Consider the following 57,671-nt stretch of genomic DNA (forward strand, 5'->3'; position numbering starts at 1 on the left):
CACACACATAACACTGCCAAGACCGATAAAATGATTACTTCCAGTAAATTATGCTTCTTATTATTGCCCGTGCGTGGATCGGGTATCCATCTGAAATGATCGTGAAGGGATGTGGGCATATTCTTTTTTACAAAGAAAAAAACTTGAAAGCCTTTTTGACAACCGCAACCCTTAAACTTATCACCTCTTTATCAACATTTTGTTGGCAACACCTCCCGTTTTTAACGTTTCTTATGCGTCAGCCCTGTTTCAAATGGCAGATGTGCAGATGATTTTTGAATTTCAGGATTGAAACTTGAAATTTTAATCAGCCCCGGTTGCCTTGATGGGATAGCGGTTATATGATAAAAATGCCCGGTTGGCGCCGGGCATTTTTCTGAAAGTTTGACGTTATAATAGGTGGCTATTCAAATGCAATTTTGCGGATTTGCTGATTACCGCTATCTGCTACAAATATATTTCCGAGCTTATCTATCGCAATACCTGCAATATTATTAAAGAACGCCTTGGTTGCTGGGCCGTTAGCGAAGCCTCCAACTTCAAAGCCTGCAAATGTTGTTACCTGACCAGCTGGAGTAATCTTCCTTATCCTATGAAAATCGGCTACATAAATATTACCGTCTTTATCAACTGCCAAGCCATAGGGCCTTGCAAATCGGGCACTACTTCCCTGTCCGTCGGTTGTGCCAAATAGGCCATTACCAGCTAAAGTAGAAATTACGCCAGTAGCGCTGATTTTTTGTATGTTGTAACCCAGCTCAAGCGATACATACAAATTATAGTCTTTATCGAACGCGAGGCTTACCGGGCTATATCGGGTGCCTGACTTGGGATTTAACACTACTTTTGAAAATGTACCAACATTGGCATCAGGTGTTATCTTTCGGATAAGTTCATTATTTAAATCGGCTACAAAAAAATTACCCGAACCATCAATTTTAATATCGGCTGGGCCAAAAAAACTTGCAGCTGCTCCCTTGCCATCATCAGCCAGTCCGTTTCCTCCTCCCGCAAAAGTCGTGACATTATTTGATGGATCTATTTTCCGGATAAGGTCATTATAGTAATCAGCAACATAGATATTACCCGCCGGGTCAATAGCTAACCCCGTCGGACCATAAAAGCTCGCTTCGGTTCCTTTGCCATCATTCTTATCCGTTCTTCTGCTGCCTGCAACTGTACTTACAGTTCCGTCAGTGGCGATCTTCCTGATATCGTTATTGCCGTTCTCAGATACAATTAAATTTCCGGCTGCATCAAACGCCAATCCTGATGGCGTGAAGAATTTAGCATCCGCTGCTGCACCATCCGCGTAACCGTAAGTACTGCCACCTGCAAAAGTGCTCACCAGCCATGATTGCTGATAGGTAAAAGTTGGCCCTGTTATAGCTGTGCCGCCGCTAACCTTCACACTTACTGCCCCGCTGCCGGCCGCCAACGGAACTTTTACGGTAAGCTTTGTTGCGGTTGCTGCGCTTACTGTTGCAGCTTTGCCATTAAAAAACACTTGGTCGTCGGCCAATGTTGCGCTAAAATTGGTACCGGTGATAACCACTTCTGTATCATATACACCTGTATTTACACTTAATGATGTGATAGTAACTTTTGGAGTGTTATCAACAGGTGGCGCTGGGTCCGAGCCTTTTTTTGAACAGCTTACAATAACCATTGATAGAAAAAGCAAGAATAAATAAGCAGGTTTTAGTTTTACTAAAGAGAATGTCATGATAAGATTTAGTAATATTTTATCCTAAAATAACAAATTTCTGGTAATGGAGGATGATTAAATTTAAAAATCGCCAAAAACACTATTTTTTCAAAAACAACATCGGCAACGCGCTCGCAGCTCCTAATCCAGCACCCGTAGCCACATCTGTGGGGTAATGCACCCCCAGGTACATCCTTGAATACGCGGTTGAGCCTGCCCATAAATAGGCCGGGACTATCACATACCATTTGGGGTAAGCGGCCGATAAAGCAGTTGCTGTGGCAAACGATGATGAACTATGCCCCGATGGAAAAGAGTAATTCCCCGGGCGATAAACGGGTGTGATATTGATATTCTGGATGAATGGCCGCGGCCGCTTTACCAGCACTTTGATAAGTTGGGTTAACCCGGCAGAGATAGCTGTGCTACTGGCCACGTACAGCGCATTTTGCCGCATCTCCTTATTGTTGCCGACGATGCCACCAACCAGCAAGCCTGCCGGTATACCAATATTACCGTATTCCAGGTGATTGCTCATAAACAGGAAAAAGCCGGTTTGGGCCGGGGTACGGTGTTCCTGTAAATCTATCATGATGGCATCATCAAATCGTGGGGTACGTAACTGGGCGGTGGCGGTGTTAATATGCAGGCATAAAAGCAGTTGCCATGAAAGCGCAATGACCAAAAATCTGAAACATGAATACCTGCGCACTGCCATTTTTAGTTTTAAGGATTTGTATTGCCCCAATATAGGGCTATTTACAACGAATTATTTAGCTGGCTTATCTTTTCATCGACACAAAACTCTCGCTTACCGACACATGGTATGTCACTTTCCTGATACATTTTACTTTTGAGTCGTTAACCAGCATCACAAAATATAAACTAAAAAGATTAAAATCATGGAACGTAAAAATTTTTTAAAAAGCCTGATGATCGGCGCAGTGTCTACATCGGTATTGGTTGAAGCCTGCAAAAAAGACTCAACTGTTACCACCAGCAGTACATCAGGCACCACTTCGTCGTCGGGCAGTTCATCCGGGTCAAGTTCCAGCTCAGGCACCTGCAGTGTGATTGAAACTGAAACCGAGGGGCCTTATCCAACCCATTCACCGGCATCATATGTGCGGAGTGATATTACCAGCGACCGTACCGGTTATAAAATGACAGTTAATATTACTGTTAACAACAGCAATAACAGTTGCAATGCCTTATCGGGCGCGCTGGTTGATATCTGGCACTGCGATGCCGAAGGTAATTATTCGGAGTATGGCGGCAGCGGCTCACAATCTACCAATTACACTTCGGTGCATTTTTTACGTGGCAGGCAAACTACCGATGCTAATGGCCTGGTTTCTTTTACCTCTATCTTCCCGGGTTGGTATACCGGCCGTGCCACACATATTCACGTGCATATATACAATTCGGCAGGTACATCACTAAAGGTTACACAAATAGCTTTTCCTGAAGGAACAGGCACGGCTTTAGCTACTGTGGCAGGCTATAGTAAAGGAATGAGCGGTTATACCTATAACGCTACCGATGGCGTGTTCAGCGATGGCTATACCCTTGAACTGGCCACCATAACCGGCAGCAAAACTGCCGGCTTTGTATTATCAATCAGCATGAGCGTACCTGCTTAACCAGAAATAACATGGACACCCGCGTAATTACACTTTGCTATCGAAAAATTATCGATTTAAACTCAGCCAAACAATGGGATAAGGTAGTGTTTGAGGCATCGTACCTGGAGTTTAAAATGCAGGCCCAAAACTATAGCCACGATACCGCTTTTACCAGTTATGCCGACCTGCTAAAACACGTGCCAAAGGCCCAAAGGCTTGCCGGTATGGTTACCCCGGCTATAACCGGGTATTTGCAGCAGTTAGGTGGTATAGTGCCCGATGTGCTTAATAACGTGGGTAAGCGTTTTTTAAAGTTCAATAAATTTCAGTTCGAGGTCATCAACTCTGATATTAACGACAAAGCCCGGCACCAGGTGGCAGTTAATTTTTATACAGAGGCACTGGTTTGGCACGATACCGTTGCCGATTTTTTACTGGTAGCCGATTACCGGCCCGATGCAATGGGCGATGAAGAAGTGTTGAGCAACCTGTTCAAACTGCCGCCATACGTAAATATTCATTCACTCCAAAAGTTACAACAACATGGAAAAGACCTCACCCGGGCAGATTCACCTTGCTGATCAGCGGGTAATTACCCAAAATAATACCTTCAGGCGGTGCAGCACTTTTAATTACGATGGGCATTTTAATGAGCATCGTAAGGCTTTTGGCCCCCTGCGTGTATTTAACGATGAGATTTTGGCCGCCGCTAAATCAATTACCATACAGGTACAAAACGCCTGCTATTTTGTAACGGTGCCCGTAACCGGCGCCCTGCTTGTTGAGGATGCCGAAGGGAAAAGCACGGTAGTTGATGTAGGTGAGGTTTATATAAATTATGCAAACAGCGGCGATATTTTAACTTTAAATAACCCATACCCAAATGATTGGGTTAACTTTTTGCAGCTGCAGATAGGCGCTGATACAGAAGTGTTCCCGTTTTTTAAGCAAACTTTTAACTTTGATTTTGAGGGCAGGCAAAATGAATTGATAAGTATTATCCCTACTTTATTCAGGCTGCCTTTTAACCTGCACATCGGCCGGTTTAATGGCCGCGCTGATGCGTTTTATCGCCTGAAAACTCCTGGCTCATTGTTTTATGCGTTTGTAATTGCCGGCGCCTTTGAGCTACAAGGCCGCCTGATGCACGAACGCGACGGCCTTGCTCTGTGGGGCCTGCTAGAAGTGGATATGGAAGCTTTAAGCAATAGCGCAGTGATGCTGGTTTTGGAGATGGAGGGATAAAAAGGGCTGCCGGGTATTTGAATATCCGAAATCTTTCGCGCCACTTCAAGGTCTTACGATGTAACCGCGTCTTTTGAATCGCATCAATTAATAAAACCTGTTGTCGAACGAACCGGGGTGGGAATTGAGCGCCGGAGTGAGGAGTAATGTTCGACGATATGCTATACAACGGTGCCAAGTGCATGGAAATCCTCGAAGATTTCTCTTTCGCTCCCCTCTATTCCCCCGCAAGCTCTATCGAGATGACAATTTTTCTTTGTTAAAAAGATGTGTCCACACCTTGTTCATAGGGACTACATTTACTGATAATAATGCTGTGAAAGCTTGACCGTGTTTTGCAAGCAAAAAAGGCGCATCGAGATAACTCATGCGCCTTTTTGGATTTTCCTTTTTTTAGTTAAATTATTCTTTAATGGCTGCGTCTTTTTCGGTTTTACCGTCGTTAAATGCCTTTAACCCCTGGCCCATGCCGCGCATAAGCTCAGGGATTTTTTTGCCGCCAAATAATAACAATACTGCAATAATGATGAGTATTATTTCAGGTGCTCCTAATCCCATAATTAAGTTTTTTTGATGAATGTTTTAATTACTAATCCTTTATTAACCTAAAAGTACCAAAGCCACATATTATTGGAGACATTGTATCGGTGAGGTGCTGATTTGTGCCGATGAATCGGTTCTCCCCGGGACCCCCGATGTTTAATATTTATATGCAGATATAGTAACCAGCTATAAACTGTATTTATGAATAAAGACAACTTTTAACTTTACGTATTTGCTTTAAGCTTAAGCCGGTAGTTTTTTAACCCAAACAAAAGCCAGGCAACACTTAAGTTCCTGGCTTTTACTTGGGCTATGATGGTGTTTTTTGGGTGGAATTTTTATGGCTTGGCTATCTCCAACACAACGCGGCCGTCAATTTTACCGGCTTTCATATCATCAAATACTGTGTTGATATCCTCTAATTTAGCGGCATGCACGGTTGCCTTAACCTTGCCTTCAACTGCAAACGCAATAGCTTCTTCCATATCTTTACGGGTACCAACTATTGATCCTCTTACGGTATAGCGGTTAAGCACGGTTTCAAATATCGGCAAATCAAAGGCGCCTTTAGGCAAGCCGTTCAGCGCGATAGTACCCTTGCGGCGCAGCGCCGATATGCCCTGGCTGAAAGCTATTGGTGATACTGCAGTTACCAATACCCCATGCATTCCCCCGGTTTCTTTTTGCAGATACGCGCCGGGATCCTGCTCTTTGGAGTTAACAACCAGTTCGGCTCCCAGCTTTTTTGCAAGTTCCAGTTTATCATCGGCAACATCAATTGCAGCCACATGCATGCCCATAGCTTTGGCATATTGTACGGCAAGGTGCCCTAAGCCGCCAATGCCGGATATAGCAACCCATTCGCCTGGCTTAACTTCAGTTTCTTTTAGTCCTTTATACACAGTAACACCGGCACAAATAATTGGCGCCATCTTGGTAAAATTGATCCCCGCCGGAAAGTGAGCCACATAACGCGGATCGGCCAGAACATATTCGGCAAAGCCGCCATCTACACTGTAGCCGCCATTTTGCTGTGTTCCGCAAAGTGTTTCCCAGCCTGTAATACAAAACTCGCAGCAGCCGCAGGCACTGTAAAGCCATGGTACGCCTACAATATCGCCTTCTTTTACGTTTTTAACATCGGCGCCTATTGCTACCACATAGCCAATAGCCTCGTGGCCCGGTATAAGGGGCAGTTTTGGTTTTACCGRCCAGTCGCCATTGCAGGCGTGTAAATCGGTATGGCAAACACCACATGAAATTACTTTAACCAGTATCTGGTTGGCGTTCGGGGTTTTAACCTCCACATCTTCAATTTGTAATGGTGCGCCAAACTCACGTATCACGGCGGCTTTCATTTTTTGAGGAATCATAAATATAAATTATATGGTGAAGGCAATGAGCATTAACGCATGAAGCGCTATGCTTGCAGCAAACAGGGTAAGCAGGGTTTTAATGCCGGCGCCGCCCATGCCGGCTATAATATTGGCAAAAAATAAGGTTAAGGTCACAACCAAAACAAGTACTGGCGCATTAAAGTAATATATTAAAATGGCGGGTACCGGCAGAAAAAAAACGCCCTGAAAAACCAGTGATACCAAAAACCATAATGTTTTGTTGTCGGTTTGGCTGTTAACAAAAGTGTTCCATTTGTTAGCTAAGTCATTGGTGTTTTTTTCTGTAGTTGGTTGGGCGGTCCATTGGACACGGGTACTCATTGTAGTTTCCATGATTCAATTGATTTTTATACCGCAAATATCCCTGGAATTAACAGGGTGCACCATGACAACAGGCACCCCAAAAAGTGATGATCGTCACATCAAGGGTGTTTGGAGGAAATAAAAAGRAGGGGGGGGAATGTGCGATTCCTTGCCATCTGCACACATCCTTTAGATAAAAGAAATTGTCATTTCGATAGAGCGGGTCGGAAAGAGCAGGGCGCGAAAGAGAAACTACCTCTTGAGCGTAGCGAAAAATCCCAGACGCCCTGCAATTCGATAGGTTTTTGGGATTGCAGGGCGTCTAGGATTTCTCCTCACCCCACCGCTCTATTCCCCCTCTGGGCTCGTTCGAAATGACATTTTTGTTGAACTAAAAAGATGCGGGAACAAGTTAGCCGATGGGGAGGAAATTAAAAAAAATTCGATAGAATTACTTAAACTGATTTTTTCAGACGCCCCTGCAAGCTCCGGTAATATTGTTTAACAGCGATGCGAAAAATGTCATATAACAGGGTGTATATTAAGATGATAACAGGGATAAAAAAGCAATAAAAATGCAGCCAGCGAAAAATATAGGCACCAGCCAAAGCTCCGCACATAAAGAAAAAAATAATAGCCACCCGTAGTTTTATTTTAACTTTTAGGGCCGTCCTGTCTTCTGTTTTATGGCGTAAAAACTGGGCAAGTTCAATCCCCAGGTCGGTAAATGTACCAGTAAGGTGTGTGGTGCGTACAACCGAGCCAGAAACCATTGATACCAGCGCGTTTTGCAGGCCCATGGCAAACAGCAGGCTACCGGCAAATATCTCTTTGCCTACTAAGCTATGATCGTACCGGTAGCCAAACACGGCTACACTGAGCAGTATGGTTGTTTCAATTAAAATAGGGATTACATAAGAGTACTGTTGGTTTTTGCCGATGCGGGAAACAATAAAGCTTGATACAAAGGCCCCGGCTAAAAAAAGGAACATCCATAGGGCAATTACTCTGGCTGTTTGCCAATTTTGCAGGGCAATTTGCTCTGCAAACAATGCCGCGTGGCCGGTTACATTGGTGGTAAGTACGCTAAACCCAAGAAACCCGGCCGCATTTACAAAACCCGCCGTAAGCCCGAGCAGCGAAGCCAGCTTTACGTTGTGATTATACGTTCTTTTGGTACCCAGGTGTCTCAGCATTCGTTATAGATAAGTCGTAAGTAATTAGTTTTAAGTCATAAGCCTAAATTGCCATTTTTGATTTAGAACCTGAGCCTTTCGACAAATATTATTGTTAAGTCTAAAAGGATGTGGTCTTAAGCTTTGAGCCTGAATTGCCATGTTTGGCTTAGAACTTAAAACTTTCGACTAAGGACTATCCTAAGGGCAATTGGTTATTCCCTGCGATTGTTTGGCAGGGCTTAAGTAGGGGATATTTAAACCTAATCCGCGCAACACAAACCACAAACCTAAACAAACCATAAGGTAAGGCATGGCCATATTAATGCGGCGGCGTACCTGTGGGCCAATAAAACCCATGCTTACTGTAGCCAGCAGCATTAACGGGAAAGTGCCCACCCCGAACCAAAACATATATTGGGCAGATGAATAGGCAGAGTCGGTATTTACGGCGCTGATAAGTGCAAGATAAACAAAGCCGCAGGGCAGGAAACCGTTGAGTAAACCCACTGCGAAATGGCCTGCCTTATGTTTCAGCGCGAAACCGATAAGCTTATTGATTGGCGTCAACATTTTGGGCATCAGCTTACTTTGACTGAACCTGACTTTAAACATACGCGAAAAACCCGCCATGATAATTAATATGCCGCTAATTACAGCCACACTTTGCTGTAAGCCGGCCAGCCAAAGCTGTCTGCCCAATAAGCCAATCAGAAAGCCCAGCAGGGTATAGGTTATAACGCGCCCGGCATTGTAAACAAATTTATCAACTACCACCATCCACCATCGCGAATGAAAGGATGGTACCGCAAAAGCAAGCGGTCCGCACATACCAATGCAGTGTACACTGCCAAACAGGCCAATAAAAAGGGCTACCTGGTTACTACTCATTCTATATCCACCTCCTTTTCGTACAGGTACGCTTTGCGGTTGCTTTGCCACTCCAGTACAATATGCCAGCGGCCTTTAACAAGGGACGTAGCAGATACGTTGGCAACCCTGTCAAGTTCGGTGTTTATGGGGAAGGTTTTATCAAGCGCCTGGCTGGAGGGGCGTATAAATTTAACGCTACCTGTTGCAGGTGCTGTAAATGCAATACTGACCTGTTTGCCGTTTACCCGGATTGCAGGCTGGGCATGGTCGGTAACAACCTGCTTTTCTTTTGCATAATCTTTATCAAAGTTTAGCCCTTTTTCATAATAATGGTGGTCATATTCATCGGCCGGTAAAGCAAACATCCGTACACACATAAATATGATAAACAGCATGAACATGGCCATGCCTGCAACTATTCCTTTTCCCCAATTCATATTCTTAGTCATTTGATGGCCCTACAAATGCTGTACTGACCGTTTGGATTACTTTGTTATTTAATAACAGGTTGATTTTAACATCCGTTTTTGCCGACTTGATATGCGAAGCCGGAATCATCAGGAAGAATACGGTTTTAACAGATGCGCCCGCCGCAATTTTGCCCGGTGCCTGGATATATTTAATTTTTATAGCCGGATCATTGGGCTGTATCACGATATCGCGGCTTTGGTTTGATTTATTGATTACCTCGGCATTATAAATATTACTTATCAAGCCGCCCTTTTGTTCCTGGTACAGCATGCCTGCACTGCGCATAACCGCCAGGTCCATATCGCCCCTGCTAAAAATGAAATAACAAAGCACCGTCATCATCACCACAATAATCCCGCTATAGCCCATCATCCTGCCGGTAAATGCCGGCTTTTGCTGTTTGTGGATCATATTTTCCGAGTAAAACCCTACCAGGTTCAATGGCTTATGAATCTTTTCCATTACCTCGTTGCATACATCAATACAGGCGGTACAATTAATGCACTCCATTTGTGTGCCCTGCCTGATATCGATACCCGTAGGGCAAACCGCTACGCATAGGCCACAATCTACACAATCGCCTTTTGCGCTGTTATCGCTTGTTTTTGAAAGCTTTCCTCTTGGCTCTCCGCGAACCTCATCATAAGCTACTACCAGGGTGTCCCTATCTAACAGCACACCTTGCAGGCGTCCGTATGGGCATACCACCGTGCAAACCAGCTCCCTTACCTGGCTGTAAACCAGGTAAAAAATAATTGTAAAAACCCAGATGCTTAAAAAGCCAACCAGGTGCAATTGCACCGGCTCGGTTATTATTTTAAACAGCACATCACTGCCTACAAGGTAAGCTAAAAAGGTGTTGGCTATCAGGAACGAGAATATAATGAACAGCAAATGCTTGCCGCTTTTTTTGAGTATTTTCTCCCTGGTCCAGGGGCCTGCATCTAATTTTTTTTGTTTGCTGCCATCACCCTCAATCCAGTTTTCAATCTTTCTGAAAAACATTTCCATAAAGATGGTTTGCGGGCAAATCCAGCCGCAAAAAACACGGCCGAAAGCGATGGTAAACAACACTACGCAAACCACAAATACAAGTGATGCCAAAACAAACAAGAAGATATCCTGGGGCCAGAAAACCTGCCCCAGGATAACAAAATGCCTTTCCACAAAATTCAGCAGCAACAATGGCTGCCCGTTGATCCTGATAAGCGGCCCTGCAAAAAATAGTAGCAGGTAGGCATAACTAATCCATGAACGCCATTTATATAATTTCCCTTTGCGGATTAGCGGGTATATCCATTTGCGCTTATTCGTCTCTTTCGCTACCAGTAATCCGTCCATGATTATTTATTTGCTGCAAGTTTATCGTCTGTATCGGCCTCTTTTGTGCCTTGCGGCTCTTTTGCGCCTGCGGGGTGAGTACCATGTAATGATTTAACGTAGTTGGCCACATCGGCAATTTGCTTTGGCGATAATTGTTTTTCCCAGGTAGGCATACCTTTGGCAAGTACACCGTATTTAATGGTTTTAAACAAATCGTTTATTTTGTTACCGTGAAGCCAAAAATCGTCTGTAAGGTTGGGGCCAACATTTCCCTGCGCATGATCGCCGTGGCAGGCAACGCAGTTGGTTTTAAATATACCCTCGCCAGATGCAATTACTGCCGGATCTTTCACCAGTTTTACAGTGTTTTCATCTACCCGGTTGGCAGCTTTGCTCAGGTATGCCTTTTTTTCGATGTCGGCCTGCGCCATTTCTGTTTTATACTCGGCATATTGCAACTGCCCGGTTTTAAATACATGGTAGTTAAGCAGGTAGCCTATCCCAAAAACAATAGAGCCATAAAACAAGTACATAAACCAGCCCGGTATTGGGTTGTCAAGTTCCTGTATGCCATCGTAATCATGCTGTATAAGGAGTTCGTGTTCTTCCTCCAGGGGCCTGAGTGAAAGAAGCTTTTGCCAAACTTCTGCTTTTGGTTTTTTGCTCTTCTTTTCCTTAACGGGGTTCATTTGCGCGGCTATCTCGGCATCTGATAATCCCTGCTGTTTAAGCATTACGCGTGCTAAAACATTAAATGTTTTCACCAGCACCATCATAGCTATTAAAAAAAGCAGCAGCATACCAACAATAACACCATAGGCAATATAATTCATTACATCACCCGGAATAAGGCCGTCGCTTGCCATGGCAGGCTGAATAACTAAAACAAATGCTGATATTAATATAATGCGGTGGTACTTCATGATTGAAAAGGTTGTTGATCTGTTAAACTATCTTTTAATGGCAAATCGCTCATATATTGAACATGTGGCTTCCGGATGCGAATGAGCATGATGGTTACTACAATAAAAAACACAAAGAATATCCCCAACGAGAAAAGCAGGTATGCCTGGTTTGCGTTGATGTTTTCTGTAAATTGCTTAAACATGGTGGTGATTATTTATTGGCGGTTTTGTTTGCTTTAATATCTGTTCCTAACCGTTGCAGGTATGCAATTACGGCGATGATTTCCTTGTTGCTTTTAACTTTGATATGGTCGGCATAAAGGTTGTCCCTGATATCTTTTTCCTGTTTTTCAAGGTCCTGGTTGGCTATGTTTTCATAACCTGCCGGATACGGTACACCCAGTATGCGCATAGCATGTATTTTTGCACGGGTTGATGTAGTATCCAGGTCTTGCGTTTTCAGCCAGTCATAATTAGGCATGATACTTTTATCTGACATCGTGCGCGGGTCCATCAGGTGTTTGTAATGCCAGGCATTACTGAACTTTTGACCCTCGCGGGCCAGGTCAGGTCCGGTACGTTTTGATCCCCATAAAAACGGGTGGTCGTACACAAATTCGCCGGCCTTACTGTATTCCCCATAACGTTCGGTTTCAGATCTGAACGGCCTGACAGTTTGAGAGTGACAGTTAGAACAACCCTCGCGGATATACAAATCGCGGCCCTGGAGCTCAAGTGGAGTATAAGGTTTTACAGAGGCAATGGTAGGTATATTGGAGGATATGGTTAAGGTAGGCATCAGTTCAATAAAGGTGCCTACAAGGATAACCAACAGGGCAGCAATAAGCATTTGAATGGGCTTACGCTCCAGCCGGCGGTGCCAGCTGGTTTCCAGGGCAATTGTATGAACAGGTTCAAGCGGCATGGCCTGCGCTGCTTCATTGGCTACCAGTTTGCCTTGTAACGCTGTACGGGTAAGGTTATAAGCCATAACTATTACGCCCAATAAGTACATAGCCCCGCCTGCAGAGCGCATCATGTGCATTGGTAAAATTTGCAGGGTAGTTTCCAAAAAGTTTGGATATTTCAGCATGCCTTCGGCGGTAAACTCTTTCAACATTAAGCTTTGTGTAAAACCGGCCCAGTACATTGGTATGGCGTAAAAAAGGATACCCAGTGTGCCTATCCAGAAGTGGAAGGAAGCCATTTTTTTAGAGAATAGCTCTGTTTTATAAATACGTGGGATTAACCAGTAAAGGATAGCAAAGGTTAAAAAACCATTCCAGCCTAATGCGCCAACGTGCACGTGCGCGATGATCCAATCGCTGAAGTGGGCAATGCCGTTTACCTGTTTAAGGGAAAGCATTGGGCCTTCAAATGTGGCCATACCGTAGGCGGTTAAGCCTACCACCATGAATTTCAGGATCACATCGTCCCTTACCTTATCCCATGAACCGCGCAGGGTTAACAAGCCATTGATCATACCGCCCCAGCTTGGTGCTATCAGCATAATAGAAAAAGCTACACCTAATGATTGTGCCCAGCCTGGTAAGGTGGTATATAAAAGGTGGTGAGGACCGGCCCAGATATATATAAATATAAGCGCCCAAAAGTGTAGGATACTTAGTTTATAGGAGTAAATGGGGCGGTTGGCCATTTTGGGTAAAAAGTAATACATCATACCCAGGTAAGGGGTGGTCAGGAAAAATGCAACAGCATTGTGGCCATACCACCATTGCACCAATGCATCCTGAACGCCGGCATAAACCATATAGCTTTTAAAGCCCGATACAGGTAACTCAAATGAGTTTACAATATGTAATACTGCTATGGTAACAAACGTGGCTATGTAAAACCAGATGGCTACGTATAAATGCCTTTCGCGGCGTTTAAATATAGTGCCAAACATGTTCCAGCCAAACACAACCCAAATTACGGTGATGGCAATATCTATAGGCCATTCCAGTTCGGCATATTCATGTGATGTGGTTAAACCTAAGGGAAGTGTAATTACTGCCGATAAAATAATCAGCTGCCAGCCCCAGAAATGGATTTGGCTAAGTACATCGCTAAACATCCTTGCTTTGAGCAGGCGTTGCAACGAGTAATAAACGCCCATAAAAATGGCATTGCCCACAAAGGCAAATATTACCGCGTTGGTGTGTAACGGGCGGATACGACCGTAGGTAGTGTACTGGTTACCCATGTTGGCGGCCGGATGATAAAGCTGAATGGCTACAATTAAGCCTACAGTCATGCCGATTATCCCCCAGATTACGGTAGCGATACCAAAATTCCGGACGATTTTGTTGTCATAGTAAAATTTTTCGGGCTGCATAAAATGTTGTCTTTTTATGGGTGTAAAACTATTGAAGTACGATGGGCGACAGAATGATGACAGTTGGCTTTAAATATGATTAGCATCACTTTTTGTCTGCTTCAGCATCGTCATCATCAAGCAGGATACGCATGGAGGGTGTGTACAGATCATCATTTTGACCGCTACGCTGCGCCCAAAAAAAGGCGGCTAAAAATATCAGCGCAAGCAAAACACTGCAGCCAATTAAAAAATAAATGATGTTCATATGAGTTTTCGTTTTTTGGCGGCAAAATGGGTTGCCAGCGTGGTAAATGAAATAATGGTAACCGTACTCAAAGGCATTAATATGGCAGCTATTAACGGCGATAGGTGGCCGGTAACTGCATAGCTAAGCCCGATGATATTGTATGTAAGAGAGATGAGGAACGACAGGCGGATAACGTTTACCGTATCCCTGGCAAAGCGAAGAAATGACGGCAGTTTGTTAAATGATTTTCCATCTAAAATGGCATCACAGCCCGGCGAAAAATTGTTTACATCGTCTGTAACTGCTATGCCAACATCACTTTGTTTTAATGCGCCTGAGTCATTTAACCCATCGCCCAGCATTAAAACCTGTTTCCCTTTTTGTTGAAGTGCTTGTATAAAATCCAGCTTGTCCTGGGGTGATTGGTTAAAATGCATGGCTTTATCAGCCTTAAAAAATTGCACAAGATCTGTACGTTCATGATCATGATCGCCTGACAGCAAAAACAGGCCATAAATTTTACTTAATAAGCTGATGTTTTCCATCCCCTTCCTGTATTCCTGGGCAAATTGAAAATACCCCAGGTAATGGTTGTTGACCATAATATGTACGCTGGTATTACGCACGCCCTCGGCAAAGCCAAATACGAAGGCGCCGCTACCCATGCGTAAAGTATTGCTTTCTACACTTGCCGTAATTCCCTTACCGGGAATCTCTTTATAATCTGTTACCGGAAGTTTTTTGTAGTTGCCTAAAAATTGACAGATCATCCGGCTTAGGGGATGTATCGAGTTGTGGCAGGCACTATATATCAGTTGCTTTTGTTTTTCGGTAAGCTGGCCTTGTATTACCACGCTTTTGCTGTTACCAGTTGATATAGTGCCGGTTTTATCCATTACAATGGTGTCAATGGCTGCCAGCTGTTCAACAATCCGGGTGTTTTTAAGGTAAAAAAGGTTTCTGTCAAATATACTTAGTGCCGCGGCCATGGTAAATGGTGTACTTAGCGCAAGGGCGCAGGGGCAGGCAATAATAAGTACTGCGGTAAAGGCATCAATGCCGCGGCGGTAATCGTTAAATAACCAGGCCAATAATGATCCAAATGCTATAACCAGGAGCACAACGGTAAAGTACTTACTTATGGTCTCGCTAAAAGTTTTTACCCGACTGTCCTGTTTCCGGGTAAAAGCCTCGTTATTCCAAAGTTGGGTAAGGTAACTTTGCGATACCGGCTTTACTACTTCAAGCTCAATAGCATCGCCCGTTTGCCTGCCGCCTGCGTAAATGATTTCGCCCCATGTTTTGTTTACGGGGATTGCCTCGCCGGTAACAAAGCTAAAATCAATGAGTGCATCCCCTTTTAGCAGGATGGCATCTGCCGGGATAATCTCATTATGCCGTATCAATATGCGTTGGCCGGTAACAATTTTTGAGAGAGGGATAGACTTTTCTGTATCGCCCGTTAATACCTGCACGGCAACCGGGAAAAATGAGCGGTAATCACGCTCGAACGAGATATGGTGATATGTTTTTTGCTGTACAAATTTACCCACCAGCAAAAAGAAAACCAGGCCGCAAAGCGTATCGGCATACCCGGCACCCGTGTGGGCCAATACTTCGGTTACTGTGCGAATAAAAAGAACGGCAATACCCAGCGCCAGCGGAAAATCGATATTAAGTATCCTGGCTTTTAAATTTTTAAATGCAGAAACAAAGTAATCCCTGCCGCAAAAAAACACCACGGGCAATGTGAAAACAATGTTTAGATAGCCAAAAAAGTGTTTAAAAGTTTGCTCAAAGGCCGATAGGCCAAAGTATTCAGGAAAGCTTAGCAACATAACATTGCCAAAGCAAAAACCGGCAACCGCGATTTTTTGAACCAGATTTCCTTTATTGGCCGAATTTTGCTTTTTAATAACATCCTGCAGGCTGATTAATGGTTCGTAACCGATATCATAAAGTAACTCTACCAATTGCTGCAGGCTGCAAATGCGATGATCAAAACGTACTATTAATTGCTTTTTTATAAAATCGACCCTGGAGTAATGGATGGCCGGGTTAAACCTGTTTAATTGTTCAAGCAGCCACAAACACGAACTGCAATGAATGTGGGGTATATACAAAGTGATGATAGTGATATGATCATCAGTATAATCCAACAAGTCGTTAACTATGGATGGTTCGCTTAAATAATCAAACCGTCTGGTTACCCGTGCGCGGGTTGCACCCGGATGGTCATTGTAATTGTAATAACTCCCAAGGCCATTACCCGCCAATATCTGGTAAACACTTTTACAGCCCTGGCAGCAAAACTGTTTTTCATCGGCTGTAAATGAGGTGGTTAAACACTCGTCTCCGCAATGGTAGCATGATGTTTTAACAAGAATTGTGTCGTTCGTCATCTTTTTATTCTGGTTTACCAAAAGTCCATTTAAAGGGTGGGAGTATTAATGATGGACGTTATAGGCTAATGTGACCCTCGTCATTTTTTGGAGGTATGAATGCCAATAGATTTGTAATTGATGAACAGGCCGGAAACTTTTGATGTCAGGATGATTGATCCTGGCACAATGCACATTGGTATTTTTGAAAAGCTAAGTGCGATGGAGATCGGTCAGTCGGTAGTGATCATTCACGATCAGAATCTGAGGCCACTTTATTTTCGTTTGCAGGCCGAATACAGGCATGCGCTCGGCTGGGAAACACTGGATGATGGTCCCGAAGCCTGGCGTGTTCAACTCACCAGGAAAGTAACCGGAGCAAATAGTGAAACCATTGGCGATATGGTGTCCCGCGATTACCGAAACGCCGCAGTATTTAAAAAATTGGATGTGGATTTCAGCTGCGACGGAAAAAGGACGTTGGAGCAGGCTTGCACAGGCAGTCATTTAAATATAGACGACCTGCGTATGCAGCTTGAGATGTGTTTAACCCAACCTGCAGTACAAACCATAAACTTATTAAGTTGGGCTCCGGCATTTTTATGCCGTTACCTGGTTAATCTTAATCATCAATACATCAAAATAAACACCCCTTTCATCGCCGAACTGGCCCAAAAAGTTGCTGTTGGTTATAAAGACAGCCATCCGCAGGTTGGCCGGGTTAGTACTCTTTTTTTTAATGCCGGCGAAATTATGATGCGCGATATCCTGACGGAAGAGGAGTCGCTGTTTCCCGACATTGTTAAGCTATCGGAGTGTTATAATAAAGGTTGCGTGCCTGCAAAGGATGCAACAGACGATATTTTAACCACCTTTTATAGTATGATGGCAACACATGAAAAAATAGCGGCTGATTTTCGCCTTATCAGGCAGTTAACCAATAATTACCAGGTGCCGCGTTACGTTTCTTCATCCTATAATATTTTGTATAAACTTCTGCAGGAATATGAAGATGACCTGCTATTCAATTTCCACCTTGAAAATAATTTACTTTTCCCTAAAGTTATAACCATTCGCGATAAAATGAGGGCAATGCAAATTTCTCACTGATAAGCTGTTGTAAGCTAATGTTAAATTAAGTTCTGTTTTTTAAATATAAAAAAATAATGATTCACACATTTCATATCCCGGTTTTGGGTCTTGGGTACTCCATTGATACCCCGTTAAAGGTTGCCCGTTATGGCATATCGTCTGTTATTTCTATCGTAGACGATGAATTGATTGAAAGAATGCGGGCTTACCACTGTCATCTAAATGATGAACCTTACATAGCTATAACAAAAAAAGAAGCCGATTACCGGGCAAAACGGATTACCGCCTACCTTGACCTGGTGAACTTGCTTGTTACCCGCCAGTTTGATCATTTGCGCAATATGGATTTTGATAAAGGAAATGACCTGTGCAGGTATTTTGAGTTGCTTCCCGAGCAATCGAGGCTGCGGCAGGGTTATGATCTGATGCTGGATTATCCGGAAGGCGCGCAAAAAAGAGTATTCCAGCGAAGGCTAGTTAAAGAGATGAAGCCCGGAAGCATTGATGTAAACATCATGTCGAAACTTGATAAAATGAACTATACTGCCAATGGCGATTATACAGGTGATACCTTTACAGATGCCTTGGCAGCGCTGCGCGGTTTCGCAGAAAGTAAGCTTCATTCGTCAATTATTTTATCAGCAGGTATGAACCCTCGCCTGTACAGCTACCTGGAGGCTTTTCCCGGTTTTTTCCCTGACAATGAAGGGCAGCTGTTGAAAAAGGTTGTTTTAAAGGTGAGCGATTTTCGGTCGGCGTTTATCCAGGCCAAGTTTTTGGTAAAAAAAGGACTATGGGTATCCGAGTTCAGGATAGAATCGGGCCTTAACTGTGGCGGTCACGCGTTTGCCACCGAAGGCTTTTTACTTGGCCCTATATTAGAAGAGTTTAAGCAAAAAAGGCAGGAGATGCTCGACGAGCTGTTTAGTACTTACCAGGCTGTATTATTACAAAGAGGAATAGTGATTGCACACGCCCCAAAGCAAAAGCTTACGGTACAGGGCGGCATTGGCACCGCAGATGAAAACCAGTTTTTGTTAAACCACTATGATATGGACGGCACAGGGTGGGGGAGTCCTTTTTTATTGGTACCGGAAGTAACCAATGTTGATGACAATACACTTGCCCAACTGGAAACCGCTACGGAAGAGGATTTCTATTTAAGCGGATCATCACCCCTGGGCATTCAATTCAACAATTTTAAAAAGAGCACTTCTGAAGAATTGCGGTTGAGCAGGCTTGAAAGAGGGCGCCCTGGAAGCCCCTGTACTAAAAAGTACCTGGTAAGCAATACCGAGTTTACCGAAACACCTATTTGTACCGCATCAAGAGAATACCAGCACCTGAAAATAGAACAATTGCAAACCCTGGGGCTTGCGGCAGATGAATACGAACAACAATACAAGGCAGTAACCGAAAAAATATGCCTTTGCGAGGGCTTGTGCGCATCTGCCTACATCAAATATAATTTATTAAAGCCACGGGAAAACAAGGCTGTTGCCATATGCCCTGGCCCTAACCTGGCTTATTTTTCAAGAACCTATTCGTTAGATGAGATGGTGCACMATATTTACGGCGCTACAGATTTGCTTGAAAAAATAAAACGGCCGCATATGTTTATAAAGKAATTGAACCTTTATATTGATTATCTTCAAAACGATTTACAATCGCAGTTGAAAGATATTACCGAAAAAAAGAAGAAACAATTGAGTAAGTTTAAATTGCAGCTGCAGGATGGTATAGCTTATTATAAAGAGTTGTTTGCCAGTTCGGCAAATCAAACATCTGGCTTAATACAGGATTGGATAGACGATTTGAGTACATCAGAAGAGCAGTTAAGCAATATAGCCATATAGGTATAGCTTAAAGGAATATATGGGCAGCCTGGTTAGATCGGGCTGCCTTTTTTGTGCCGCGATAACACCCGCTAAGCCGATAGCCACACATTGACGACTACAAGTGTTTTTTTGAATGATTTAGAAGCATTTTTTTACAGAACAGGTAAAACCCCAACCCATGCGGGGCTTTTTACCTTAATGTAAATATCAGGGCCTTTTAGGCAATACCATAACCGGGATGGTTATATGGTGAGTTAGGTGGCTGCTTTGGCCGCGTTTAAAAAATGATGTCATTTGCTCTTTCGGGCGTTTGGCCACGGCCAGTAAGTCTGTATGTTTATTGGCTTTCAGCCACTCCCAGTCTTTTTGATGTTTGATATCGGGCACGTTGCGAAAGTATACGCCGCCACAATTCAGGTCGGTATAAAGTTTACAGATAAGCTCTTTTTCGGTGGTTTTTATATTATCGTCTGCCTGGTTACTATCCAGATGGGCAACCATCAATTCGGCATGGAAACCGTCCATCAGGTTACCAAGCTCGGCTATAGATAATATATCGCCGGCGTCCAATGTAGTGGCAAATGCCATTTTTTCAATATTGCGTATAGGTGCGTGTTCGGGTACCACCAAAACAGGAACGGTTGTCCAGTCTATTATCCTGCTGCACGCTTCGCTGATCATAAAAGACGCTAAATCATCAGTTCCAAGTGGTGCGGTAACAATCATAGCTGTTTCTGAATTGTTGATGATTTCGGTCATCACATCTACCATATCTGCACTGCCGGCATAAAACGATATCTGGGGCATATAAGATCCCGGAAAAACCCGTTTTATTAAATCAGACGCTAACGCTTCTGAAAATTCTGTGAGCCTGGTATCAATTACCGGTTCTTCGGGATATTCCTGTCCGCTTAACACCGGCTGGGCATATAATGCTGCCGGTGTTAGCTGCAAATTGTAAAGCCTTACGTTAACCTTCATCTTTTTTGCAATATGCAATGCATATTTAGCCGCATGGCCAGATTTTTCTGAAAAGTCGGTGAGTACTGCTATCGATTTCATGTAGGTCAATTTTTTAATTCAGGTACGGTTTTGCCGGTTGCTATAATTCTTTCCGCATAGGCAAACAACTTATTTTTTGTCGCCTTTAATGCAGCCATCGAGTCGGACAGGCCACCCGCCAGTGTACTGTACTTTTCAATAAACTGAAGCCCCATCGCTTCTTTTTCATTACCCACAAACGGTTTAAGAAATACGAGGAAGACCGGTATGTCGGATTTAAGATCATTGATGTTTTTTGCCTGCTTGAGTAATTCCTGTTCAAATTCTTCCTTTTTTACCACCATATCAGGCGTAAGTTTTGCGGTCTTATATTTATCAAGAATGTTGTTAAAAAAACGGATTTCATCTTCCATGAAACAAACGTCCTTCATCCAGTGGCTGGCTAAAATATATAGCTCCTGTATTTCGTCTTCTAAATCGTTATCAGGTGTTAACTTATTCATGGTGGTAATTTTTATGGAAAAAGGTGTTAAGATTTTGCAGGTATTACTAATAAAGGCAATGCAATGTACCCTGCGATTTTTTTAGTATGGCTGCCGGTAAATAGTGATGCCAGTAAACCGCGATGGTGGTGCACCATAGCCAGCATGTCAACGTTGCCGTAGTTGCATAACCAGTTAAGCCCGGTTTCGGTTAGTGCCGGTTTAATAATCAATGAAGTTGTTTTAGTATATCCTGCAATTTGTTTAACCTCCTGCTCTATCTCGGCCAGGTATATTTCTGCCTCGTCGGTATTTTCGCCTTCGTGGCAAACGTGTACCAGTTGCATGGTGGCATCCATTAAAGTTGCCAGCGGCTGGATGGCAGTAATGGTTGCAAAATCATCACCCTTATGTTTCATATCAAGCGCCACAGCAATGGTTTTAACAGGGCTAAACTTAAAGCCCGATGGTATTAGTAGCAGTGGGGTTGGCGTAGCATCAATCAGGTTACGCGCATGGTTGCCAAGCATCAGTCCGCTTAAGCCCCCGGCACCATGAGTTCCGGCAACTATTAATTCAACATGATCCTTGGCGGCCAATGATTTTATTACATCTGTGGCCGTACCTGGTTCGGCTTTAAAGTTAATGTTGGGTTTAAAATCGCCGGCTGCGTGCTGGGCTTCAAGGTCTTTTTTTAACTGCTTTAGTTCGGTTAATGCAGCTTCTTCAATAACATGGTACTCTTCCATAGGCCATACAATTACGCCGGCCTGGGGTATTTCGGCCGGGATTGTCATCGCCGTACATATTTCTATATCACTTTTTGTTTGCACGGCCAACTTATAACCAAAAATGGCGGCGTTTTTGGCGTTCTCTGAAAAATCGGTAGCAATCAATACTTTTTTCATGGCTTTAATTGTTTAATTATTTTGAGTAAAATTCAGGAAATGAGGTTGTTTAAAAAGTGATGCCCGTCACTTATTATTATGATATAGTATCGCATGGCCTAATAAATTCCAAGTATAAAAATGCTATGCATTGGTTCAATTTAATGCCCTGGGTGACCGCAATCACCTGTGTTTATGCCCGGTATCATTTATTATGAGGCTTAGTCAACAGATATTTGTTATTAATAATAGTTAGTCCCTTGGTTATGAACAAAATCTTGGTCCCTACAGATTTTTCTCCCTGCGCGGTAAATGCAAGCCATTATGCCTTGCAGCTGGCTACACGGTTGCGGGTTGGCGTACATATTTGTCACGCTATATTAATACCTGTTCAAACGCTGGCGGTCAATCCGGATACATGGGCAACCTCCGATTATTCGCACCTGGAAACTGCCACCATGGATGCCTTAAGCGTAACCGCCGGCGAAATGGAAAATGAGATGGCACATGAACTGGCTGCTAACGCCGGTAATTTTAAACCTCATGTTGATTATTCGTGCCACATGGGGTTGGTAGCTGATGTAGTTGATAGAATTGTTGATGAAAAGCGTTTATCGCTGGTTGTAATGGGGATGTCGGGTGCGGGCGAATTAAGCAGGCTGTTTATGGGGAGTAGCACCCGGTCGGTAATTGATCATGCTAAATTCCCTGTGCTGTTAGTACCGCCTAGTGTTAAATTTAAACCCGTAAAAAAAATAGCTTTTACTACCGATATGCTGACCGGAGATATTAATGTGTTAAATTCCGTGGCCGAAATAGCCAGGTATTTTAACGCCGAAATTTTGATTGCCCACATTACCAGTCCGGATAAGGACACCCGGTTGGATGATAAGCAGGTGACTGAATTTTTAAGCGAAGTAACCGGCAAAATTAATTACCCGAAAATATACTACAGAAATGTAAAAAGCGCCGACGTAGACCAGGGACTTGACTGGCTATGTAAACACGGGCAAATTGATATGATAGCTACCGTACACCGGCATCAAAATTTTATAGAGAGGATTTTTTCAGGTAGTTACACGCAGCAGCTGGCTAAACATGTTGAAATACCGTTATTGGTCTATCCGGCAATTGCTACAATAAAATAATATATTTTATCTGTCTTTGTTATCGTACAAGAAAACAGGCGAATTCCGGGTATAAGTAGCATCCGGGATTCGCCTGTTTAAGGATATCTTGTTTTAGGCACCGGCCGGTGATTGGTACAGCCTTGTTTGGCGCAACTCAAAAATATATTAGCTGACAGAATGGATAGGCGAAGCAGACAGTGGAGGTTGCCGGTTTTATTTTAATGATTTAAAATAGCTGAATATAAACCGAAGATATTTCAACCTAACTCATAACGCCGGTTAACGGTGCATTTGCCAGGATTTAAATATTCTTATTTAGCTCGTAAATCACTTATCCGCATTACATGCAGTATATCTATAAAAACGTTTTTAGGTTATTTTTAACCCTCGCTGTTTTGTTTGTTACCAATTTGCCCGGTATTGCCCAGATAAAACTGCAACAAAAAAATTATTCGCAAAAACTACTCTCCGGGTTTAAAATGCCGCCCGACTCTATCCAAACAAGTATATATTGGTATTGGATGTCGGATAATATCTCGAAACAGGGTGTTATCAAAGACCTCGAATCAATGAAGCGGGTAGGCATCAACCGGGCCTTCATTGGCAATATTGGTATCCCCGAAACTCCCTATGGCAAAGTGAAGTTATTCTCGGCCGAGTGGTGGGATATTATGCATACAGCGTTAAAAACCGCCACAAAACTCGGCATTGATATCGGGATTTTTAATGGCCCGGGATGGAGCCAGTCTGGCGGTCCATGGGTTAAGCCCGAGCAGGCCATGCGCTATCTTACATCATCGGTGAAACAGGTAAAAGGGCCCTTCTTTTTTAATGAGAAATTGAGCAAACCTACCGACCAGTTCCAGGATATTAAGCTATTAGCCTATCCTGCACCCCAGGATAATGATTTAACAATTAGTGATTTAAAGCCTGTAATTAGTGCTCAGCCTTCAGTGGGTAATATCACCAACATCATGGATGGTAATGAAAATACCGTTCTTGAACTTCCCGACAATAAAACGTTTACCGTTGATATAAAGGCCGGCACTTCATTTACCGTGCGTGGCCTAACTATTTACCCGGCTAAAACCGCCATGCGTTTTGAAGGCGACATCCAGGCCGATATCAATGGCAACTACCAAACCATTAAACATTTTGTGGTTGACAGGAGTAATAGCGAACTTAACGTGGGCTTCAGCCCCTACGGAGCAGCAGGCGTATCAATACCAGCCACTACGGCCAAAAACTTCAGAATTGTTTTTAATAACGAAAGCCAGCATAGTGCAATTGCCGAACTGAAATTATCCGCATCGCCGGTGGTTGAAAATTATATCGAGAAAACGCTGGCTAAAATGTTTCAGACACCTTTCCCTTACTGGAAAGAGTATCAATGGCCGGTGCAACCCGCCGTTGATGATGCACGTTACGTGATAGACCCGCAAAAAGTGATTGACATTTCAAAATATCTTGCGGCCGATGGTACTTTAAAATGGAACGTTCCGGCAGGTAACTGGGTAATTATGCGCAGTGGGATGACGCCTACCCAGGTAACCAATGGTCCCGCATCGCCGGAAGGCCGGGGTTTTGAAACCGACAAAATGAGCAAAAAACACATTGCCGAACATTTTAACGCCTTTCTGGGGGAGATACTGCGCCGGATACCGGCTGCCGACCGTAAGAGTTTTAAGGTAACTGTTGAAGATAGCTATGAAACCGGCGGCCAAAACTGGACAGATGGTTTAACAGATAAATTTAAATCATCATTTGGGTACGATCCAACTCCCTACATCCCGGTAATGAGCGGTAACGTGGTGGGCAGCCAGGATATGTCTGACAGGTTTTTATGGGATATGCGCCGGTTTATTGCCGACGAGGTTGCCTATCAATATGTTGCAGGTTTAAGGGATGTTAGTCACAAAAACGGCCTTACTACCTGGCTGGAAAATTATGGCCACTGGGGGTTTCCTGGCGAGTTTTTGCAGTATGGTGGCCAGTCGGACGAGGTAGGTGGTGAGTTTTGGAGTGAGGGCGACCTGGGAAATATCGAAAACAGGGCCGCATCGTCATGCGCGCATATTTATGGAAAAAATAAAGTATCGGCCGAATCATTTACCTGTGGTGGCGGCGCATATTCGCGCTACCCGGCTGTAATGAAACAGCGTGGCGACCGGTTTTTTACCGAAGGTATCAACAATACCTTACTCCATGTTTATATCGAGCAGCCCTATGAAGATAAGGTGCCCGGCGTTAACGCAGGTTTTTCCAACGAGTTTAACCGCCTTAACACCTGGTTTTACGATATGGATATGTTTACCCAATACCTTAAACGCTGTGGCTATATGTTACGCCAGGGTAAATACGTAGCTGATGTTGCCTACTTTATTGGCGAAGATGCACCTAAAATGACGGGCATCCGTGATCCTGAACTGCCCAAGGGTTATTCATTTGATTACATTAATGCCGAGATATTAAATGAACGTGCAACGGTGGTAAATGGTAAGCTGGTATTGCCCGGAGGTATGGCCTACAAAATTTTGGTGCTGCCTAAACTGGAAACCATGCGGCCGCAATTGCTCAAAAAAATAAAGGAACTGGTAGGGCAGGGGCTAACTATTTTAGGGCCGGCACCAAAACGGTCGCCTGGTTTACAAAACTATGGCCCGGCAGATGTCGAGGTTAAAAAAATAGCTGCCGAACTTTGGGGAGATATTGACGGGGAAAAAACAACAAAACATACCTATGGCAAAGGCTTGGTGATTAATGGGCTGGATATGCAGCAGGCGCTTGACCTGGTAAAGGTTATACCCGATTGTAAATTTAACAAAGCCGATGAAGCTTTGTTCATCCACCGCAAACTGGATAATGGCGATGTGTACTTTGTATCAAACCAAACCAATAAAGAAATTGATTTAAATGCTACCTTCAGGGTTCATGGAAAACAGCCCGAGCTATGGGACGCGGTAACCGGAACCGCCCGCGATTTGCCTTCATTTAAGCAAACAGGTAGCGTTACAGAGGTGCCACTTAAACTATCGGCCAATCAAAGTGCCTTCATTGTTTTTCGTAAAGACAGTAAAGCAGGTAACAAACCTAATGTTGATATTAACTTTCCCGAAGGAAAAAATGTGGTTAAATTAAATACGCCATGGACGGTTAAGTTTGACAGCAATAGATGGGGGCCTGCTAAACCGGTAGTTTTTGATAAACTTACCGACTGGACTGAAAGGGCCGAAGATAGTATCAAATATTTTTCGGGACATGCCGTATATCGTAACACCTTTAAAGCTTCTAAACCTGTAAATGGTCAGCATTTAATACTTAACCTGGGCGCTGTTACAGCAATGGCCAAGGTGAAGGTAAATGGGGTAGATGTAGGCGGCGTTTGGACAGCCCCCTATCAGGTGGATGTTACCAAAGCTATTAAACCAGGTGTAAATACCATTGACATAACAGTAGTAAATACATGGGTTAACCGCTTGATTGGCGATAGCAAGCTGCAGGCCGATCAAAGAAAAACATGGACTGTAGTAAACCCTTATAATGAAAATAGCAGGTTGCAACCATCGGGACTTACCGGGCCAGTAACTATAAGTACAATAGTTTATTGATAAGAAATTATTGCGGGGATAAAGGAAGGTTTGATATTTAAAATCAAACTTTTATTACAGGCTTGATTTTATTAAAGTGATAAGGTTTAGGCTTATAAATAGCTATCGGGTTGTTTATTCAACATGGCCCTTTAGTTTCTTTATGGTGCTAAATTAGTATTAAACCCCAGGCCCTGCAATACTGAAAAAGGGGTATATTATATGGCGCGGAATTTGTTTATGGCCTCCACTTTGTTTTGTACCTGCAGCTTGGTGTATGTATTGCGTATGTGCTTTTTAACGGTACCTGTGCTAATATCAAGTTTGTCGGCTATTTCTTTGTATTGAAGCCCCCGTGCCAGGTGGTTGAGTACTTCTACCTCCCGTTCCGTCAGGTTTTCGGTAGCCACTGCCGGTTTTGGTGGGGCATCATTAAATGAAGCAATTACCTTACGCGATATATAGGCACTCATCGGCGATCCGCCCGCCGCTATTTCTGTAATGGCGTTCCTGATCTCGCTGGCCGATGATTCTTTCAGGATGTAGCCGGTGGCACCGCTTTTAAGCGATTCAAAAATGTGGGTATTATCGTCGTTTATCGTACACATCAAAAATTCAGCCTGGGGCATCAGGGGTTTTGCCTGCCTAATGAATTCAATACCCGACATCCCCTCCAGGTTTATATCAACAATAAAGATATCCGGCTTAAGTTCGGTTATCTTTTTTAATACAATTTCGGCATTGGTGTATGACCCCATCAGGCTTACGCCGCTCATATCATGAATAATTTGTTCCAGCCCCCGCCGGTAATGTAAATTATCCTCTAACAAAATTATCTGGAGCATGCTTGTGGTAAATGTAAAACGCTAATATCCTAAAATTATCCTTGTTTAAAATACCTATTATGGCCACCACTTATAGATTTAGCTTAAGGCTGATGGAGGTGCCTTTGCCAGGTGCTGTGTCAATTTTCAAATCGGCATTTAATCTTTTTGCGCGCGCATAAATGTTACGTATGCCCATAGTTTCGTGCTTACGAACATCGGGCACAAAGCCTTTGCCATCATCCCGGATGTTGATATGCAACCGGTCTTTGTAAAGGCTAATTGCCAGGAACGCGTTTTGGGCGTTCGAGTGTTTAATAATGTTGTTTAAGGCTTCTTTCACCAGCAGGTATACTTGTCGTCGTTTTTCGCCGCTAATGGCTATGGTGCTTTCACCAACTGAAATATTTTCATGGAGTTGAATGTCGCATAAATCAAATATTTTAGTGGTTTGCTTCTGGATAAAATTTACCAGGCTGCTTACTTCATCGTTTTCAACGTCGAGGCTCCAGATAATTAATCTCACCTGGGTAGATATGTCGGTAATAGCGTCATGAATGGCATCTATTTCCTTGAAGACCGGTTGGTCGGTCACCTTCCGGCTCAGCATTTCGGTTTGTAGCTTAATACCCGATATACTTGCCCCCAAATCATCATGTACCTCGCTGCTAATGCGCTGGCGTTCGCGTTGCAGGGCAAGCGCATTTTCATAGTCCTTTTTTTGTAATCCGATGATAGACAGGTAGTATTTTCGTACCAGCAAAAAAGCCAAAACGATAATGCCTATTACGGCTATGGCCTGTAACCAAAGCTGCTGGTACCATAGCGGCATTACGGTAAATTGAAACATAAGTGGCTTGCTTAATTGGTTAAACCTATCGGCAACCACCGCTTCTAATTCATATTGGCCAGGCGGCAGCAGGTCAAACCGTTTTTCGCCCGATGGAGCCGTACTCCAATTTTTATCAATGTCCTTAAGCCTGAACCTGTATTGTATTTTACCCATGCTTTTGTACGATAGGGCAACACAATTAAACACAGCCGGCTGGCCATACGTAAAGTTTTTTTGTTTTCCCGGTATACCATCATCAATCAGTATTGGCCTTGGCAGGTTGGTATGCCATAAATTTTGAGTAACAGCAATTCCCTGATCGGTAGCTATATAATAATCGCTTCCGTAGCGGACTACATCCGCAACATTATCTGATGGCAACCCATTGCTGGTATTTAACTGGCTTACCCGGTAGGTTTTGTAATTATTGCTAAAATTAATGATACTTACACCATTGGCTGTGCATGCCCATAGGGTATTGGCATCCGTCCATACAAGTTTGCGGATGTTGCCGGATGAAATAATAGGGGTGTTAAACTGCTTAACGCCCTTATCTGCTGACAGAAATAACCCTTTATCTTCGGTGCCGATAGCGCATGCCTGTCCGTTAGATGCCAGGCATTTTACGGCATTTATTCCTTTTTCGGCCAGTATCCGTACATATTTGAAATGGTTGGGGTTAAGGGGGGGGGCAATTTTATATAAACCGAAGAGAGAACCTACAAGCAGGTTATCTTTATGCCAGACTAATGATGTTAGCCGGATAGGGGAAAACATGTACCCGTAACGGCCTTGTAACGTTGCAATAGTTTGAGAGCTCAGGAAATAAATGGTATCACGCGGTTGTATAATGCCTTTTATCGGGCCACCGGTATAAAACTCCGGGCGCCACGATGACGGATTGTCGTTTGATACGTTCAACCCGAAAAGGCCATTATCGGTACCTATCAAGAGTTTATTGCCGGCAATTGGAAGCAAGCTGGTTACACGGTTAAAATCCGACCGGTTTTGCTGTAAATAAAGTGTGCCTATTGAGGGATTTTGATTAGTCCCCAGTTTCATATAGCTCAACCCTGTTAAAATATGCCCCGCAAAAAGGTAACCACCAGCTATACCCAGCTTCAAAACGCTTTCATTTTCCAGGCCGCTTTCCTTGTTTATGATTTTTACTTCGGGATCGGTACTTAAAAAGAAACCAGCGTCATAAGTGCCAAACCATAAATTATTTTCGCGGTCAATAAGCGTAGATGTGGTAATATGATTATTAAGATAGTTTTTCCGCTCGCCTGTAATGTAGTTAATAATATACGTGCCCTGCTTTACCGTTGTAACAGCAAATGTATTTTCACCGGTAACGTAAACCGATGTTACATTACCGGTGAAATTGATTTTATTGATGGGGATGATCCCGCTTTTTTGATATTGATAAACATGTACCCAATCTTTAGTTATCAACAATAAATGATTTTGTAGTATGGCCAACCTATAAGGTTTGGTATTGATTTTGGCTGTTGTGCCGTTTAAATGCGCAGCGCCAAGCTCATTTTTGAGTATGGTAAGATCGTGTTCAGAAAGGATAATTTCTTCTCCGCCAGTACCATAAATACAACTATCCGTTTGTTGGCCCGAATGTTTTTGGGATTTCAGTTCCGCAAAACGGTAAACTTTGGTATTGAGCTCGTAATTTACACAAAGTTCATTGTAACGGTTAAAAAACATGTTGGCAAATGGCTGCACCAAAACCCGCTGAGTTGGCGTAAGTTTGTGTATAAGCCCGTTTTCATAGTAACAAACCCGGTAGTTATTGCAATAAAAAAAAATCCGGTGATAATTATCTTCGGCTATCCGGAAAGATTCATTGCTTTCAAGCCCATCGGCGGTTGTGAAGTTTTTAAAGTGCTGCCCGTCAAACCTGCTTACACCCTTATCTGTGGCTATCCAGATAAAGCCCTTGCTATCCTGCATCAGGTAGTTAACCTGCGATCCGGGCAGGCCATCGCTTGCGCTATAATTTTTTAAGTAAACTACCTGGTATGGCGTACTGGCATATGCGCCCGGGATTAAAAATTGAATTAATAGTAAAAGTTTTAGAAATGGACTTTTTAGAGGCATTTTTATTATTTGTGGCAACTTAACATTGCAGTCTTTTTTTAATAATCATACAATTATTTAAGCAGCACGTTTTTTATAGTTGTATCAATTGATAAATATAAAAATAAATGGCCTGTAATCAATAACACTTGTTAATATTAAAAAAAACGTCTGTAAACATTCATTATATTGCCATCCCTTAATTATGATATCGCAATGAATAAATTGCCCGATTTGGAACTGAAAATTCAAGCCGAGATTGATAAAATACACGCTGTTGCCAACCTGCTGCCGGGTGTAACCATTATACACCGGATGCCCGATTTTAAATTGGAATACATGTGCCAAAATGGGTTAAACCAACTGGGTATAACTTTAGCCGAATTTAGAAGCTATTCTACCTCCGATTATACGGCAAAATACTTTAACCCCGAAGATGCAGATACTTATGTGCCGAAGGTGAAAGGTATGGTTGAAAGAAATACCGACGAGGATATTACATTTTTTCAGCAGGTAAAAATAAATGGTAATCCAGAATGGGTTTGGCATTTAAGTACCATGAAAATTTTAATGCGCGATGATGAAGGGCTCCCTTTACTGGTGATTAATATGGCTTTTAAGGTTGATCCTGTGCAGCACGTTACCGCCAAAGTGGAGCGAATGCTGGATGAAAATACGTTTCTGCGAAAAAACTTAAGCAAGTTCTCCAGCCTGTCTAAACGCGAGTGTGAAATTTTACGCCTGATGGTACTTGGTAAAAGTTCGCCCGAAATAGCCAACCAATTATTTATAGCCGTAGGTACGGTTGATACGCATCGCAAAAACATCAAGCATAAACTACAGGCAAACACATCTTTTGAACTATCGCAATACGCGCGGGCGTTTGATTTGGTTTGAGGGGTTGGAGGGCTTACATGTAGGCAAATCCACTATCGATACCTAAATAATTTGACTTTGACTTTTTGAGTTTGAAATCGAAAAGGATACAGCCATGACGGGGCTTAAAAGGTTTAAACAGCATAGCGCCAAGCTATGCTGTTTAAAGCAATAACACGGAGTTGAATGCCAGTTATTAAAATGAAAGTTTTACTAAAAAGTTCACACAGTATTTTTATGTCGCTCTTCTTGGCCGTTTGGCTTTTGGGGCGTCGCCCGCAACAGGTCTCTTATAATTACTGCTACTGCTGCCGTAGCTGCTGCCACCGCGGTTATTAGTGCTGTTATATCCTCCAAAGTTTCTTTTGGGTGGTGGCGGTTTTACCGCGTTTTCCTCGTTTATCTTTACGTTCAGTGTTCTGTCGCCCATAGGGGTGCCATCTAAGGCAATTACAGCGTTTTCGGCACCTTCCCGGTCCTTCATTTCTAAAAAGGCATAGCCTTTACAAATCCTCGTTTTTTTATCCCGTACTATCTTAATCGTACTCACTTCCCCATGCAGGTTAATTATTTTAACCAGGTCAAGTTCCGTCATGTCCAAAGGGAATCCCCCGACAAATAATTTCACCATTAGCTTTAATGCTTTATTTAGATTTAAAGTTACTCAATAACCAACGAATATCGGTTTCGTTTTATATTAATAGCTAAAATTCTGAATATTTTTTTTGATGAGCGCTGAGTATCCGAGTTTATCAAATCAGAAATTATTGGTTAACAGTAGGTTTGCCTGGTCCTCGCCCTCAAAATCGTTAAGTTAAAAATGTAAAAGCTTTATCGCACATGCGCTAAACTGGTCCGGAAAACCAAAGATTGGCTTTAAATTCCCGTTTATCCCCAAACAGCCGCGCTCATGTATTTTTGCTTTATATTACCAAATAGTTTTTGTTGGTTTGTTTTGTTAAGCAGCGAATCATCAACAGTGAAACAGAAAAAGAACATATCGTTATATTGGTCATGTCAGCTCATTGGTTGGTCGTTAGCTGGTTTGTTCTGGGGTTTTTCGGCCTGGATGCAAATGTATGCCGGCGGCCATAGCGGGCAATATAGTTACACACTTGCGCTGATTCATTTTGTGCTTGATATCGGCATTGGCATCCTGATTACCCATGCTTATTATTGCTTTGCGCATAGGTTTAACTACACTCATTTAAAAGTGCAAAACATGGCTGTGCGCCTTATTCCGGCGGTGCTTTTAATGGGTGTATGTTACATGCTGCTGGTTACTGTTAAGCTGTACGCAGCTCGCTATTATTTTACATTTGCTTACAGCGAGAGTTTTTGGGCTTTTTTTAGTCAAAGCTACGTGGTGTTGTTGGCCACAGGTATTAGATTGATGGCCATTTGGGTACTGGCTTTTCACCTGTACTATTATGCGCTGATGGAGATTGGCACCGCTACCGATAATGCCCGTTTACAGGTAGTTGCCCGCGATGCGCAGATGCAGCAACTATCGGCACAACTTAACCCGCATTTCTTTTTCAACGCCCTCAATAGTGTTAAAGCATTAACAAGCACCAACCCGGCCAAAGCCCGGCGGGCTATAGATTTACTGTCCGATTTGCTGCGCGCCACCTTGTATGGCGGTCATGCAAGGCTTATATCCTTACATGACGAGGTTAATTTGGTGAGTGATTACCTGGAACTTGAAAAAATCCGTTTTGAGGAAAGATTGCAGTTCTCCGTTGATATGGAACAAGGGATACAACATTTTTTAATACCTCCGCTAAGCATTCAAACACTGGTTGAAAACGCTGTAAAACACGGTATTGCGCAACAGAAAGATGGCGGCGAAATTAAAATAACTATAAAAAACACCGACGGAAAAATCCATGTCACCGTTTTAAACCCCGGTAGGCTCATTTCTGTAGGTAACGAGCACAGGCTTGGTTTAAAAAACCTGCAAGATCGTTTACTGCTACAATATCAAAACCAGGCCAGTTTTGTAATGGAGGAGGCATATGGCGATAAAGTTTCATCAACACTTATTATGCCGGTATCATGAAAAAGATAAAGGTAATTATTGTGGATGACGAGCGACTTGCCCGCGAAGAGGTTAGGACGGCGCTAAGTTATTACCCTGATGTAGAAATTGTTGCCGAGGCAGTAAATGCCGATGATGCAAAGCTTTTAATACAAAAACATCAGCCTCAATTGGTGTTCCTGGATGTGCAAATGCCCGAAAAATCGGGGTTCGACTTGTTGGAAATGCTGGATATTGTGCCCGAAGTTATTTTTACTACTGCCTTTGACCAATATGCTGTAAAAGCATTTGAGGCTGATGCGCTTGATTATTTGGTAAAACCTATCCGTGATGAACGTTTTGCCAAAGCAATGGAAAAAGTGAGGGCTAAGCTAAACACAACCACAGATAACAGGCAGATTTTTATAAAAGACGGCAGCAAATGCTATTTTTTAAAAACAGATGAAATTCACCTGGTTGAATCGATGGACAATTACGCGGTATTATATTTTGGCGATAAAAAAACATTCCTGAAACGCTCACTAAACCAGATGGAAGAAAGGTTGGACGCAACCACTTTTTTCAGAGTAAACCGTGCGCAAATCATCAACCTGGCCTATATCGATCAAATTAGCCATCTGCCAGGCGGAAAGCTGAACATCAGTTTAAAAAACGGGCAGGTAGTTGAAGTGTCGGAAAGGCAATCTGTAAAGTTCAAGGGGAAGCTGAAGGCTTAAAGCATAAGGCAGAAAGCTAAATGCATTGAGCAGAAACAAAAAAACAACAGGCTTTGGGCTTTAGGCCTTCAGCTTTAAACAAAAAAATCATGAAAAAACTAATGCTATTACTGGCTTTAATAAGCCAGGGGGCAACTCTTTTTGCCCAAAAATTGCCTGATGCCGGCGTGGAAAAGTATGTTATTAATGATAGCGTGCTTATTAAAACCCCACAGGGGCATACGTTATCGGCTGTTGTTGTGCGCCGGCGCGATTTAGCCGGGCCGCAACCTGCGGCATTGCTGTTTTTTATTTACTCGGATACTAAAAGAAGTTTGACTGAAGCCAAATACGCTGCCGATCATGGCTACGTGGGCGTAGTGGCCGACGTGCGCGGCAAGCGTTTAAGCCCCGAAGAAGTAGTACCTTATGAGCACGATGCAGAAGATGTTTATTGGGTGATTGACTGGATAAGCAAACAAAGCTGGAGCAACGGCAAAGTGGGGATGTATGGGGGCAGTTATTCGGGCTTTGCGCAATGGGCGGGTTTAAAATATAAAGTGCATCCGGCGCTTAAAACCATTGTGCCTTATGTCTCGGCAATTCCTGGCATGGGGCTGCCTATGGAAAATAATGTGTTCATTAACGCCAATTATGGCTGGGCCTTTTATGTAAGCAATAATAAATACCTCGATACCGCTACCTACAACAACCAGCAGCGCTGGCGTAATTTGAGCGAAAACTGGTATCAAAGTGGCGCGGCCTACAATAAAATTGATAGTGTTGACCATGCACCAAATAAATGGCTGCAACGCTGGCTTAAGCACCCAGGTTTTGATAAATACTGGCAATCCATGATTCCCTACGGTAAGGAATTTGAAAAAATCAATATCCCGGTGCTGGCTTTTGATGGTTATTATGACGACGGGCAAACATCCGGCTTGTATTACCTGCGCCAGTTGGCCAAATACAACCCCAGGGCCAACTATTACCTGATACTTGGCCCGTATGATCATTTTGGCACACAAAGAGGGGGAGAGCGTGTTTTACGGGGCTACCAGGTTGATTCAGTAGCTATCATCAACACCAAAGCAATTACTTTTGAGTGGTTTGATTATATCATGAAACAAGGCAAAAAGCCGGCCATCATCAAAGACAGGATCAACTACGAGGTTATGGGGGCCAACCGATGGGACCATGCCCCATCTCTGGATAAAATGCACCAAAGCATGCTCCGGCTTTACCTCAGCAATGTAAAAAAAGATGATCAGTTTAGGTTATCCTTCCAAAAGCCAATCACACCAGCATATCTTGAACAGGAAGTTGACTTTGCCGACCGTACTACTTCCAATAATTACGCTTATCCGTTCCCCATTATTCAAAAAGATATTTACAGCAATGGTTTTACCTTCATAAGCGATAGCTTGAAACAACCGCTAATTGTGAACGGCGCGTTCCTGGGCCAAATTACTGCTGCTATCAACAAGAAGGATTTTGACTATAGCGTAGTGCTTTATGAAGTGATGCCCAACGGCGAATATTTTGAGCTTACCTACTTTTTGGGGCGGGCCAGCTATTCGTGGGATATTAGCAACCGAAAACTGCTTCAACCGGGCAAAATAACAATGCTGCCGTTTTCAAACACCAAGGTGGTAAGCAGGCAACTGCGCAAAGGCAGCCGTTTGTTGGTGATTATCAACGTAAACAAAAATAATTTTTGCCAGGTTAACTATGGTACCGGCAAAGATGTAAGCTTTGAAAATATTAACGATGCCAAAACACCACTTAAAGTAAAATGGTACAACAGCAGTTATATAGAGGTTCCGGTATCAAAATAATTACTGTACCACAAACTGTGTCGCACACGCAGGGCTAACGCATCTAATTGGGTTAACATAACTTAACATATTTCAGATATTTTATTTATAATTATTTGATAATCAATGTTTTATATTTAATCATGGTTAACACTAAAATGATCGCCCAATTTAGCATCCAAATATTTGTGCCTGTTGTTGGCCAATATATTTGATTGTTAATTAATTAACATCTGTTGTGGCCGTTTTTTGTTCCGGCATCAACGGGTCATATTTACGAACAGCACACTGCATGTAAATATTGCGTCAAAAAAAACAGCATATTCTCAATTATAAAACAAGTCGGGCTCTATTAGTGTTAGTTGTTATACCTGCTTAACACAAGGATGATTATGGATACATCGACATTAAAAACCATTGCTTACCAACTAATGCAAGGCAATAAAGGCTTGCTGGCCATGGACGAAAGCACCACCACCTGTAACAAGCGTTTCGAGGAACTGGGCATTCCCCAAACCGAAGAATACCGCCGCAAATACCGGGATCTGATTGTAAACGCGCCAGGATTGGAGGAATACATTAGTGGTGCAATCCTGTTTGATGAAACCATCCATCAAAGTACTGCCGATGGCACGCTGTTCATAGATATTTTGAAGGGTAAAGGGATAATTCCGGGCATTAAAGTTGATGAAGGTGCCATTCCCATGGTGGGTTTCCCCGGCGAAAAGATCACCGAAGGCTTAGACGGCCTGGGCGACCGTTTAAAAAATTACTATCAAATGGGAGCCCGTTTTGCCAAATGGAGGGCTGTTATTACTATAGGTGCCGATATCCCGTCATCAACCTGCATCAAAGCAAATGCTTATACCCTTGCCCGCTACGCGATGTTTTGCCAGGAAGCTGGTTTGGTACCCATAGTGGAGCCCGAAGTGGTGATGGACGGCAATCATTCATTGCAACGATGCGCGGAGGTTACTACCGAGGTAATACATGCTGTTTTTAACGCCTTATACCAGCACCGTGTTGACCTGGAAGGCATGATCCTGAAACCTAATATGATATTACCGGGAGAGGACAGTGCCGAAAAACCGGGGCTCGATGAAGTGGCCGAAGCAACGGTTAAATGCTTTTTAAAAACGGTACCGGCATCGGTACCGGGAATAGCTTTCTTGTCGGGTGGGCAATCGGCCGCGCTTGCATCCGAGCGTTTAAACCGAATGCATACCCGCTTTGGCGATGTGATGCCCTGGGTGCTTACCTATTCTTTTTCGCGGGCGATACAGCAACCTGCGCTGGAACTTTGGAAGGGAAACGACGAAAATATTGTTGCTGCCCAACGTGCATTAGTACACCGCGCAGCCTGTAACAGCGCAGCCAAAATGGGTGTGTATACTGCCGATATGGAAGTGAACGGAAAGTGATTTTGTCAAAGCCTGCAACCCTCAATAATAATTTTGACTTGAACTGCATATCAGGCTGTCTTGATCTTTTTGTTAAATATATACGGGACATAAAATAGTTGGTTAAATATTATATTTTAGAGGTGTTAAATGCCCCTGAGTAAATATGTTAGCCAATACCAGCCGATCCTTTTTACAGTTTTTTAAATTACTGCCCATAATTATTTTTTTGATGACAGGCGTGGTTTTTAATGCCGGCGCCCAGTCGTATTACCATGCAAAAAAAATAGATCTTCCGGCACCTTTTAAGTATTCCGAAATAAAAGATATTACCCAGGATAAAGAGGGCTTTATATGGTTTATCAACAGCCAGGGTATTTGGCGGTTTGATGGTACAACTGTGCAGCCTTTTAACTCTCATTATGCCGATTTGCCTCAAAGTGCCGTGCCCGATTACATTTATGCCCATGACGATTATTTGCTGATTTTTTTTGAAGAGGATGCCAAAAGCCTTTTATTTACCTACAATACAAAAACTTTACAGCTAATTAAATATGAGATAGATACGCCACCGGCAGGTTTTTATAAAACCCCGAAAGGTGAACTTGAGTTTTATGGCCGCAGGGGGCAAAAATGGTTTTTTGCGCATCAAATGGTGATAAAAGAAAAAAAAGATCCCAATATAGTTCATTGGCTGGGCAAAGAAACGCTGCAAAATTTTAAAGTTGATGCCGATGGCAGCGTATACCTTTGTTACAACGAAAAAATTGCCCGTTTAAAAGATGGCCATTTTTTTGCGGGCCCGGGCGATACGGTTAAGGTGCAGGGTAATCCATCGTTTAAGTTTACACAATCAAAAGCTATCCTGGTATCCTCAAAATATATATTGGATAAATTTGGTAATGGCTTTATCATCTTCGACAAAAAAACGCTGCAGCAGGTGTATGTATACAAGGGCGATGGTATAGCCATGATACGTTTATTGCACGATGAATTTATATTACTACAGGACGAAGCAGGCTCCCTGCAAGCCGATTCCCGGTTTTTTAAAATACAGCAGTCGCCATTTGTGGGGCAGGCCGATATTGTAAAAAATATCGCCCCCGAAATTCATTCAGATAAATTATTGGTGGCTACCAACCGGGGCATTTTTGAATTGATTGCCGATGCTGGTAATAGCTATAACAATAAACAGAACGCAGTAATTAGCAGCTTTTTTAAAAAGAAAAGTGTACGCAGCATTTACCGGATGGCTAACGGCAAGCTATATGTGGGCGTTTATGGCGGTTTTTTTGCGGTTGACACTACAGGAAGTATTCATGAAGTAAGTACTAATGTGGTTTACTGCATCAGCCGCATTGATGATCATTCGCTTTTATTAGGGATTGAGGGCGGGGTGGGTTTTGCAACACTTAATACCGATACCGATCAAATGACCTTTTTGAGCAATCCCAGCCAGCGTACCTATGGTTTTAGCCTGGCAAAGGATGGAGATAGTTTTTTGGCCGGTACCGCGTTTGTCATGTACCGAATATCAAAACAGGCAAACCAACAATGGCAGCTTCAAAAACTTTTCCGCAAGGATAGTTTAGGGTTTGTTAAGCAGATAAAAAAGATTAATAACCAATGGTGGATAGCCAGTGCTAATGGCTTATTCAGGCTTGAAAATGATACCGTGTTAAAGAGGATCTATCCGCAAACGGGTAGAATGACCATTTATAGCATGCTCCCCGAAAAGGATGGCGTTTGGCTGGGTACTGCCGCCAACGGCCTGGTGAAAATAAACTTCGGCGGTAAAGTGCTAAACCAGGTTAGGTTTAGCAACGGACTTGCCGGCGAGTTTGTTTACTCGTTGTATAACGCTAACGGGCTCATTTTTGCCGGTACCAACGGTGGTCTTAGCGTTTTTGATACCCATGCCGGTATGCTGGCCATAAGCCCGCCGGATTATGAAGAGTACAGCCAGGAACTTAATCACTCGGCTATTTTTTACGACGAAACGCGCCACCAGCTGATTATGGGCGGAGTAGGAGGGCTTTTGTTTATTGATATGGAGCATTACTCCCTGGCCAAAAGTAAGGAGGCCGATATGGTTAAGCTTTCCTATTTCAAAAAAGGATCAAACGGTGTGTTGCCTGGCGAAACCAATTTGTTTGCCTACCAACAACCCGGTATCACCCTTTATCCAGGCGATGTATTTATGGGCTTAAAGTTTGCCGGCAATAATATTTGGCACCAGGGTAAATTTCTTTTCCGCCTGCGCGAACTGGATAGCACGTGGCGTAAAGCCGACCTTGCCGACGAGATTAGCTTCTACAGCCTGTCCCCAGGTAAATATACTTTGCAGGCCCGGTTTGCATCGGCTGTTAATTCGCGTTACTGGCTTAACAAAACCATCATTGTGGTGCCGCATTTTTATCAAACCTGGTATTTTGATGTGGTTGTAATTGCCATCATCGGGCTATTAATATACGCGGCCTGGCTGGCAAGGCTGGATCAAATCCGTAAAGAACAGTTGGTACGTACAACTATAGCCAGCGATTTGCATGACGAAATTGGCAGCGCGCTTACCCGGATATCTATGAGCAGCGAGCTCATGCACATCAGGCAGTCGGCAGATGCCAAGGTAATTGAACATATTTCGGACGATAGCAAGAACGCTATCGCATCCATATCTGATATCATTTGGTCAATAGATGCGCGTAACGATAACAAGGAAGATTTGTTGCTACGCATGAGGCAGCATGCCTTTGTGATGCTGGAGGACAATGCCGAGGTACACTTTGAAGCAACCGGGCTTGATAAGGTTGTAGACCTGCCGCAGCTGATAAGACAAAATGTTTACCTGATATTTAAGGAGGCCATCAATAATATTTTAAAGCACAACCACCATCCCGAAGTTTGGATTGAGTTGAAAAATCGCACGTCGGGTATGACCATCACCATAAAAAACACCATCAACGCGCAAACAAAAACAAGTAATTATACTGGTCAGGGCCTAAAAAATATGAAAATGCGGGCCGAAAGGATAAAAGGCAGCGTTAATATTGTTACCGGGGAGGACCTGTTTCTGGTGATTATAAAAATGAAAAAGTGGTAAGGGAGGAAGTCCGGAAGTCAGTGAAGTCCGAAAGTTGGGAAGTCAGCAGGTCCCAAGTTGGGAAGTTGCCAGGTTCAAAATTTGCAACCCTTACCAAATTTGCAACTTTTACTCTTTCGGACTTCCCAGACTTTCCCGACTTCCCAACTCAATTCAAAAGATACCCTAATCATGTTATATAAGCAGCCAGTTTTTTTATACAACTTTACGATGTATGATAGCCATTTCGGTAATTGAAGATGATGTTTACATCAGGAACAGTGTCGCGCAGTTTCTGCAGATGCAGGCCGAGTTTGGCAATGTGCAATGCTATGGCAGCGTCGAAGAATTTATGGCAGCCAAAAATCGTAGTCCCGATGTTATCCTGCTGGACATAGAGCTGCCGGGCATGACAGGGATTGAAGGCGCTTTCCGCATTAAACAAAAATGGCCGGCTGTAAATATCCTGATGTTAACGGTGTATGAAGAGAAGGACCGCATATTCAAAGCATTACAGGCAGGTGCAAGCGGCTACCTGTTAAAAAACACTCCATTAACAAAGCTAAAGGCGGCCATCATGGATGTGTTGGATGGCGGCGCACCTATGAGCCCCGTGGTGGCCAAAAAAGTTGTGGCTTATTTTGCTGCAAAGCCCATGGCTGCCGAGCCCGAAAGTAACGAACAGTTAACCGCGCGCGAGCAGGAAGTTGCCAAATTGCTTATTGTTGGCGATACCTATAAACAAATAGCCCATCGCTTATTCATCTCGCCCGATACCGTACGGCAGCACATTAAAAATATTTACCGCAAACTCCAGATTAATAGCCGCATACAGCTGGTTAATGAGTTTAATTCCAAAAACTCGTCCTATTGAAGGGCACATACACTATTCTTGAAAAATACCCCAAACATGTTATTTATACTGCTTGAGCAGGTGTTTACATTTGATATCAAATAGCGTGTATTAAACGGAAGAGGTTTGTTTTTAATGCAGCTTTTTAATAAAAGTCAATCCCTTACCCTTATTATATCATAAACATGCGGCCATACCAGCAGGAAACTGTTTAACAACGTTTTCCTGCCAGCCGCTCATTATTAGTTTTCTTTATAGTTTTACATAGTTAAGCCCGCCGGTTAAATGACCGGCCGGCTTTTTTAAGTTCGACACTCATCTCATCGGCCTTTAGCCCTTACATCCAAAAGTCTTAACTCTTGATTCTTGCCTCTTAATTCTTTCCGCTCTGTAACAATCTTTAAACACGTTCAAATAAAAAAAAGCATTAATTTGCGCTTTAAACATAAGTTGACACTCATGAATAAATATTTACTCACCATTCCGGCGTTTGCCTGGGTTATGTCGGCGTATGCCCAGCAGGGTAACCCCTTAACCACAAAGGATTATGAACATGCCGAAAGTTTTATGTCGTACAATACCGCCCCGTTTGTTGACCGGGCCGATGTAAGGCCTAACTGGTTACCGGGCGATAAATTCTGGTACCGCGTACTCACCGCACAGGGCAGCGAATTTGTATTGGTTGACCCGGTTAAAAAAACGCGCGAAGCAGCCTTTGACCATCAGAAACTGGCCCAGCTGCTTTCGGCGGCTTCCGGCAACAAATACGACGGTAATATGCTGCCTTTTCAAACCATCAGTTTCTCGGCCGATGGTAAAAAAATAATGTTTACGGCAGCCGATAAACACTGGCAGTATGACCTGGCCACAGACCTGGTTACTCCCGGCGTGGAACAGGAACACGGCCGCATGCAGCCTGGCGGACGCAGGGGCAAAACAGAAGAAGTATTATCGCCAGATGGCAGCCGGGCTGCCTATATCAAGGACTACAACCTTTGGGTGCGCGATACAAAAACAGGCAGCCAAACCCAGCTAACTACCGACGGTATTAAAGATTTTGGCTACGCCACAGATAATGCCGGTTGGCAAAACTCCGACGCGGCAATTTTACGCTGGTCACCGGATTCAAAGAAGATAGCCACCTTTAAGCAGGATCAGCGTAAGGTAAGCGATATGTACCTTGTTACCACCAACGTGGGCAAGCCGGTATTGAAGCAATGGAAATACCCTTTGCCGGGCGATGAAATTGCCATGATAACCAGGGTGATTATTGAAGTGGATCATCCTAAGGTAATTACCCTGCAGGTGCCGCCGGATGCACACCGTGCTACCCTGAGCGACGACATCAGCAGCAGCGGCACATTTGATGATGTGGATTGGAGCGCTGACGCATCAAAGCTGGCCTTTGTATCCACCTCGCGTGATCATAAAAACGAGAAATTCCGCATTGCCGATGCCGCAACTGGCGCCGTTAAAGAGATTTTTGAAGAAACCGTTAAAACTCAGTACGAATCGGGCTGGGGAGCTATCAACTGGAAGTTTTTACCCAAAACCAACGAGATCATCTGGTTTTCTGAGCGCGACAACTGGGGCCATTTGTATTTATACGATGCAGCCACCGGTAAAGTAAAAAATCAAATTACCAAAGGCGATTTTGTAGTAACCCGGGTATTAAAAGTTGATGAGAAAACCCGTACAGTTTATTTTATTGCCGGTGGCCTTGAAAAAGAGAACCCATACTACAGCCAGTTATGTAAAGCTGGATTTGATGGTAAACACTTCGCGGTGTTAACACCCGAAGAAGGCAACCACAATACTACATTATCGCCAGGTGGCGGTTATTTTGTTGACAGCTATTCTAAACCAGACGTTCCGCCTGTTACCGTTTTACGCAGTATGGATGGTAAGCTGATAACCAACCTGGAAAAAGCCGATGTATCAAGGCTAACCGCTACCGGCTGGAAAGCGCCAACCCCGGTTAAATTGATTGCCGGTGATGGTAAAACTGATATTTACGGACTGATTTTTACGCCAACCAACATGGATGCCGGTAAAAAATATCCGGTTATTGATTACATATACCCGGGCCCGCAGGGCGGGAGCGTAGGCAGCTGGTCGTTTGTGGCTTCAAGAGGCGATAACCAGGCATTAGCCGAACTGGGTTTTATTGTGGTAGTAATTGAAGGCACCAGTAACCCGCTGCGTTCAAAAAGTTACCACGACATGAGCTACGGTAACATGTCTGAAAATACCTTGCCGGATCAGATTGCTGGTATCAGGCAATTATCAAAACAATACCCTATTGACACCAATAAAGTAGGCATATGGGGCCACTCGGGCGGCGGCTTTGCAACAGCTGCGGCCATGTTCCGTTACCCGGATTTCTTTAAGGTGGGTATTTCCGAATCGGGCAATCATGACAATCGTAACTACGAGGATGACTGGGGCGAACGGTACGATGGCCTGGTATCAAACTCCGATTATGCCGCCCACGCCAATGAGACTTATGCCAAAAACTTAAAAGGCAAGCTAATGCTGGCCCACGGTTTAATGGACAATAACGTTCCGCCCTACAATACCCTTTTGGTTATTGAAGCGTTGGAAAAAGCCAATAAAGACTATGATTTAGTAGTATTCCCCAACATGCCGCATGGTTATGGCCCTTACTCGCCTTACATGATGCGCCGCCGCTGGGATTACTTTGTGAAAAACCTGTTGGGTGTTGAAACACCGCACGAATATGTATTGAAATCCAAGACAGATCCGAGGAATAAAATACAATAATTTTGAAAAAAAAGTATTGCCCTTGAACTATACGAAACTAAAAGCTTCGTATAGTTCAGGGGCTTTATGTTTTTTAATAACTGGCTTTTAAAACACTATATTTTCCCTATTGTTACTTCAATGCTGTAACTTTTTGTAGGCCAGATTTATATTCAATACCGGCCATGAGGCAAAGTTAAGCAGCACAAAACTATAAGTGTACCATTTTACCATCGAAGAAGTAAGCGCACCCCAATAAGATAATACATCACAAACGGAATGGCGGGAATAGCTACCAGGTAGCCTGCTGTGCCAAAAGGTTCTGGCCAGGAAGGAGGTATTAGTTCCAGCAAAATGGCAATTAAACTGCAGCCTATATACCAACGGGATGCAGGTTTGCTAAGTGAGCCAGTTATTTTGAGCGCCACCGCAAAAAGGAGGATGCCCAGGTAAAACAATATAACTTCGGCCACGCTGATCACATAAAATAAACTTTTTATGGCAACGTACAAATCCGGGCGTTTCGCAGCCGGATTTGCAGCAAATACCCGGAAAGCATCTGTAAGGTAATAACCCCAGAATGCCATATTGATCACAAACAAGGGCATTGCTATACTCAACGCTGTGAACGCTAATTCCGAATATAGATTTTCGCCTGCTTCTTGCAAACGGGTTTTCAGCAGGGCGGCACCCAACAAAAGTAAAATTCCGCCTGCTATAAGGATCGTGTAGCGTGTTTGCTGTTCGGCAGCGGTATTAACCCAGCCCTGCAGTGTTGCCGGTGGCGGGCCCATGCCCGCAAAGATGGAAAATAACAACCATGGTATAAATAGTAACAGCGCGGTAATAACCTGTTGCCTGCCTGTTCCATCTTGTTTCCAAAGCCGGTGTACACCAAGGTTATATGCGGAGAAGGTCATCAGACAGGCATTTAACCCCCAAATGGGTAAATAAAATTTATAACTTACCGAACCTATGCCAAAACCAACAGCCATGGTTACCGGTGGAACAAGCCATAGGTATGCCAGGCTCAGTTTTTGTTTACATGTGGTAGAATCGTTATACATGTCAATTATTTTATTCCTTTTTCCAGTTTGGCATTTTGCCCGGCGAGGATCTTCCAGGAACCATCGCGTTTTACCAGTACAATCATTCTCCTGAACTCAAACATTTGGCCGGGAAACCGTTCGTCATTATCTAGGCCTGTACGCACGTGCGAAATAGCCAGGTTAGGATACGGATAGGTAATATCTTCAACTGCGCGGGTATAATAATGAGTGGCTTTAAAGTACGTGGTGTGTACTTGCTGATAATGAAATTGAATATCATCCCGCCCTTTATAATAAGCACCAAACCAGTTTACCCAGGTGGCATCAACGGTATAATTATCGGCCAGGCCTTTAGGGTCGTGGCGGTTCCAGGCATCTTCGTAATTTTTAATAAGCTGCCTTATCTGCGGGTTTTCCTTAGTGGTGTCTGTTTGCTGGCTGTAGGCATTAAAGCCATACAGCCAGCACAGGCTAACTATTACTAACTTAAAACTAATGAATTTCATAGGTATTTATTATACGGTAAATAGATTGGGGTTTAAAAAGCTTTCAGGATGTCAATTGGCGGCCCAACCCGCTCAAAGCCGTGCTGTTTCCTGAATTCGTCCTGCTCGGCTTCGGGCTTGCCTTTCATTTGCCCTTCGCTTATCGCTATAAAACACGCCTCCATTTTACCTGCCGGCTGAAAAGTAGTAAGCATACGCCCGACACCTTCTCCAACCTTCGAAAACGCATGGGGCACTCCACGCGGACCAAACACACTGTCGCCGGGCTTAACATGGTGCATTTTATCGCCCACTTTTATTACAAACTCACCTTCCAAAATATACCACCATTCGTCCTGGTTATAATGAAGGTGCAGGTTGGGGCCTCCTTTTTTTACACGCGATGATTCATACACATACAAATCGCCATCGGTGTCGTTGGCAGATACTTTGGTGTAAAAAGTATCTCCATCAAACAGCTTGATAGGTTTTTGGAAGCGGTCGGTCCCGGAATCTATTTTATAGCCGGTTTTTTCCCTAAGCATAGTATAACTTTTGGCGATGCTGTTGATCGGGCTGGCTAAAACGGTGCCGGTTACGGATAGTATTCGGAGGAAAGTTTTACGTTTCATAGTTTAGTGATTATTTAATGAATAAATCATCTGCGGCCCAGGTTGGATTTTTGGCGTAAGCTTTCCAGAATATCTGGTCCAGGTCATTGTCAAATTTGACTTTCAAACTGCGCGTATTGGTCAAAATCACAAAGTTAAATCCATTTTCGAGGCGGGCCTGCTCGGTGGCTGTTCCGGGTAAACTTCCTGTGTGATAATAGTTATTGCCTGCAATGCCCCAGCCGCATCCATAAGTTGCATTGGCTGTTGAGCCTGTATACATGGTTGTTAACGCCGTTGAAGAAAGAATATCCGTACGTACCGGAAATTTATCAACATAAACCAGGAACCTGGCCAGGTCGGCAGCGGTGGCAACCCATCCTCCGTGCGAGTCCATTCTGCTGATATTGTAGGCATAAGGATCTTCGCCATATTGGCCGTAATAGGTAACTTCTTTGGGTAGTTTCTGGGCAAATGTGTTTCCGCCGATAGTCATATCCGTAATTCCGATAGGTGTTAATACCAATGTTTTCACCGCTTCCTCATAGGTTTGCCCGGTAATTTTTTCTATCACGCGGCCTAATATGCAATACCCAAAGTTCGAGTAATCGTAATTAGTACCCGGTACATGGTCAAGGGGGCGGTTGTCTAAAGTCCAGGTGATGAGTTGTGCAGCTGTCAATGTTGGGTTACTGAACATCGGGTCGTTCACTTCATTACCCCAGCCTCCGGATGTATGATGCAGCAGTTCATCAACTGTAATGTCGGTAATATGTGCGCCGTAGGCTTTTGTACCATAGGTTTTGCCCAATAAAGCGCCATCGCCAAATACTTTGTCGGTGAGCTTTATTTTACCCTGATCAAGCAATTTCATAATGGCCACGGAGGTAAATTGCTTTGAAAGACTGGCTAACCGGTAACGATCGCTGATCGCCGCTTTGGTATCCTTAGTTTTATCACTTATGCCATACGCTTTCAGGTAAACCAATTTTTCTCCTTTGGTGATGGCTACGGATACTGACGGTACGTTATAAGTAGTCATAAAGGTATTTACTTCATCATCTAAAGCAGCTACAGCAATTTTGCTGGGAGTAAGGGTGTCAACCACTGTTCCCGTCCCGGTGCCAGTGCCTGTACCTGTTCCCGTCCCGGTGCCAGCTCCTGTACCCGTTCCGGTGCCAGTGCCTGTACCTGTTCCCGTCCCGGTGCCAGCTCCTGTACCCGTTCCGGTGCCAGTGTCTGTTTTAGTTGCCGGGGCCGACTCTTTGCCGCAGCCGGCAAAAAACAGCATGCCGGCAACCGCAACTAATTTGGTAAATTTTAAAATATCCACCGCAAAGCAGTAAATCCCGGATTTATAAATTTTTTTCATAGGTAGTAGGCTTGTTGTTTAACGGTAAATCCTTATAGGAAATCAAAGGGACATAAATAGGCTCAAAAATTCTTTCGCGTTTGTTGCAAATCCTTTTGATTTTGTTGCAATTTTTATCGCCAGGAAACAATTTTGCTTTAAAACTATTATTAATAGTTAAATCTCAGGCTTCTACCACTTTGCTCGGGGCAAAGCCGAAGTGGCGCGAGAAGCTGGCCGAAAAGCTGGCAGGGCTGCCAAAACCAACCATATAAGCCACCTCGGATACTGTTGCCACACGGCGTTCTAAAAGGTCGTGCGCATATTGCAGACGAACTATGCGGATCAGCTCGCCTGGGGCCTGGCCAATTAAACCTTTTAGTTTGCGGTGCAATTGTGTGCGGCTAAGTCCCATATCGGAAGCAAGCTGGTCGGCGCTGTAGCCCTCTTCGTTCAGGTGGCTTTCAACAGCTTGGCGTATTCTCGCAATAAAATCCTGCTCAATGGATGGCAAGGTAATGGTATCTTTTAGCCACAAGTCGCGGGTGCTGTAATGCAGGCGCAATTGCTCGCGTACGGTAATCAGGTTTTCAATAAGGGCAAGCAGTTCCCGCTGCTCAAAGGGCTTGGTGAGGTAAGCATCGGCGCCGGTTTCAATACCCTGTATCCGGTTGTTCAAACCGGCTTTAGCGGTTAGTATAATGATGGGGACATGACTGGTTCTTTCATCGTTTTTTAGCGTCGTGGTCAGCTCGTAGCCGCTTACTTTGGGCATCATCAGGTCGGTAATAACCAGGCTGGGGATGTGTTTCAAGCCAAGGGCTATACCTTCTTCGCCATCTGCCGCGGTAATTAAGCGATACCTACCGGCCAGCGACTGCCTTATAAATTCCCTTAGTTCATCATGGTCTTCTATCAGCAGGATGAGCGGGCTGCTTTCATCGGCAACCAATACTTCACCAGGTAAGGGTGTAAATACTTCGCCGGTTTGGGTTTCTGTTATAGATTCTGTAACCGCGTCGGCAAGCTGGAATGGCATATCTATACGGATCTGGGTAAATAAGCCCTCGATGCTTTCGGCTCCAATCTGCCCGCCCATCAGGTCAACCAGTTCTTTGGTAAGTGCCAACCCAATCCCAGTGCCCTCTGCCGATCGCGTATCCGACGGATCGGCCTGGTAAAAGCGGGTAAAAATATAAGGCAGCTTAGCGGCGGCGATGCCTTTACCGGTATCCCTAATAGTAAGCGCGAAGGCGTTGGTTTGGGCTTCCTTGTTTTGATATAGTGCAATTTCTATCTTTCCTTCGTCGGTAAATTTTAGCGCGTTTGACAGTATGTTGAGGACCACTTTGTCCATTTTATCCCGGTCGGTCAATATCCAAAAGGCATCCTGGTCGGCAGTAAAATGGAGGGTAATGCCTTTTTGTAAAGCCAGCGATTCGTAGGAGAGGGTGTGCTGTTTTACAAGCGCCACTAAATCTACAGGCGCAAGATTTATGTCCATCAGACCGCTTTCAACCTTGCTTAAATCAAGCAGTTGGTTAATCAATTGAAGCAAGCGCCCGGCATTAGCAATAATTAGCCGGAGGTTTTTATTGGTATCGCCGGTAGGCGTATATAATAACTCCTTGGCAGGGTTCATGATTAATGTGAGCGGTGTTTTAAACTCGTGGGTAATGTTGGCAAAAAAGCGCGATTTTACCGCGTCTAATTCCAGTAGCTTATCGGCTTGCTCTTTTAACTCGGCGGTGCGCAGCTGCACAATTTGTTCAAGGCGCCGCGCTTCGGTGGCTATCAATTCTGTTTTCTCTGCCTCCTGCACAAGGGCCTGGGCCGATAAATTTTCTACCTCCCTCAGTTTCGCCGTAAGCTTTTGATTGGTGCGTGCAAAATCAAGCGCCAGATAAAGCGATAAACAAAGTGGCAATACCAGTGATCCAGCACCCATTATAAACAAACGCAGGGAATTAAGCCCATACGGCCAAATGGTAAACATATCATCCCAGGCAAAAACATAAACTAATATTATTGTGCCTACACCGATGCCAATAAGCCAGGCATCCTTTTGCCCCCGCTTAATTACCTGGGCTGCCGACCATAATCCATCCAGCATGCAAACCATATAGGCTACCGAAAAAAAGTCGTTCCATGATCCTGTCTTAAAAAAACAAAACTTTAAAACATACTCTGTAAGGTAAAACAGTGTAATACTAGTTAAGGCCATCATACGCCACCGCGGCACCCTACGGTAATTGAGCACGTAAAGTAATAATACAGCCGCCCACATAATGAGCACTTTACAGGCGAACGTAGTAAAATCGGCAAAGTATTGCACCGATGGATACGGCGTTAGGTAAAATTGGTAAACGGCAATGCCATTTATACCTATCAGTAGCACAAACAGCGCGTAATAAGCGTTGAGTTTTTGCCTGGGGTAAAAAAGGAAGAATAGAAAATGCAACAGCCCCAATATAAGTTGAGCGGCTGCAAACATGGGCAAATAGTCAAGTAGTTTTTTGCTGGCACTTGTTTTTTCGGCCCGTTTCAAATAATCGCCGATAGAAAGCTGGAACCCCCAAAAATCGGGATAAACCCCAAAGAAATTTGAATAACGGATAGTGAGCAAATGTGGGCGGGTATCGTTAAGCCAAAGCGGAATCAGTTCCCTTGGAGCACGTATAGCCTCCATTTGCTGTGCCGAGTGGCCAACTTTACCATAACCGCCTATGGGTTTGGCATCAAAAAATATTTCAGAAGCGCCATCGTGATTGATACTGATAAATAGTTTTTTGTTTATCAGCCCGGTATCGGCCTTTACCCATATACCAAACCAGCCCATGCCCCGCCAGTGGCGGGGCGCATCGGTTTTGCCAAAAACAGTATTGTGCACAGTATCCCAGCCCGTTGTATTGGTTACAGACAACCTACCGCCCGGCACTTCGCCGGGATGGAAAAACCAAAGGGAATCATCAAGAAATACCTGGTTATGTTTACCAAAATCGCTGCTGCGTATTATGGTTGCTTGTTGCCCAACGGCCCGGTTTACAAAGCACAATAATGCCAGGCACACCAAAACCATGCAATACATTACGTGCTTATATAGAAAAATATTTCTCCGATACATAAAAATATCCGGCGACTACTTATTTCTCAAAAATAATACTTTAAAATCGGGAAGGCAATGGCAAATATATAATATAGATAGTAGTGCTATTATGACGTTATCGATTACGTAGCTCGCAAAAATCTAATAACAACTAATAGTGTGTTGCACGGCACTGTGCACCCTTAGCACCCATAAGTTGAAAATAGTCAGCAGGTTTAATCCCATAACATGGTTAACATAACTTAACATAATTTCAAAATATTTTTTACAACTAATTGATAATTAATTAGTTGTAAAAAATCATGGTTAACACGGGTTTTGTGCTAAAAATATTAGTATTTTACAATAATTTTTGCTAACTTGCTATTTAAAATCAAAGAACATGACGAACGAAAAAACAAGGCCCTCCGTATCGCTTAGGGCATCGAATGACAAAATTAATGGGCTCCTGGCCAGGGAAAAGATAACGGCGGCAGATGTTGGCGACCTTAACGAGCAGGAACACCGGCTTTTTGAGAACAGGCTTACCGAAATTTTGGAGCAATCAAAAGGGGTAGAACGGGACACGCTATTAGAAAAAATAGAACCGATTATGCAGGCAACTACAAAAAGCGACATTTGGGAGCGCAACCACATGACGATAAGCAACGCCATTGAAAATTTTATGCGCCAGTATGCCGTTATGCCCACTAAAAACGATATAGCCCAGGAAACCGGCCTGAGCCGCCAAACCGTTGCTAAACATTTTAAGGAATATAAAACCCAACCGGAATTTGCCGCCGAAATGGAGCAATTTAAATTTATGAGCCATAAAATATTGGCCAACGTATTTAAGCACGCCAGCAACGGCGATATGAAGGCCGCCAAACTTTATTTTGATATGGTAGGCGCCATTGATAAACAGCCGGCCGCCACCGTTGTTACCGCTCAAAACAACTATATCCAGATAAACAATACCATCCTGAGCCAGGAAAATTTGAAAAGCCTAAGCCCTGCCCAATTACAGCTGATAGAAAATATTGTTACCAATAAACCGGTAGAACTGCCTGCGCTGGGCGCATAAATTTTTAAGGTATCCCTTTCTTCATCGCAGGTTTCCCTTATTTGGGCGCCTGGCCTTCCTTTTATTTGAAATTTAAGGATTCAGGCTGAAATATTCTGTATTTATTGTATTGATCGAATAGTTTTTATGGATTATTGTGGTAAATGATACCCAATTTTGGTGTTGTGTGGTGCTATGGCTGATTTGTGCTTACAATGTGATATTTTGCAAGAGTCACAAGTGAGCCAACCCGCGGGCAACCGCGCAACACTGCGCCAAAAAAGGGTTGAAAAGAGATGGTGTGTGCATAGCTTAACCTACATAATACAAAGCCGGTTTATCTAAAAGCTAAATTCGATTAGGTTATTCGCTGATGTAAAACCATGGGATATGTAAAAGGCCTTGTTTAACAGTTATATTAACAATTTGCATATCCTTTATTCTATTGTAAAGACGATAATTAATATGCAGATCTTTAGAAGGAAGATCTGAATAATCTGAAGTTGAGACTACCACATGGTAATATTCCCGTCCATTATTATGAACAATATACCGGTTGATTATTTTTGAATTATAGATTTTTGGCTCCGATATATCAAGTTTACTATTAATAAGCATTGTTAAAGGACATGAATAAAATACTGCTACTAATATTAACATAAATATTTGGCCTTTAGCAGCATTGTCAGACTTATCGTATCCAAATCTCCATAGTACAGACCCAATTATTAACGCAATTATTAGTATGGGTACACACAAAATACTATATGAGACGAAATCATAATACGTTATTAATACAATAAATATTAGTATTGTAGACGTGTAGATACCTACTATTATACTCGGATAAGCACTGTTTTTACCATAAACCAACTTAATTGAGCCCTTACCCCATATCAATAAGATAATTCCAATCAAAGGATAAAGTATTAGCAGCACTTTTAGCAAATCACTTTTTAGAATGAAATCGGTGAGAGCTAATGACATTGCAAAAATAATCCCACCCCCTACATTATAAATTAAAGAAAAGCGCTTAGAGGTAACTAATTTAAATTCCCGCTCTTTTTGATCATCGCCTAATGCAGCGTCGTTATAAATTTCGTTTAAATTATCCTGGTAAGCAACCGAATCTAAATTTGTGTAATTTTTTCCTAAACATTTCAATAAATCGTCGAGATTACCAATGCTTGAATAGTCTCTGATTTTAATTTTTTTAGACGAAGTTGATGAATAAACTACTATCCGTTTATCAAATATCTTAAATCCCTTAACATCTTTATTGGATAGTTCGCTTGATCCCCAAACATTGGTATATTTAATAGTATAGTCAGTTATAATCAGCTTTCGTTTTAAAAAATTGAGTACAGTAAATACAGATATAACTACAACAATTACAGCCAATACGAGCAGTCCCGGCTGACCTGAATATCCACCGTGATTACCTAACAGTGGAAGGATCAATGCAAAGCCCAAAAAAGCAATTAAACCGATACCATAAAATATTTTGTAGCCAGTTGAGGTTGTATATTCCTGTTCCATTGTGAGGGTCTAAATCCGCTTCTAAAATAGTAAAATTTCCATTCCTTCAATTCTGAAAATCCTCCCTGCACAGTCAGAGATCGCTCCGTTCCCCGGGATTAGATATCTGTTAAGTTGTCTATTAATTGTAACATATAGTTTTTGCGCGGCGAAAAAAAACACTTAATAGACAACTTCGACCCTTTCAGCTTCTGGTCGGTGTTATCACCGCACCAGCTAAAGCTTGTATTTTACATATGCTTTAGTTGCAAATCTGTATAATACCGGGCTTCCGTAAGGCCAAGTGGAAGTGGTGCGGTGATAGCAGCGACCACAGGCTAAATGATCATTCTGCAGCGTTCTTTTGTCAGTAGATTTTAGACGACATTACATACCCCGCCTATATCCCTGCAAGTAGTTATTTGTCTTCCATCGAATGGAGCATCAATTAACTCAAACAAAGATTAAAACAGAAAAAAAACGGCCAAAACTAAAAAATGTGCGAAAATTGTGTGTGAACAGTATTTCCAAAACAATTAAAAACGCGCGTCAAAAACATTGAAAAAATGGCAATTTTTTCTGTGTAGCCTGTATACCGGGACCCTGCACTTGGACTTTCCCAAGACGGATGAAGTAGTCAACCTCCGTTTTTCCCCGGCCCGCGATTTTCGTTTTCGCTTGCATTTGTCGTGAGTTGTTTATGGCGGTGGTCAGCGCTCACACTGTTGGCGGTTATACAGACTTTTTACGTGTTGTTTTTGCTTCGGCTTCCGCCGCTATGCTATTGCCTTTTCAACACAGAAAACAAAAGGCGAAATAGTTGATGATTCAACCCTATAAAGATACATCATGTAATTTTTAATTACTAAAAATGTTAGTAATTAATATAGATGTTAATAAGTTTAGAAAAATAATTCATTTTCTTTCTGTATCTTTATGTATGTTAAATAGCTTAATATAAATAAGTTAATGTATTAAATTGCTTAAAAAATAATGTGCAGGAATAATGATAAATAAATTAGCATTAAAGAAATTGGTTGAGTTCGGAAGGCTCTCTGAAAAAAGACAGGCTAACTTTGCGAATCAACTAAAAATCCCAAAAATTGTGGCGCCAACCGACGGTGGAGGAGATTATTGGAAAAGGAGCACGAGCGGGTTAAGTAATGCTTTTAAGGACTGTAGTAGCTCAAGAATTACTGAAAAAATTGAGGCTGTTGTAAGTGTATACCAATCAGCGACCAATAGCTTGACCAAAAAGATGTACGAGAGAAACCTCGAAATACTGCACAACTACGTAAATTTCGATTTTGCAAAATTACGCCCTGTTGGTGAGCTGACTTTTTTAACTAAATCAAAAGAGCTTTTAACGATAGACGATGTATCGTTACAAATCTTGCCCCAGCACGTTTTTGCGTTTGACAAAGGTGAGGCCGAAAAAAAGGTTGGGGCTATCTGGTTTGTGGCCTGGCTCGAAAGATTCAGTAAAGAAGATTTGGGAATTTATGCTGAAGCACAATTTAACTATTTGTCAAATGTCTATGCAAAGCAGTATAAAATAGACCCTCGATACTGCTTAACTGTGGATATTTTGACGATGGAAACGGTAAGCTACAATGAGATTCTGCAAGGAAAAATAAAGTCGTTGTTGCAATCCTCGATTGATTCGCTAAACAAATATCTGAATTGACCGATCAATATAAAACTCAGCCGTTGTAAGCGGCAATGGAGACAACTCCAACAAAGTGCGGATTGGGAACACCAACAAGGGCGGAGAATAATTTAAAGCTCATTAATCAAAGATGAATACAGATAATTCGATCGAGAGATTTATAACTACTGAGTTAATTGAACCAACTATTGACTTGACAATAGACTATTCAGAGTTGGCTGTAGACAGCTTTTTAGAAAATGGTACCCTAAAGGAAATACCGTTTATCAAAAGTTTATTTCTATTATACAACTCAGTAATCAAGATCAAAGAAGTTTTTTTTATAAAAAAGCTATTAGTTTTTTTGCAGGCACTTCACAAGGGTAATATTTCAAGTGAAAAGATTGCAGTTTTTAAAGGAAAATATACCGCCGATGTCAATTATCAAAAGCAAGTAATAGAGCAAATATTATTAATGAACGAGCGATTTATCAGCATCGAGAAGTCGAAAATTTATGCAAATCTATTTTTAGCCCATATTAATGGTTTGATGAATTGGAATGATTTGATGATTTTAACTGCTGTATTAGATTCGATGAATTTATTCGCTTTACCAGCACTGAAAGCATTTGGAAAAAGCAAAGGCTATCAAATGAATATTGTAAGTTATGATTCTGTTTTTTTTCTTTTATCGTCGGGTTTGGCTATTAAAGAATCTGGCACACTGTTAAATAGTTATGGAGTTTATTTTTACCATTATGGGATTATGGCTGACTTCTCTCACGATTCAAAATATCACAAAAGTAATAGCCCTTTTTACAAAGATAGAGTTAGTAATAAAGACCTAATATAGATCATAAACGAAACTAAGTAGATATTTGGCTTCTGACCGATGTTATCACCGCACCGGCCAAAGCCTGTATTTTACATATGCTTTAGTTGCAAATCTATATCGTACCGGGCTTCCGTAAGGCCAACTGGAATTGGTGCAATGATAACACCGACTAAAGGCTAAAAAAATAAATCAAAGAAACTAAAATGTTGATATACTTCAATATCTTTATGTTTGATGACATGTTATCTGTTTTATAGATATACCTAAACTGATATGAAAGTATTTATAAGTTATTCTCATGCTGATAAGCCATTTGTTGATAAATTAAAAAGCGAATTAAACAAGAATAATGTAGATGTATGGATGGACATATCCTTACTGAAAGCAGGCGATAATATCATAGAAAAAATAGGAATTGCTTTAGACGAATCAGATTATATAATTTTTGTTCTTTCTGAAAATAGCGTAAAATCCAACTGGGTCAATCTTGAATTGTCGGCCACTTTAAACAATGAAATAAGTAGAGAACAAACTTATATTATTCCCGTAATTATTGATGACTGTGACATACCATACGCGTTAAAAAATCGATTCTATGCTGATTTTAGAAGGCCATTTTATGAGTCATTTCAAGTTCTGTTGAAATCTTTAAAAGGTAAAAAGCCATCTATTGAAGATACTTTAAAAAAGGAATCGGAAAACAATACTGCTACAATCTCTCAGATTAATAAATTACAAAAAGCGTATCAAAAGGGTAATTTATCATTGTTTTGTGGGGCTGGGATATCCTTGGAGGCGGGGATTCCCACCTGGACAATTTTATTAAAATCTCTTTTAAATGAGGCTTTTAAATCAAAAAATATCACAGACATTGAAACAATTTTGGCGGATGTATTTCAAAATAAAAATAATCTACCTCCAATAATTATTGGAAAATATTTGAAAAATCTTTTGGGAAACGATTTCCTTAAAAGCGTAAAATTGGTTTTGTATAAGAATTGCAATCGAAATTCAGTTACAATTGATGAAATAATAGAATTATGTAGGCCTAAAAGAGATGCTAGGCCGCTAAAGGCAATTATAACATACAATTTCGACGACATTATAGAGTTAAAATTGGAGAAAAACAAAATTGACTATAAGTCAATCTGTAAAGAAGGCGAGCGTTATGCGGAAAATGAGTTGCCTATATTTCACGTTCATGGATTTCTGCCAAGTGTAGGTGAACTGTCCAACGACTCGGATATAGTTTTTAGTGAAGACGCTTATCATACACAATTTATTGATCCATTTAGCTGGAGCAATTTGGTTCAATTAAATTATTTAAACACGTCGACCTGCTTATTTATTGGTATTAGCCTAACTGACCCTAATATGAGACGATTGATAGATGTTTCAAAGCGTAAAAGTGGCAAAGACGAGATTAATCACTACATCATAAAAAGGCGGTATAAAATTGAGGAGTTGACAATGGAGCATTCTAAAAAGCCAAGCAATTCATTGATAAAAATATTAGAGAACATAGAAGAACAAGATGCCCAAAATTTAGGGATAAATATTATTTGGATAAATGAGTTTGATGAGATCCCCAATATCATAAGTCAGATTAATAATACAACTAATAATTAATTTAACTTCTGGTCGGTGTTATCACCGCACCAGCCAAAGCTTGTATTTTACAAATGCTTTAGTCGCAAATCTACATAATACCGGGCTTCCGTAAGACCAACTGGAAGTGATGCGGCGATAACACCGAGTACAACCTAAACAAGGGCGGGTCAAAACATATTTACCACCACATAATTTTCCATATATCAATATATCGTACATTTGAAATCACCCCTGGGCAATTTGAATCCTGAAATATTCCATATTAATCTGTACCATGTGGCTGCCATGGCAACCCTGTTTTCGGGGTTTACACTTTCGTTGCTTTTGGCATTCGCAAAAAGGGAAGGGCAGGCGGCCAACCTGTTTTTAAGTGTCGCGTTAGCTGTAATTGTACTGAAGACGGGCGGGCTTTCGCCAATTTTGTTACCGGCGCTGGGGCCGCTGTTGTATTTTTATGTGCGGCGGATGACGTTGCCAAACCTGCAATTTGCCCTAAAGGATATGCTACATTTTTGCCCTTTGCTGGTTGCGTATTGGATGCCGGGCTGGCTGGTGCTCATTTCGGTTGTTATTTATTTATACCTATCGCACCGGTTGATACAGCATTTTT

General features: G+C 42.7%; 46 protein-coding genes (1 of these 46 running past the window's edge). 20 read left to right on the top strand and 26 right to left on the bottom strand.

Translation table 11 applies throughout. The features are described 5' to 3' along the window. Positions 1-403: 403 nt before the first annotated feature. Both AC1DU2_RS10900 and AC1DU2_RS10905 read right to left on the bottom strand, forming a co-directional pair. Positions 404-1,726 carry an NHL domain-containing protein gene (locus tag AC1DU2_RS10900; RefSeq protein ID WP_477384313.1) on the bottom strand — a complete coding sequence of 441 codons (1,323 nt, stop codon included), beginning with the start codon at positions 1,724-1,726 and terminating at the stop codon, positions 404-406. An 82-nt stretch (positions 1,727-1,808) separates the two neighbouring features. Further along, positions 1,809-2,426: a phosphatase PAP2 family protein gene (locus tag AC1DU2_RS10905; RefSeq protein ID WP_477384315.1), complete on the bottom strand. Its 618-nt coding sequence runs from the start codon at positions 2,424-2,426 to the stop codon at positions 1,809-1,811. 184 nt (positions 2,427-2,610) lie between these two features. Between AC1DU2_RS10905 and AC1DU2_RS10910 the strand changes: the two genes are divergently transcribed. The 3 genes from AC1DU2_RS10910 to AC1DU2_RS10920 are packed head-to-tail and all read left to right on the top strand — an operon-like array spanning position 2,611 to position 4,578. Then, positions 2,611-3,351 (top strand): dioxygenase family protein, encoded by a 741-nt coding sequence (locus AC1DU2_RS10910; RefSeq protein WP_477384317.1) that lies wholly within the window; start codon positions 2,611-2,613, stop codon positions 3,349-3,351. Positions 3,352-3,362: 11 nt separating this feature from the next. Then, positions 3,363-3,914, top strand: a complete 552-nt coding sequence (locus tag AC1DU2_RS10915; protein ID WP_477384319.1) for a hypothetical protein — start codon at positions 3,363-3,365, stop codon at positions 3,912-3,914. Next, positions 3,877-4,578 (top strand): pirin family protein, encoded by a 702-nt coding sequence (locus tag AC1DU2_RS10920; RefSeq protein ID WP_477384321.1) that lies wholly within the window; start codon positions 3,877-3,879, stop codon positions 4,576-4,578. Before AC1DU2_RS10915 ends, AC1DU2_RS10920 begins: the two co-directional genes overlap by 38 nt. Before the next feature lie 402 nt (positions 4,579-4,980). Here the strand turns inward: AC1DU2_RS10920 and AC1DU2_RS10925 are convergent, their stop codons facing one another. From AC1DU2_RS10925 to AC1DU2_RS10980, 12 genes are all read right to left on the bottom strand, one after another. Continuing rightward, positions 4,981-5,136: a Sec-independent protein translocase subunit TatA/TatB gene (locus tag AC1DU2_RS10925; protein WP_147052303.1), complete on the bottom strand. Its 156-nt coding sequence runs from the start codon at positions 5,134-5,136 to the stop codon at positions 4,981-4,983. A gap of 323 nt (positions 5,137-5,459) precedes the next feature. Beyond that, the gene (gene adhP, locus AC1DU2_RS10930) at positions 5,460-6,494 is read right to left on the bottom strand and encodes an alcohol dehydrogenase AdhP (RefSeq protein WP_477384324.1); all 1,035 of its coding nucleotides are present in this window, start codon (positions 6,492-6,494) and stop codon (positions 5,460-5,462) included. Positions 6,495-6,503: 9 nt separating this feature from the next. Continuing rightward, positions 6,504-6,851, bottom strand: a complete 348-nt coding sequence (locus AC1DU2_RS10935) for a hypothetical protein (protein ID WP_477367191.1) — start codon at positions 6,849-6,851, stop codon at positions 6,504-6,506. 425 nt (positions 6,852-7,276) lie between these two features. Beyond that, a complete protein-coding gene (locus AC1DU2_RS10940; RefSeq protein WP_477367552.1) occupies positions 7,277-8,017 on the bottom strand; it encodes a YoaK family protein in 741 nt (246 codons plus the stop codon). A gap of 180 nt (positions 8,018-8,197) precedes the next feature. Continuing rightward, positions 8,198-8,887, bottom strand: a complete 690-nt coding sequence (locus AC1DU2_RS10945; protein ID WP_477384326.1) for a sulfite exporter TauE/SafE family protein — start codon at positions 8,885-8,887, stop codon at positions 8,198-8,200. After that, positions 8,884-9,306 (bottom strand): FixH family protein, encoded by a 423-nt coding sequence (locus AC1DU2_RS10950; protein WP_477384328.1) that lies wholly within the window; start codon positions 9,304-9,306, stop codon positions 8,884-8,886. The genes AC1DU2_RS10945 and AC1DU2_RS10950 overlap by 4 nt, the downstream gene beginning before the upstream one ends. A gap of 4 nt (positions 9,307-9,310) precedes the next feature. Next, positions 9,311-10,681 carry a cytochrome c oxidase accessory protein CcoG gene (gene ccoG / locus AC1DU2_RS10955; RefSeq protein WP_477384330.1) on the bottom strand — a complete coding sequence of 457 codons (1,371 nt, stop codon included), beginning with the start codon at positions 10,679-10,681 and terminating at the stop codon, positions 9,311-9,313. Positions 10,682-10,683: 2 nt separating this feature from the next. Beyond that, the gene (locus tag AC1DU2_RS10960) at positions 10,684-11,586 is read right to left on the bottom strand and encodes a cbb3-type cytochrome c oxidase N-terminal domain-containing protein (protein WP_477367540.1); all 903 of its coding nucleotides are present in this window, start codon (positions 11,584-11,586) and stop codon (positions 10,684-10,686) included. Beyond that, positions 11,583-11,771, bottom strand: coding sequence for a hypothetical protein (locus AC1DU2_RS10965; protein ID WP_439696945.1), 189 nt, complete (start codon positions 11,769-11,771; stop codon positions 11,583-11,585). Before AC1DU2_RS10965 ends, AC1DU2_RS10960 begins: the two co-directional genes overlap by 4 nt. An 8-nt stretch (positions 11,772-11,779) precedes the next feature. After that, positions 11,780-13,906, bottom strand: coding sequence for a cytochrome-c oxidase, cbb3-type subunit I (gene ccoN / locus AC1DU2_RS10970; RefSeq protein ID WP_477384332.1), 2,127 nt, complete (start codon positions 13,904-13,906; stop codon positions 11,780-11,782). 85 nt (positions 13,907-13,991) lie between these two features. Further along, positions 13,992-14,153: a cbb3-type cytochrome oxidase assembly protein CcoS gene (ccoS, locus tag AC1DU2_RS10975; protein WP_090653105.1), complete on the bottom strand. Its 162-nt coding sequence runs from the start codon at positions 14,151-14,153 to the stop codon at positions 13,992-13,994. Then, positions 14,150-16,537: a heavy metal translocating P-type ATPase gene (locus tag AC1DU2_RS10980; protein ID WP_477384334.1), complete on the bottom strand. Its 2,388-nt coding sequence runs from the start codon at positions 16,535-16,537 to the stop codon at positions 14,150-14,152. The genes ccoS and AC1DU2_RS10980 overlap by 4 nt, the downstream gene beginning before the upstream one ends. A 120-nt stretch (positions 16,538-16,657) precedes the next feature. Here AC1DU2_RS10980 and AC1DU2_RS10985 point away from each other — a divergent pair, with 120 nt between their 5' ends. Then, positions 16,658-17,626: a DUF542 domain-containing protein gene (locus AC1DU2_RS10985; RefSeq protein ID WP_477384336.1), complete on the top strand. Its 969-nt coding sequence runs from the start codon at positions 16,658-16,660 to the stop codon at positions 17,624-17,626. 56 nt (positions 17,627-17,682) lie between these two features. Further along, entirely contained in the window at positions 17,683-19,464 is a 1,782-nt protein-coding gene (locus tag AC1DU2_RS10990; RefSeq protein WP_477384338.1) for a hypothetical protein, read from the top strand. 189 nt (positions 19,465-19,653) lie between these two features. Here AC1DU2_RS10990 and AC1DU2_RS10995 read toward each other — a convergent pair whose 3' ends face one another. The 3 genes from AC1DU2_RS10995 to AC1DU2_RS11005 are packed head-to-tail and all read right to left on the bottom strand — an operon-like array spanning position 19,654 to position 21,838. After that, positions 19,654-20,508 carry a universal stress protein gene (locus AC1DU2_RS10995; protein ID WP_477384340.1) on the bottom strand — a complete coding sequence of 285 codons (855 nt, stop codon included), beginning with the start codon at positions 20,506-20,508 and terminating at the stop codon, positions 19,654-19,656. Positions 20,509-20,513: 5 nt separating this feature from the next. Further along, the gene (locus AC1DU2_RS11000) at positions 20,514-20,951 is read right to left on the bottom strand and encodes a hypothetical protein (RefSeq protein ID WP_477384342.1); all 438 of its coding nucleotides are present in this window, start codon (positions 20,949-20,951) and stop codon (positions 20,514-20,516) included. A 26-nt stretch (positions 20,952-20,977) separates the two neighbouring features. Further along, positions 20,978-21,838, bottom strand: coding sequence for a universal stress protein (locus AC1DU2_RS11005; RefSeq protein ID WP_477384344.1), 861 nt, complete (start codon positions 21,836-21,838; stop codon positions 20,978-20,980). Between the two features lie 245 nt (positions 21,839-22,083). Between AC1DU2_RS11005 and AC1DU2_RS11010 the strand changes: the two genes are divergently transcribed. Both AC1DU2_RS11010 and AC1DU2_RS11015 read left to right on the top strand, forming a co-directional pair. After that, positions 22,084-22,965 carry a universal stress protein gene (locus AC1DU2_RS11010; protein WP_477384346.1) on the top strand — a complete coding sequence of 294 codons (882 nt, stop codon included), beginning with the start codon at positions 22,084-22,086 and terminating at the stop codon, positions 22,963-22,965. Between the two features lie 326 nt (positions 22,966-23,291). Continuing rightward, positions 23,292-26,555 carry a glycosyl hydrolase gene (locus AC1DU2_RS11015; protein WP_477384348.1) on the top strand — a complete coding sequence of 1,088 codons (3,264 nt, stop codon included), beginning with the start codon at positions 23,292-23,294 and terminating at the stop codon, positions 26,553-26,555. A gap of 197 nt (positions 26,556-26,752) precedes the next feature. On the opposite strand, the gene AC1DU2_RS11020 is transcribed toward AC1DU2_RS11015, so the two are convergent. Both AC1DU2_RS11020 and AC1DU2_RS11025 read right to left on the bottom strand, forming a co-directional pair. Continuing rightward, positions 26,753-27,379, bottom strand: coding sequence for a response regulator (locus AC1DU2_RS11020; RefSeq protein ID WP_477384350.1), 627 nt, complete (start codon positions 27,377-27,379; stop codon positions 26,753-26,755). Positions 27,380-27,449: 70 nt separating this feature from the next. Further along, positions 27,450-30,302, bottom strand: a complete 2,853-nt coding sequence (locus tag AC1DU2_RS11025; protein WP_477384352.1) for a sensor histidine kinase — start codon at positions 30,300-30,302, stop codon at positions 27,450-27,452. 195 nt (positions 30,303-30,497) lie between these two features. Here AC1DU2_RS11025 and AC1DU2_RS11030 point away from each other — a divergent pair, with 195 nt between their 5' ends. Further along, the gene (locus AC1DU2_RS11030) at positions 30,498-31,178 is read left to right on the top strand and encodes a response regulator transcription factor (RefSeq protein WP_477384354.1); all 681 of its coding nucleotides are present in this window, start codon (positions 30,498-30,500) and stop codon (positions 31,176-31,178) included. 214 nt (positions 31,179-31,392) lie between these two features. Here AC1DU2_RS11030 and AC1DU2_RS11035 read toward each other — a convergent pair whose 3' ends face one another. Further along, complete coding sequence (locus tag AC1DU2_RS11035; RefSeq protein ID WP_477384356.1) at positions 31,393-31,788, bottom strand: RNA recognition motif domain-containing protein; 396 nt, start codon at positions 31,786-31,788, stop codon at positions 31,393-31,395. A gap of 348 nt (positions 31,789-32,136) precedes the next feature. Here AC1DU2_RS11035 and AC1DU2_RS11040 point away from each other — a divergent pair, with 348 nt between their 5' ends. The 7 genes from AC1DU2_RS11040 to AC1DU2_RS11070 all read left to right on the top strand — a co-directional run bounded on the left by AC1DU2_RS11040 (position 32,137) and on the right by AC1DU2_RS11070 (position 43,826). Beyond that, positions 32,137-33,219 carry a sensor histidine kinase gene (locus tag AC1DU2_RS11040; protein WP_477384358.1) on the top strand — a complete coding sequence of 361 codons (1,083 nt, stop codon included), beginning with the start codon at positions 32,137-32,139 and terminating at the stop codon, positions 33,217-33,219. Beyond that, positions 33,216-33,914 (top strand): LytR/AlgR family response regulator transcription factor, encoded by a 699-nt coding sequence (locus AC1DU2_RS11045; RefSeq protein ID WP_477384360.1) that lies wholly within the window; start codon positions 33,216-33,218, stop codon positions 33,912-33,914. The genes AC1DU2_RS11040 and AC1DU2_RS11045 overlap by 4 nt, the downstream gene beginning before the upstream one ends. Before the next feature lie 89 nt (positions 33,915-34,003). Beyond that, entirely contained in the window at positions 34,004-35,731 is a 1,728-nt protein-coding gene (locus tag AC1DU2_RS11050) for a CocE/NonD family hydrolase (protein ID WP_477384362.1), read from the top strand. 371 nt (positions 35,732-36,102) lie between these two features. Continuing rightward, positions 36,103-37,131, top strand: coding sequence for a class I fructose-bisphosphate aldolase (locus AC1DU2_RS11055; RefSeq protein WP_477384364.1), 1,029 nt, complete (start codon positions 36,103-36,105; stop codon positions 37,129-37,131). 211 nt (positions 37,132-37,342) lie between these two features. Beyond that, entirely contained in the window at positions 37,343-40,210 is a 2,868-nt protein-coding gene (locus tag AC1DU2_RS11060) for a sensor histidine kinase (protein ID WP_477384366.1), read from the top strand. A gap of 214 nt (positions 40,211-40,424) precedes the next feature. After that, the gene (locus AC1DU2_RS11065; RefSeq protein WP_477384368.1) at positions 40,425-41,063 is read left to right on the top strand and encodes a response regulator; all 639 of its coding nucleotides are present in this window, start codon (positions 40,425-40,427) and stop codon (positions 41,061-41,063) included. Positions 41,064-41,501: 438 nt separating this feature from the next. Further along, positions 41,502-43,826, top strand: coding sequence for a S9 family peptidase (locus tag AC1DU2_RS11070; protein WP_477384370.1), 2,325 nt, complete (start codon positions 41,502-41,504; stop codon positions 43,824-43,826). 206 nt (positions 43,827-44,032) lie between these two features. On the opposite strand, the gene AC1DU2_RS11075 is transcribed toward AC1DU2_RS11070, so the two are convergent. The 5 genes from AC1DU2_RS11075 to AC1DU2_RS11095 form a co-directional block, all read right to left on the bottom strand. Further along, positions 44,033-44,872, bottom strand: a complete 840-nt coding sequence (locus AC1DU2_RS11075; RefSeq protein WP_477384372.1) for a hypothetical protein — start codon at positions 44,870-44,872, stop codon at positions 44,033-44,035. Between the two features lie 5 nt (positions 44,873-44,877). Beyond that, complete coding sequence (locus AC1DU2_RS11080; protein WP_477364065.1) at positions 44,878-45,360, bottom strand: YybH family protein; 483 nt, start codon at positions 45,358-45,360, stop codon at positions 44,878-44,880. A gap of 32 nt (positions 45,361-45,392) precedes the next feature. After that, a complete protein-coding gene (locus tag AC1DU2_RS11085; RefSeq protein WP_477364068.1) occupies positions 45,393-45,971 on the bottom strand; it encodes a cupin domain-containing protein in 579 nt (192 codons plus the stop codon). 10 nt (positions 45,972-45,981) lie between these two features. Further along, positions 45,982-47,322: a serine hydrolase domain-containing protein gene (locus AC1DU2_RS11090; RefSeq protein WP_477384374.1), complete on the bottom strand. Its 1,341-nt coding sequence runs from the start codon at positions 47,320-47,322 to the stop codon at positions 45,982-45,984. A gap of 163 nt (positions 47,323-47,485) precedes the next feature. Further along, on the bottom strand, positions 47,486-50,389 hold the full coding sequence (locus AC1DU2_RS11095) for a response regulator (RefSeq protein WP_477384376.1): 2,904 nt from the start codon (positions 50,387-50,389) through the stop codon (positions 47,486-47,488). A gap of 400 nt (positions 50,390-50,789) precedes the next feature. On the opposite strand from AC1DU2_RS11095, the gene AC1DU2_RS11100 reads away from it, so the two are divergent. After that, positions 50,790-51,470, top strand: coding sequence for a hypothetical protein (locus AC1DU2_RS11100; RefSeq protein ID WP_477384378.1), 681 nt, complete (start codon positions 50,790-50,792; stop codon positions 51,468-51,470). A 342-nt stretch (positions 51,471-51,812) separates the two neighbouring features. On the opposite strand, the gene AC1DU2_RS11105 is transcribed toward AC1DU2_RS11100, so the two are convergent. Beyond that, entirely contained in the window at positions 51,813-52,988 is a 1,176-nt protein-coding gene (locus AC1DU2_RS11105; RefSeq protein WP_477384380.1) for a hypothetical protein, read from the bottom strand. 985 nt (positions 52,989-53,973) lie between these two features. On the opposite strand from AC1DU2_RS11105, the gene AC1DU2_RS11110 reads away from it, so the two are divergent. The 4 genes from AC1DU2_RS11110 to AC1DU2_RS11125 all read left to right on the top strand — a co-directional run. After that, positions 53,974-54,654 carry a hypothetical protein gene (locus AC1DU2_RS11110; RefSeq protein ID WP_477384381.1) on the top strand — a complete coding sequence of 227 codons (681 nt, stop codon included), beginning with the start codon at positions 53,974-53,976 and terminating at the stop codon, positions 54,652-54,654. A 112-nt stretch (positions 54,655-54,766) separates the two neighbouring features. After that, complete coding sequence (locus tag AC1DU2_RS11115; RefSeq protein WP_477384383.1) at positions 54,767-55,468, top strand: hypothetical protein; 702 nt, start codon at positions 54,767-54,769, stop codon at positions 55,466-55,468. Positions 55,469-55,723: 255 nt separating this feature from the next. Beyond that, on the top strand, positions 55,724-57,079 hold the full coding sequence (locus AC1DU2_RS11120; RefSeq protein WP_477384385.1) for a TIR domain-containing protein: 1,356 nt from the start codon (positions 55,724-55,726) through the stop codon (positions 57,077-57,079). 201 nt (positions 57,080-57,280) lie between these two features. Continuing rightward, positions 57,281-57,671: the start of an ABC transporter permease gene (locus tag AC1DU2_RS11125; RefSeq protein ID WP_477384387.1), read on the top strand. It continues 3,065 nt past the right edge of the window; the window shows 391 of its 3,456 coding nt (coding positions 1-391); it begins with the start codon at positions 57,281-57,283; the stop codon falls past the right edge of the window.

The sequence above is a fragment of the Mucilaginibacter sp. P4_C11 genome (genome assembly GCF_056402115.1).

What these genes read in the sequence shown, in the direction of transcription:
- AC1DU2_RS11090 (WP_477384374.1), bottom strand. Translation starts at nt 47,322, where the DNA reads ATGAAAAAAATTTATAAATCCGGGATTTACTGCTTTGCGGTGGATATT.
- AC1DU2_RS11085 (WP_477364068.1), bottom strand. Translation starts at nt 45,971, where the DNA reads ATGAAACGTAAAACTTTCCTCCGAATACTATCCGTAACCGGCACCGTT.
- AC1DU2_RS11055 (WP_477384364.1), top strand. Translation starts at nt 36,103, where the DNA reads ATGGATACATCGACATTAAAAACCATTGCTTACCAACTAATGCAAGGC.
- AC1DU2_RS11110 (WP_477384381.1), top strand. Translation starts at nt 53,974, where the DNA reads ATGATAAATAAATTAGCATTAAAGAAATTGGTTGAGTTCGGAAGGCTC.
- AC1DU2_RS11080 (WP_477364065.1), bottom strand. Translation starts at nt 45,360, where the DNA reads ATGAAATTCATTAGTTTTAAGTTAGTAATAGTTAGCCTGTGCTGGCTG.
- AC1DU2_RS10935 (WP_477367191.1), bottom strand. Translation starts at nt 6,851, where the DNA reads ATGGAAACTACAATGAGTACCCGTGTCCAATGGACCGCCCAACCAACT.
- AC1DU2_RS10920 (WP_477384321.1), top strand. Translation starts at nt 3,877, where the DNA reads ATGGAAAAGACCTCACCCGGGCAGATTCACCTTGCTGATCAGCGGGTA.
- AC1DU2_RS11015 (WP_477384348.1), top strand. Translation starts at nt 23,292, where the DNA reads ATGCAGTATATCTATAAAAACGTTTTTAGGTTATTTTTAACCCTCGCT.
- AC1DU2_RS11095 (WP_477384376.1), bottom strand. Translation starts at nt 50,389, where the DNA reads ATGTATTGCATGGTTTTGGTGTGCCTGGCATTATTGTGCTTTGTAAAC.
- AC1DU2_RS11120 (WP_477384385.1), top strand. Translation starts at nt 55,724, where the DNA reads ATGAAAGTATTTATAAGTTATTCTCATGCTGATAAGCCATTTGTTGAT.
- AC1DU2_RS10995 (WP_477384340.1), bottom strand. Translation starts at nt 20,508, where the DNA reads ATGAAATCGATAGCAGTACTCACCGACTTTTCAGAAAAATCTGGCCAT.
- AC1DU2_RS11105 (WP_477384380.1), bottom strand. Translation starts at nt 52,988, where the DNA reads ATGGAACAGGAATATACAACCTCAACTGGCTACAAAATATTTTATGGT.
- AC1DU2_RS11060 (WP_477384366.1), top strand. Translation starts at nt 37,343, where the DNA reads ATGACAGGCGTGGTTTTTAATGCCGGCGCCCAGTCGTATTACCATGCA.
- AC1DU2_RS11030 (WP_477384354.1), top strand. Translation starts at nt 30,498, where the DNA reads ATGAATAAATTGCCCGATTTGGAACTGAAAATTCAAGCCGAGATTGAT.
- AC1DU2_RS10925 (WP_147052303.1), bottom strand. Translation starts at nt 5,136, where the DNA reads ATGGGATTAGGAGCACCTGAAATAATACTCATCATTATTGCAGTATTG.
- AC1DU2_RS11005 (WP_477384344.1), bottom strand. Translation starts at nt 21,838, where the DNA reads ATGAAAAAAGTATTGATTGCTACCGATTTTTCAGAGAACGCCAAAAAC.
- AC1DU2_RS10950 (WP_477384328.1), bottom strand. Translation starts at nt 9,306, where the DNA reads ATGAATTGGGGAAAAGGAATAGTTGCAGGCATGGCCATGTTCATGCTG.
- AC1DU2_RS11100 (WP_477384378.1), top strand. Translation starts at nt 50,790, where the DNA reads ATGACGAACGAAAAAACAAGGCCCTCCGTATCGCTTAGGGCATCGAAT.
- ccoS (WP_090653105.1), bottom strand. Translation starts at nt 14,153, where the DNA reads ATGAACATCATTTATTTTTTAATTGGCTGCAGTGTTTTGCTTGCGCTG.
- AC1DU2_RS10980 (WP_477384334.1), bottom strand. Translation starts at nt 16,537, where the DNA reads ATGACGAACGACACAATTCTTGTTAAAACATCATGCTACCATTGCGGA.
- AC1DU2_RS10985 (WP_477384336.1), top strand. Translation starts at nt 16,658, where the DNA reads ATGAACAGGCCGGAAACTTTTGATGTCAGGATGATTGATCCTGGCACA.
- AC1DU2_RS10960 (WP_477367540.1), bottom strand. Translation starts at nt 11,586, where the DNA reads ATGAAGTACCACCGCATTATATTAATATCAGCATTTGTTTTAGTTATT.
- AC1DU2_RS10905 (WP_477384315.1), bottom strand. Translation starts at nt 2,426, where the DNA reads ATGGCAGTGCGCAGGTATTCATGTTTCAGATTTTTGGTCATTGCGCTT.
- AC1DU2_RS10940 (WP_477367552.1), bottom strand. Translation starts at nt 8,017, where the DNA reads ATGCTGAGACACCTGGGTACCAAAAGAACGTATAATCACAACGTAAAG.
- AC1DU2_RS11065 (WP_477384368.1), top strand. Translation starts at nt 40,425, where the DNA reads ATGATAGCCATTTCGGTAATTGAAGATGATGTTTACATCAGGAACAGT.
- AC1DU2_RS11070 (WP_477384370.1), top strand. Translation starts at nt 41,502, where the DNA reads ATGAATAAATATTTACTCACCATTCCGGCGTTTGCCTGGGTTATGTCG.
- AC1DU2_RS10915 (WP_477384319.1), top strand. Translation starts at nt 3,363, where the DNA reads ATGGACACCCGCGTAATTACACTTTGCTATCGAAAAATTATCGATTTA.
- ccoG (WP_477384330.1), bottom strand. Translation starts at nt 10,681, where the DNA reads ATGGACGGATTACTGGTAGCGAAAGAGACGAATAAGCGCAAATGGATA.
- AC1DU2_RS11050 (WP_477384362.1), top strand. Translation starts at nt 34,004, where the DNA reads ATGAAAAAACTAATGCTATTACTGGCTTTAATAAGCCAGGGGGCAACT.
- AC1DU2_RS10910 (WP_477384317.1), top strand. Translation starts at nt 2,611, where the DNA reads ATGGAACGTAAAAATTTTTTAAAAAGCCTGATGATCGGCGCAGTGTCT.
- AC1DU2_RS11010 (WP_477384346.1), top strand. Translation starts at nt 22,084, where the DNA reads ATGAACAAAATCTTGGTCCCTACAGATTTTTCTCCCTGCGCGGTAAAT.
- AC1DU2_RS10965 (WP_439696945.1), bottom strand. Translation starts at nt 11,771, where the DNA reads ATGTTTAAGCAATTTACAGAAAACATCAACGCAAACCAGGCATACCTG.
- AC1DU2_RS10945 (WP_477384326.1), bottom strand. Translation starts at nt 8,887, where the DNA reads ATGAGTAGTAACCAGGTAGCCCTTTTTATTGGCCTGTTTGGCAGTGTA.
- AC1DU2_RS11020 (WP_477384350.1), bottom strand. Translation starts at nt 27,379, where the DNA reads ATGCTCCAGATAATTTTGTTAGAGGATAATTTACATTACCGGCGGGGG.
- AC1DU2_RS11045 (WP_477384360.1), top strand. Translation starts at nt 33,216, where the DNA reads ATGAAAAAGATAAAGGTAATTATTGTGGATGACGAGCGACTTGCCCGC.
- AC1DU2_RS11000 (WP_477384342.1), bottom strand. Translation starts at nt 20,951, where the DNA reads ATGAATAAGTTAACACCTGATAACGATTTAGAAGACGAAATACAGGAG.
- AC1DU2_RS11075 (WP_477384372.1), bottom strand. Translation starts at nt 44,872, where the DNA reads ATGTATAACGATTCTACCACATGTAAACAAAAACTGAGCCTGGCATAC.
- AC1DU2_RS11035 (WP_477384356.1), bottom strand. Translation starts at nt 31,788, where the DNA reads ATGGTGAAATTATTTGTCGGGGGATTCCCTTTGGACATGACGGAACTT.
- AC1DU2_RS11115 (WP_477384383.1), top strand. Translation starts at nt 54,767, where the DNA reads ATGAATACAGATAATTCGATCGAGAGATTTATAACTACTGAGTTAATT.
- AC1DU2_RS11025 (WP_477384352.1), bottom strand. Translation starts at nt 30,302, where the DNA reads ATGCCTCTAAAAAGTCCATTTCTAAAACTTTTACTATTAATTCAATTT.
- AC1DU2_RS10900 (WP_477384313.1), bottom strand. Translation starts at nt 1,726, where the DNA reads ATGACATTCTCTTTAGTAAAACTAAAACCTGCTTATTTATTCTTGCTT.
- ccoN (WP_477384332.1), bottom strand. Translation starts at nt 13,906, where the DNA reads ATGCAGCCCGAAAAATTTTACTATGACAACAAAATCGTCCGGAATTTT.